This is a genomic window from Hymenobacter setariae (assembly GCF_007713685.1).
In the GTDB taxonomy this organism is placed as follows: domain Bacteria; phylum Bacteroidota; class Bacteroidia; order Cytophagales; family Hymenobacteraceae; genus Hymenobacter; species Hymenobacter setariae.
Genome location: NZ_VMRJ01000008.1, coordinates 170,312 through 224,101, shown reverse-complemented (window position 1 = coordinate 224,101; position 53,790 = coordinate 170,312). Strand labels below are relative to the sequence as shown.

At 63.0% G+C, this 53,790-nt stretch carries 56 protein-coding genes and 2 pseudogenes (1 of these 58 running past the window's edge); 39 read left to right on the top strand and 19 right to left on the bottom strand.

Annotated elements, in window-relative coordinates; all coding sequences use genetic code 11:
• Positions 1–337 precede the first annotated feature (337 nt).
• Positions 338–898: an AraC family transcriptional regulator gene (locus tag FNT36_RS24765; RefSeq protein WP_233636214.1), complete on the top strand. Its 561-nt coding sequence runs from the start codon at positions 338–340 to the stop codon at positions 896–898.
• A gap of 184 nt (positions 899–1,082) precedes the next feature.
• Here FNT36_RS24765 and FNT36_RS24760 read toward each other — a convergent pair.
• Positions 1,083–1,721: pseudogene (locus FNT36_RS24760) on the bottom strand (recombinase family protein).
• Between the two features lie 138 nt (positions 1,722–1,859).
• Here FNT36_RS24760 and FNT36_RS24755 point away from each other — a divergent pair.
• The 6 genes from FNT36_RS24755 to FNT36_RS24730 all read left to right on the top strand — a co-directional run bounded on the left by FNT36_RS24755 (position 1,860) and on the right by FNT36_RS24730 (position 8,545).
• The gene (locus FNT36_RS24755) at positions 1,860–4,958 is read left to right on the top strand and encodes a Tn3 family transposase (RefSeq protein ID WP_144853331.1); all 3,099 of its coding nucleotides are present in this window, start codon (positions 1,860–1,862) and stop codon (positions 4,956–4,958) included.
• Between the two features lie 77 nt (positions 4,959–5,035).
• A complete protein-coding gene (locus FNT36_RS24750) occupies positions 5,036–5,293 on the top strand; it encodes a hypothetical protein (protein WP_144853329.1) in 258 nt (85 codons plus the stop codon).
• Positions 5,294–5,522: 229 nt separating this feature from the next.
• Positions 5,523–5,897 (top strand): hypothetical protein, encoded by a 375-nt coding sequence (locus FNT36_RS24745; protein WP_144853327.1) that lies wholly within the window; start codon positions 5,523–5,525, stop codon positions 5,895–5,897.
• Positions 5,898–6,216: 319 nt separating this feature from the next.
• On the top strand, positions 6,217–6,972 hold the full coding sequence (locus FNT36_RS24740) for a COG4705 family protein (protein WP_144853325.1): 756 nt from the start codon (positions 6,217–6,219) through the stop codon (positions 6,970–6,972).
• A 30-nt stretch (positions 6,973–7,002) separates the two neighbouring features.
• Entirely contained in the window at positions 7,003–8,040 is a 1,038-nt protein-coding gene (locus tag FNT36_RS24735) for a YncE family protein (protein ID WP_233636213.1), read from the top strand.
• A gap of 88 nt (positions 8,041–8,128) precedes the next feature.
• On the top strand, positions 8,129–8,545 hold the full coding sequence (locus FNT36_RS24730; protein ID WP_144853323.1) for an EamA family transporter: 417 nt from the start codon (positions 8,129–8,131) through the stop codon (positions 8,543–8,545).
• 340 nt (positions 8,546–8,885) lie between these two features.
• On the opposite strand, the gene FNT36_RS24725 is transcribed toward FNT36_RS24730, so the two are convergent.
• On the bottom strand, positions 8,886–9,110 hold the full coding sequence (locus FNT36_RS24725; RefSeq protein ID WP_144853322.1) for a hypothetical protein: 225 nt from the start codon (positions 9,108–9,110) through the stop codon (positions 8,886–8,888).
• Between the two features lie 393 nt (positions 9,111–9,503).
• Here FNT36_RS24725 and FNT36_RS24720 point away from each other — a divergent pair, with 393 nt between their 5' ends.
• The 4 genes from FNT36_RS24720 to FNT36_RS24705 all read left to right on the top strand — a co-directional run bounded on the left by FNT36_RS24720 (position 9,504) and on the right by FNT36_RS24705 (position 13,656).
• Positions 9,504–9,683 (top strand): hypothetical protein, encoded by a 180-nt coding sequence (locus tag FNT36_RS24720; RefSeq protein WP_144853320.1) that lies wholly within the window; start codon positions 9,504–9,506, stop codon positions 9,681–9,683.
• 44 nt (positions 9,684–9,727) lie between these two features.
• The gene (locus tag FNT36_RS24715; protein ID WP_144853318.1) at positions 9,728–11,635 is read left to right on the top strand and encodes a T9SS type B sorting domain-containing protein; all 1,908 of its coding nucleotides are present in this window, start codon (positions 9,728–9,730) and stop codon (positions 11,633–11,635) included.
• Between the two features lie 43 nt (positions 11,636–11,678).
• Positions 11,679–12,059, top strand: a complete 381-nt coding sequence (locus tag FNT36_RS24710; RefSeq protein WP_144853316.1) for a hypothetical protein — start codon at positions 11,679–11,681, stop codon at positions 12,057–12,059.
• Between the two features lie 310 nt (positions 12,060–12,369).
• A complete protein-coding gene (locus tag FNT36_RS24705) occupies positions 12,370–13,656 on the top strand; it encodes a hypothetical protein (protein ID WP_144853314.1) in 1,287 nt (428 codons plus the stop codon).
• A 52-nt stretch (positions 13,657–13,708) separates the two neighbouring features.
• On the opposite strand, the gene FNT36_RS24700 is transcribed toward FNT36_RS24705, so the two are convergent.
• The 3 genes from FNT36_RS24700 to FNT36_RS24690 are packed head-to-tail and all read right to left on the bottom strand — an operon-like array spanning position 13,709 to position 16,988.
• A complete protein-coding gene (locus FNT36_RS24700) occupies positions 13,709–15,124 on the bottom strand; it encodes a hypothetical protein (RefSeq protein WP_144853312.1) in 1,416 nt (471 codons plus the stop codon).
• A complete protein-coding gene (locus tag FNT36_RS24695; RefSeq protein WP_144853310.1) occupies positions 15,121–16,242 on the bottom strand; it encodes a FecR family protein in 1,122 nt (373 codons plus the stop codon). Before FNT36_RS24695 ends, FNT36_RS24700 begins: the two co-directional genes overlap by 4 nt.
• A complete protein-coding gene (locus FNT36_RS24690; RefSeq protein ID WP_144853308.1) occupies positions 16,239–16,988 on the bottom strand; it encodes an RNA polymerase sigma-70 factor in 750 nt (249 codons plus the stop codon). Before FNT36_RS24690 ends, FNT36_RS24695 begins: the two co-directional genes overlap by 4 nt.
• 231 nt (positions 16,989–17,219) lie before the next feature.
• Here FNT36_RS24690 and FNT36_RS24685 point away from each other — a divergent pair, with 231 nt between their 5' ends.
• The 3 genes from FNT36_RS24685 (at position 17,220) to FNT36_RS24675 (ending at position 20,084) form a co-directional block, all read left to right on the top strand.
• Positions 17,220–18,374, top strand: coding sequence for a cytochrome-c peroxidase (locus FNT36_RS24685; RefSeq protein ID WP_233636212.1), 1,155 nt, complete (start codon positions 17,220–17,222; stop codon positions 18,372–18,374).
• Between the two features lie 200 nt (positions 18,375–18,574).
• The gene (locus tag FNT36_RS24680) at positions 18,575–19,393 is read left to right on the top strand and encodes a phosphatase PAP2 family protein (RefSeq protein ID WP_144853304.1); all 819 of its coding nucleotides are present in this window, start codon (positions 18,575–18,577) and stop codon (positions 19,391–19,393) included.
• 253 nt (positions 19,394–19,646) lie between these two features.
• Positions 19,647–20,084 carry a PepSY-like domain-containing protein gene (locus FNT36_RS24675; RefSeq protein ID WP_233636211.1) on the top strand — a complete coding sequence of 146 codons (438 nt, stop codon included), beginning with the start codon at positions 19,647–19,649 and terminating at the stop codon, positions 20,082–20,084.
• A 180-nt stretch (positions 20,085–20,264) separates the two neighbouring features.
• Here FNT36_RS24675 and FNT36_RS24670 read toward each other — a convergent pair whose 3' ends face one another.
• A complete protein-coding gene (locus tag FNT36_RS24670; RefSeq protein WP_233636210.1) occupies positions 20,265–20,828 on the bottom strand; it encodes a response regulator transcription factor in 564 nt (187 codons plus the stop codon).
• Between the two features lie 92 nt (positions 20,829–20,920).
• Between FNT36_RS24670 and FNT36_RS24665 the strand changes: the two genes are divergently transcribed.
• From FNT36_RS24665 to FNT36_RS24630, 8 genes are all read left to right on the top strand, one after another.
• Positions 20,921–21,196, top strand: coding sequence for a YidH family protein (locus FNT36_RS24665; RefSeq protein WP_144853300.1), 276 nt, complete (start codon positions 20,921–20,923; stop codon positions 21,194–21,196).
• A 117-nt stretch (positions 21,197–21,313) separates the two neighbouring features.
• Complete coding sequence (locus FNT36_RS24660) at positions 21,314–21,664, top strand: ArsR/SmtB family transcription factor (RefSeq protein ID WP_144853299.1); 351 nt, start codon at positions 21,314–21,316, stop codon at positions 21,662–21,664.
• 26 nt (positions 21,665–21,690) lie between these two features.
• Positions 21,691–22,152, top strand: a complete 462-nt coding sequence (locus tag FNT36_RS24655; RefSeq protein ID WP_144853297.1) for a DUF6428 family protein — start codon at positions 21,691–21,693, stop codon at positions 22,150–22,152.
• Between the two features lie 72 nt (positions 22,153–22,224).
• Positions 22,225–22,998, top strand: a complete 774-nt coding sequence (locus FNT36_RS24650; RefSeq protein WP_144853295.1) for a metallophosphoesterase family protein — start codon at positions 22,225–22,227, stop codon at positions 22,996–22,998.
• Between the two features lie 37 nt (positions 22,999–23,035).
• Positions 23,036–23,479: a DMT family transporter gene (locus FNT36_RS24645; RefSeq protein ID WP_144853293.1), complete on the top strand. Its 444-nt coding sequence runs from the start codon at positions 23,036–23,038 to the stop codon at positions 23,477–23,479.
• 28 nt (positions 23,480–23,507) lie between these two features.
• Positions 23,508–24,002, top strand: coding sequence for a GNAT family N-acetyltransferase (locus FNT36_RS24640; protein WP_144853291.1), 495 nt, complete (start codon positions 23,508–23,510; stop codon positions 24,000–24,002).
• Between the two features lie 13 nt (positions 24,003–24,015).
• Entirely contained in the window at positions 24,016–25,122 is a 1,107-nt protein-coding gene (gene arsB, locus FNT36_RS24635; protein WP_144853289.1) for an ACR3 family arsenite efflux transporter, read from the top strand.
• Positions 25,123–25,146: 24 nt separating this feature from the next.
• Positions 25,147–25,578: an arsenate reductase ArsC gene (locus tag FNT36_RS24630; RefSeq protein ID WP_144853287.1), complete on the top strand. Its 432-nt coding sequence runs from the start codon at positions 25,147–25,149 to the stop codon at positions 25,576–25,578.
• Between the two features lie 29 nt (positions 25,579–25,607).
• Here FNT36_RS24630 and FNT36_RS24625 read toward each other — a convergent pair whose 3' ends face one another.
• The 9 genes from FNT36_RS24625 to FNT36_RS24585 all read right to left on the bottom strand — a co-directional run bounded on the left by FNT36_RS24625 (position 25,608) and on the right by FNT36_RS24585 (position 35,582).
• Positions 25,608–26,300, bottom strand: coding sequence for a hypothetical protein (locus FNT36_RS24625; RefSeq protein WP_233636209.1), 693 nt, complete (start codon positions 26,298–26,300; stop codon positions 25,608–25,610).
• A 158-nt stretch (positions 26,301–26,458) separates the two neighbouring features.
• Positions 26,459–27,709 carry a hypothetical protein gene (locus FNT36_RS24620; RefSeq protein ID WP_144853284.1) on the bottom strand — a complete coding sequence of 417 codons (1,251 nt, stop codon included), beginning with the start codon at positions 27,707–27,709 and terminating at the stop codon, positions 26,459–26,461.
• 98 nt (positions 27,710–27,807) lie between these two features.
• On the bottom strand, positions 27,808–28,779 hold the full coding sequence (locus tag FNT36_RS24615; RefSeq protein WP_233636208.1) for a DUF4396 domain-containing protein: 972 nt from the start codon (positions 28,777–28,779) through the stop codon (positions 27,808–27,810).
• Between the two features lie 82 nt (positions 28,780–28,861).
• A complete protein-coding gene (locus FNT36_RS24610) occupies positions 28,862–29,485 on the bottom strand; it encodes a DUF305 domain-containing protein (RefSeq protein ID WP_144853280.1) in 624 nt (207 codons plus the stop codon).
• A 190-nt stretch (positions 29,486–29,675) separates the two neighbouring features.
• The gene (locus FNT36_RS24605) at positions 29,676–30,284 is read right to left on the bottom strand and encodes a DUF305 domain-containing protein (RefSeq protein ID WP_144853278.1); all 609 of its coding nucleotides are present in this window, start codon (positions 30,282–30,284) and stop codon (positions 29,676–29,678) included.
• A 97-nt stretch (positions 30,285–30,381) separates the two neighbouring features.
• A complete protein-coding gene (locus FNT36_RS24600; protein WP_144853276.1) occupies positions 30,382–32,139 on the bottom strand; it encodes a hypothetical protein in 1,758 nt (585 codons plus the stop codon).
• A gap of 146 nt (positions 32,140–32,285) precedes the next feature.
• Positions 32,286–32,909 carry a helix-turn-helix domain-containing protein gene (locus FNT36_RS24595; RefSeq protein ID WP_144853274.1) on the bottom strand — a complete coding sequence of 208 codons (624 nt, stop codon included), beginning with the start codon at positions 32,907–32,909 and terminating at the stop codon, positions 32,286–32,288.
• Between the two features lie 11 nt (positions 32,910–32,920).
• On the bottom strand, positions 32,921–33,298 hold the full coding sequence (locus FNT36_RS24590; RefSeq protein ID WP_144853272.1) for a cupredoxin domain-containing protein: 378 nt from the start codon (positions 33,296–33,298) through the stop codon (positions 32,921–32,923).
• 16 nt (positions 33,299–33,314) lie between these two features.
• Positions 33,315–35,582, bottom strand: coding sequence for a heavy metal translocating P-type ATPase (locus FNT36_RS24585; RefSeq protein ID WP_144853271.1), 2,268 nt, complete (start codon positions 35,580–35,582; stop codon positions 33,315–33,317).
• A gap of 207 nt (positions 35,583–35,789) precedes the next feature.
• Between FNT36_RS24585 and FNT36_RS24580 the strand changes: the two genes are divergently transcribed.
• A complete protein-coding gene (locus tag FNT36_RS24580) occupies positions 35,790–37,502 on the top strand; it encodes a DUF262 domain-containing protein (protein WP_144853269.1) in 1,713 nt (570 codons plus the stop codon).
• 91 nt (positions 37,503–37,593) lie between these two features.
• Here FNT36_RS24580 and FNT36_RS24575 read toward each other — a convergent pair whose 3' ends face one another.
• Positions 37,594–38,436 carry a hypothetical protein gene (locus FNT36_RS24575; protein ID WP_144853267.1) on the bottom strand — a complete coding sequence of 281 codons (843 nt, stop codon included), beginning with the start codon at positions 38,434–38,436 and terminating at the stop codon, positions 37,594–37,596.
• A gap of 387 nt (positions 38,437–38,823) precedes the next feature.
• On the opposite strand from FNT36_RS24575, the gene FNT36_RS24570 reads away from it, so the two are divergent.
• The 16 genes and pseudogenes from FNT36_RS24570 (at position 38,824) to FNT36_RS26075 (ending at position 52,901) form a co-directional block, all read left to right on the top strand.
• Positions 38,824–39,297, top strand: coding sequence for a hypothetical protein (locus tag FNT36_RS24570; protein ID WP_144853265.1), 474 nt, complete (start codon positions 38,824–38,826; stop codon positions 39,295–39,297).
• A 128-nt stretch (positions 39,298–39,425) separates the two neighbouring features.
• Entirely contained in the window at positions 39,426–39,557 is a 132-nt protein-coding gene (locus FNT36_RS25880; protein WP_262386163.1) for a hypothetical protein, read from the top strand.
• A gap of 47 nt (positions 39,558–39,604) precedes the next feature.
• Positions 39,605–40,552 (top strand): heavy metal-binding domain-containing protein, encoded by a 948-nt coding sequence (locus FNT36_RS24565; protein WP_233636207.1) that lies wholly within the window; start codon positions 39,605–39,607, stop codon positions 40,550–40,552.
• A 50-nt stretch (positions 40,553–40,602) separates the two neighbouring features.
• Positions 40,603–41,424 carry a DUF305 domain-containing protein gene (locus FNT36_RS24560; protein ID WP_144853261.1) on the top strand — a complete coding sequence of 274 codons (822 nt, stop codon included), beginning with the start codon at positions 40,603–40,605 and terminating at the stop codon, positions 41,422–41,424.
• A 35-nt stretch (positions 41,425–41,459) separates the two neighbouring features.
• Positions 41,460–41,981 (top strand): heavy metal-binding domain-containing protein, encoded by a 522-nt coding sequence (locus FNT36_RS24555; RefSeq protein ID WP_144853259.1) that lies wholly within the window; start codon positions 41,460–41,462, stop codon positions 41,979–41,981.
• Positions 41,982–42,073: 92 nt separating this feature from the next.
• Entirely contained in the window at positions 42,074–43,315 is a 1,242-nt protein-coding gene (locus tag FNT36_RS24550; protein ID WP_233636206.1) for a TolC family protein, read from the top strand.
• Positions 43,315–43,926 (top strand): hypothetical protein, encoded by a 612-nt coding sequence (locus FNT36_RS24545; protein ID WP_144853255.1) that lies wholly within the window; start codon positions 43,315–43,317, stop codon positions 43,924–43,926. The genes FNT36_RS24550 and FNT36_RS24545 overlap by 1 nt, the downstream gene beginning before the upstream one ends.
• The gene (locus FNT36_RS24540) at positions 43,910–45,055 is read left to right on the top strand and encodes an efflux RND transporter periplasmic adaptor subunit (RefSeq protein WP_144853253.1); all 1,146 of its coding nucleotides are present in this window, start codon (positions 43,910–43,912) and stop codon (positions 45,053–45,055) included. Before FNT36_RS24545 ends, FNT36_RS24540 begins: the two co-directional genes overlap by 17 nt.
• Before the next feature lie 3 nt (positions 45,056–45,058).
• Positions 45,059–48,280 carry an efflux RND transporter permease subunit gene (locus FNT36_RS24535; RefSeq protein WP_144853251.1) on the top strand — a complete coding sequence of 1,074 codons (3,222 nt, stop codon included), beginning with the start codon at positions 45,059–45,061 and terminating at the stop codon, positions 48,278–48,280.
• Between the two features lie 30 nt (positions 48,281–48,310).
• Positions 48,311–48,949 (top strand): class I SAM-dependent methyltransferase, encoded by a 639-nt coding sequence (locus tag FNT36_RS24530; protein WP_144853249.1) that lies wholly within the window; start codon positions 48,311–48,313, stop codon positions 48,947–48,949.
• Positions 48,950–48,962: 13 nt separating this feature from the next.
• On the top strand, positions 48,963–49,631 hold the full coding sequence (locus FNT36_RS24525; protein ID WP_198172997.1) for a helix-turn-helix transcriptional regulator: 669 nt from the start codon (positions 48,963–48,965) through the stop codon (positions 49,629–49,631).
• 47 nt (positions 49,632–49,678) lie between these two features.
• A complete protein-coding gene (locus tag FNT36_RS24520; RefSeq protein ID WP_144853244.1) occupies positions 49,679–50,014 on the top strand; it encodes a four-helix bundle copper-binding protein in 336 nt (111 codons plus the stop codon).
• Positions 50,015–50,154: 140 nt separating this feature from the next.
• Positions 50,155–50,364 (top strand): heavy-metal-associated domain-containing protein, encoded by a 210-nt coding sequence (locus FNT36_RS24515; protein ID WP_144853242.1) that lies wholly within the window; start codon positions 50,155–50,157, stop codon positions 50,362–50,364.
• Between the two features lie 65 nt (positions 50,365–50,429).
• Positions 50,430–50,888 (top strand): DUF305 domain-containing protein, encoded by a 459-nt coding sequence (locus tag FNT36_RS24510; RefSeq protein WP_144853241.1) that lies wholly within the window; start codon positions 50,430–50,432, stop codon positions 50,886–50,888.
• A 292-nt stretch (positions 50,889–51,180) separates the two neighbouring features.
• Positions 51,181–51,930, top strand: coding sequence for a type IV toxin-antitoxin system AbiEi family antitoxin domain-containing protein (locus FNT36_RS24505; RefSeq protein WP_233636205.1), 750 nt, complete (start codon positions 51,181–51,183; stop codon positions 51,928–51,930).
• Positions 51,915–52,901 (top strand): annotated as a pseudogene (locus tag FNT36_RS26075) (nucleotidyl transferase AbiEii/AbiGii toxin family protein). Before FNT36_RS24505 ends, FNT36_RS26075 begins: the two are co-directional and overlap by 16 nt.
• 121 nt (positions 52,902–53,022) lie before the next feature.
• Here the strand turns inward: FNT36_RS26075 and FNT36_RS24490 are convergent.
• The 3 genes in view from FNT36_RS24490 to crcB are tightly spaced (at most 26 nt apart) and all read right to left on the bottom strand, a layout consistent with a single transcriptional unit that may run on beyond the window.
• Complete coding sequence (locus FNT36_RS24490) at positions 53,023–53,415, bottom strand: DUF190 domain-containing protein (protein ID WP_144853233.1); 393 nt, start codon at positions 53,413–53,415, stop codon at positions 53,023–53,025.
• Between the two features lie 10 nt (positions 53,416–53,425).
• Entirely contained in the window at positions 53,426–53,761 is a 336-nt protein-coding gene (locus FNT36_RS24485) for a DUF190 domain-containing protein (protein WP_144853230.1), read from the bottom strand.
• 26 nt (positions 53,762–53,787) lie between these two features.
• A protein-coding gene (crcB, locus tag FNT36_RS24480) for a fluoride efflux transporter CrcB (protein ID WP_144853228.1) crosses the window boundary here: on the bottom strand, positions 53,788–53,790 show its 3' portion. 375 nt of this gene lie beyond the right edge of the window; 3 of the gene's 378 nt are visible here — the last part of the coding sequence; its start codon lies beyond the right edge, outside the window — the gene reads right to left on this strand; its stop codon occupies positions 53,788–53,790.

Genomic DNA, 53,790 nt, shown 5'->3' with positions numbered 1-53,790 from the left:
TAGCCGCAGCGCCTCCGCTCGAAAGGCGGCGTCATAACGCCGGCGTTTAGTAAGTTGAGGGCTGTCTTTCATGACAATCGAAAGATAAGACCCTATTCTGTCCAGAATTACCCGACCACCTCATTATTACTCCCTCGTTCTGCTTACGCAGGGTAGCGGCGAGCTACGCGCCAACTTTGCCACCTACCTGTTTGCTGGCAGTACGCTGTGTTGTTTTGGCCCGTACCAACCCTACACTATCCAAGCCAGCACCGCTGTAGCGGGCCTGGTCCTAGATTTTCATGCCGACTTTTTCTGCATCTACCGGCATCAGCAGGAGGTAGCTAGCAATGGCATCTTGTTCAACACCATTTTTGAGCCGCCCTTCTTCCCGGTTACAGCAGAGGCGGTGCGTGAATTTGCCGCCCTGGCAGCGCTGATGCAAGCGGAAGTACGGCGCCCGGAGGTGGCACAACAAGAGTCCATCGTATTATATCTGAAGCTCTTTTTGCTGAAAGCTATCCGTATCCGCACCGCACAGCCCGCCTTAGGCACCGAGGAGAACCCGTCTGGCCGGGAGCCCTGGCTGCTGCAGCAACTGCAAGAGGCCATTAATACGCACTACCGCCACCTGCACACGGCCGGGGAGTATGCCGACCTGTTACGAGTTCCCGCCCGAAGCCTAACGCGCCTAGTCAAGTCCCATTATCAGAAGACGCTCAGCCAACTCATCACGGAGCGAATCATTATGGAGGCCAAACGCGAACTGTACCTAACCAGTCAATCCGTCAAGGCTATCGCCTTCGCGCTGGGCTTCGGGGATGAACACTATTTCAGCCGCTTCTTCAAGAAGAATACGGCCGTATCGCCGCAGTTTTTTCGTGAATCAGTTGGGTTCGCAAAAGCAGAAGAAAGCTAGCGCTGTTGAGCTGCCAGCGGTTGGCTGGAGAAATCGTTTTTCCCAACCAGACCGCGGGCTTCCTTCTGTAGGCTGCTGGCTCCCAAAGAGTGCCCATACGGCGCATAGTAGATAAAAAAATTATAATTATATAGGTAATTTAGGTGATGTTAAACAAATAGGGTAAAACCTCCGAGTCGTCCGGTTAGGGGGCGGCATTTCGGCTCGGTTGCCGCTGCAGTTTGGCCAGGTAGTTTTTCAGGGAGAGGTACTTGCCGTACTTCAGGTGCACGTCCACGATGGTGGTGAGCGGTACGCCCAGCGCATGCAGGTGCAGAATCCGCTCGCGGTCGGCGTCGTACATGGAGGGCTGCACCACACCCTTGGGCTTGCCCAGCACGATGCCCTGCTCGCGCCGCGCCCGCAAGCCTTCCTTCGTGCGCTCGGACACGAAGTCCCGCTCCAGCTCGGCCAGCATGGCGAAAATGGTGAGCAGGATTTTGTGGGTCATGTCGCGGTGATTCTGCGGGTCCAGGTCCAGGCCCTGCTTGACCAGAATCAGCCGTCACCGCTTCTGGTGAATCAGCTCCTCAATCAGGCCCAGCACTTCGCGCAGCGAGCGGCCCAGCCGGGAGAGCTCGGAGACGATGACCGTGTCGCCGGCAGCAACCTTGGCCAGCAACTCGGGCAGGCGGCGCTGCCCGGCGGTCCGGCGGGAGGACATCTCGACTTCGATCCACTCGTCCAGGGTCCAGCGGTGCTCGACCAGGTAGCGGGCGATGAGGCTCTTCTGGCTCTCGGCCGATTGGGCGCTCGTGGAGACGCGGACGTAGCCAAATAGCATGGGCAAAACGGGCAGGGTAGCGATAAGGTAAATGCGCTTCGTAAAGGTACCGGTTTTCGATACCTTTACATGGACGTTAACGCTATCATTGGTGGGTAGAAATAACGGTCGTTAAGTCCATCGGTTTTTGCCTCCTCTATGGCTACGCACCTGCGGATTCACCTGGGCAAGGAGCGGGACCTCTACGAGCAGCCGCCTGTGGTACCGGCGGCCGAGCAGGCACGGGTCTTTGCCGTCCCCGCGTGGGCCGACCCGCACCTGGCCCGGATGCTGGCCCCGGTCAACCGGGTCGGGTTCGTGCTGCAGCTGGGCTACTTCCAGATCAGCCAGCGCTTCTACGTGGCCACGCGCTACCACGCGGCCGATGTGGCCTTCGTGGCGCGGCAGTTGGGCGTGGCCCCGGCCGAGTTCGCGCCCGCCCGCTACGCCGACGCCCGCTACTACGCCCACCAGCAGCTCATCTGCGACCAACTGGGTATCGGGCGCTTCGACGCGGCCGCCGCGGAACGGCTCTACCAGGAAGCGCTCCGCCTGAGCAGCCAGCACCTGAAGCCGGCGGCGGTCTTTGATTACCTGGTGCTGTTCCTGCACGAGCACCGCCTGGAGCTGCCCACCTACTTCGCCCTGGCCAACCTGATCACGCGGGCGCTGCTGGCCTTCGAGAAACGGCTGCTGCGCCGCGTGCAGCAGCACCTGCGGCCCGGTGAGCAGCGCTTGCTGGACCGGCTGCTGGCCGCCGACGACGCCGACGCGGAGGACCCGCGTGAGACGGCGGCCGACCGGCGCTACCCGCTTACCTTCCTCAAACGCATCCGCCAGGGGCTGCGCGCAGGCGAAATCCGCGAACGGGTCACGCATTTTGCCGCCCTGCGCCAGCTCTTCGCGCAGCTGCAGCCGCTCTGGCAGCGCCTGCGCCTGTCGGACCAGGCCATCACCTACTACGCCGAGTACGTGCTGCGGGCCCAGGCCGCGCAGCTCTACCGCCGTGACGAGCGGCGCTACCTCTACCTGCTCAGCTTCATGGTGCACCAGTACTACGAACTGGGCGATGCGCTGGTCGACACGCTGCTGCAGACCGTAACCAGTGTGGTGAACCAATGCCGCGAGCAGGTGAAGGAAACGCTCTACCAGCAGCGCACGGCCACCCAGCAGCTGACCAGCCAGGTCACCGGCCGCGGCTACCGGCACCTGCAAGCCCTGACCCAGATTCGTGCCCTGGTCGACGCCCCCGACGTGCCGGCCGAGCAGAAGCTGGCGCGCATCGACGCGCTGCTGCAGCGCCACCAGGTTACGGCCACGCAGCTCCGCGAAGACCACCAGCAGCTGGAGCAGTTGCGCGCGGCCACCGAGCAGCAGGCCGGCGAGGCCCTGTTCTACGAAGCGCTGGCCGCCGCCTCGCTGCGCCTGCAGACCAAGCTCGGGACGCTGGTGCGGGAGCTGGTCGTGGACGAAGCCACCACCCACGCTGAGCTGGGGCGGGCCGTGCGCCACTACCAGCAGCACGACGGGGCACTAGGCGCCCACGTGCCGATGGCCTTTCTTTCCCTGGCCCAGCGCGCCCACGTGCTCGACGACCAGGGCCGGTTGCGTACGTCCCTCTACAAAGCCCTATTGCTGGTGGAGATGGCCGCCGCGGTCAAGTCCGGCCAGCTCAACTTCACCTGCTGCTACCAGTACCGCGCCTTCGAGCACTACCTGCTGCCGGCCGCGCAGTGGGCCAGGCAGCGCGAGGCGCTGCTGGAACAGGCCGGCCTGGGGGCCTGGCGCGACTTTGCCACGGTCCAGGCGACGCTGCAGGAGCAGCTGCGGGCGCAGTTCGCCGCCACGAATGCCCACTTGGCCGAGGCAGCCAATCCGCACGCGCACCGTACTCCGACCGGGCGCTACCGCCTGACCACGCCCCGGCTGCCGGCCGAGCAGCCGCGCCTGCCGGCGCACTTGTTTCCCCGCCACCGGGTGGTGCCCCTGCGCGAAGTGCTCACCAGCGTGGCACGGCTCACGGGCTTCGACACAGCCTTCGGCGCGCTGCCCAGCAAGCACGCCCGCACCCCGCCGCCGCTGTCGCAACTGCTGGCCGCGCTGGTAGGGCTCGGCTGTAACCTGGGATTACGCCGCCTGGCCCAGGTTGCCCCGCAGGTGGACGAAGCCGCCTTGCAACGGCTGGCCAGCACCCACTTCACGCTCGACAACCTGCGCCAGGCCAACGAACTGATTCTGGACTTCACCCGACAGCTGCGCCTGCGCGAGGCGTTCCGCTTCTCGCCCGACGTGCTCCGCAGCAGCAGCGACGGGCAGAAGTACGACCTGGCCGTGGATTCGCTGGCCGGCAGCGCCTCGTTCAAGTACTTCGGCAACCGGCGCGGCCTGACGGCCTACTCCTACGTGGACGAGACGTTGCTGGTCTTCGACTCGACCGTGTTCAGCGCCGCCGACCGCGAGGCCACGCATTTGCTGGAGGGACTGCTGCGCCACGCCCAGCGCCCCACCGACGTGCACAGCACCGACACGCACGGCTACACCGAAGTCATCTTCGCCGTGACCCGCCTGCTGGGCATTGCCTACGAGCCGCGCATTCGCCAGCTCACCAACCAGCAGCTCTACAGCTGGGAACCCGTGTCCACCCACCGCCAGCTCGGCCAGACGCTGCTGCCCGACGCGCGCCTGGACCCCGAGCGCATCGCCCGGCACTGGGATGAGGTCCTGCGCCTGGTCGTCACCCTGAAGCTGCGCCACAGCGAGGCCTCGCGCCTCTTCGGCCGGCTCAACTCCTACGCCCGCCAGCACCCGCTCTACCGGGCCCTGAAAGAGCTGGGCCGGCTGGTCAAAACCGAGTTCCTGCTGCGCTACGTCGACCAGGTGGAGCTTCGCCAGCGCATCCAGAAACAGCTCAACAAGGGCGAAAGCGCTCATCGACTCGCCCACGCCGTCTGGCACGGGCGCAACCAAGAGTTTCACGCCGCCACCCGCTCCGAGCAGTTGGTGGCCGACACCTGCAAGCGCCTGCTGATGAACGCCATCATCTGCTGGAACTACCTGCACCTCTCCCAGCACCTGGCCGGGCTACCGCCCGACCAGCAGGCCGCCGCACTGGCCACGCTCTCGCCCTCGGCGGTGCTCTCCTACCGCCACCTGAACCTGCACGGCGAGTACGACTTCTCCGACCAGCCCCTGCCGGCCGACGCCCCGTTCGACATGGACTTGTTCAGCACCTGGCAGCCACCGAGCAAACCGGCGTAGCGCCGAGTCGGAGGTTTTCCCCTATTTGTTTAACAACACCCTACGAAGCGCGCTTTCGTCAGCCCCAAGGCTGGGGCGTGCTGCTGCTTACGCCGGCGGGCGAACTAGTGGAAACGCAAACCGATATTCCTTCCACTGCCTTGCCGCCGCTGGGCCGCATGGCCATGAGTCAGCAGTTTCCCAAGCGCCAGCTGGACCAGATAACCAAGGTGGTGAAAGCTTCGGGAGAAACCACTTACGTGGTGCAAGTGTGCAAAGGCAAAAACAAAAACGGCAAGAACAGGCATTGCCAAACCAGTGTATTCGATGCCAATGGGCGGCCAGTAGCCAAGTAGCCGCCACGGGCGAACAAGTAAAGTCAGCGGCCAAGTTACCACAATATCTCACCTGCTGAGCTACCGGGAGTTGCTAGGGCGTGAATTACAGCTAGCCGCGGCGCCGTCATAATCCTGCCGTGGCAAAGTGCTTTCCCATCGCTTCTGGTAAGAAGCTACGCCGTGAGTTGCCCTGAAGCGGGGTGTTTGCTCCGCCTCCCTGAAATGCCCAAACACGATGCTGTTTACTATGCTGGCTAACTCCTATTTGCTTGTCGTATTCCTGCTGAGGCTGCTTGCTGGGTTTTCTGATGGGCCCGTTGAATTGCATACCGTACTAGAATCCGGTAAGCAGGTAGTATTCAGCGGACAACAGCATGGCAAGTTTCAGCTAAAGATTCGCAATAGCGGCCCGGTCCCGGTGCTGGTGACCGAACGGCAAGCCAACGGCAGTTTACGGGAACGGGGGCTTATCGAACCGCACCGGGGCGGCAGGCTCCGTTTCGCGGTGGGCTCGGTGGCGATGGTGCGCAGCCTGGATGCCCGCCCGGCGGAGTTTAAGGTTAAATTCTTCAGTCAAGAATTCGATGGGATAGTTATTAAGTATGAGTCCCTCAACAGGTAGCAAAGAAGAGAGCAGTAGTTTGCGGTAGCGGAAATGAGTAAGCGGGGCTCCCTCAAAACAGACAAGAGCAATCCTGCGGCTGGCTTTAAGACTCCGCTACCTGTCCAGACCAATGCACCAGTTTTAAGGCAAGGCTGAAAAAGTTTTTGGCGCTGCCTTTCAGCCAGATTTGCGCCAGAATCACCCGGTAGGTTTGAGCGCTTAGCGGTCGGGGAGCACCGTACGAGAAGCCGCTCATTAGCCTACTCGCAACTCCCTACGGGCACCTTCTTACGCCTGCGCCGGCCCGCGCTTTTTCACCTGTTTCTTCACTTGATTCATGAAAAAAATCCCCGAGGTTACGCTCCTATTCTGGGTCATGAAAATTTGTGCTACCACGCTGGGCGAAACGGGCGGCGACCTGCTGGCCCAAACCCTGAACGTGGGCTACGGCGCAAGCTCGCTGCTGTTCATCGGGTTTTTTCTGGTGACGCTGGCGGGCCAGCTGGCCGCCAAGCGCTACATCCCGGCCTTGTACTGGGCCGTGATTCTGGCCACGAGCACGGCCGGCACTACTATGTCGGACTACATGGACCGCACCCTGGGGCTGGGCTACGCCACTGGCTCGGCCATCCTCATCACCATCCTGATTGTAGTGCTGGGCTTGTGGCGGCTCACTGAAAAGTCGCTCTCGGTGAGCGAGATTACCACGCGCCGGGGCGAGCTGTTTTACTGGACGGCCATTCTGTTTTCCAACACCCTGGGCACGGCGCTCGGCGACTTTCTGGCTGATGATTCGGGCCTGGGCTTTGGGGGCGGGGCCTTGCTCATCGGCAGCCTGCTGGCCGTCGTGGTGCTGGCGCACTACTTCACGCGCATCTCGGCGGTGCTGCTCTTCTGGGTGGCGTTCGTGCTGACCCGGCCATTTGGGGCCACGTTCGGCGACCTGCTCACCAAGCCCGTCGCGAAAAACGGGTTGGGCTTCGGCACGCAGGGCTCGTCGCTCATTCTGCTCGGCCTGCTGGTCGGGCTAGTCATTTACACCACCCTGCGGCCGCAGCCCGCCGAGCCGGTTGCGGCCAAAGAGCCGGCCTAATCCGCGTTACTCCGTTTCCCGTTTTTCCTCATGAAGAATTTGCTTCTAGTGGCGCCGCTGGCTTTCGCCCTGCTGGGCTTAATCCCGGCCGCCCAGGCCCAAACGGCCACCGCGCCCTACCGCCTGCTCGCTACCATGCCCATCGGGGGGGAGGGCGGCTGGGACTTCCTCTACGTGGACCCCGCCGGCGAGCGCCTCTACGTGTCGCACGCCACGCAGGTCGAGGTGCTCGACCTGAAGAGCCACAGGGTCATCGGCACCGTAGCCAACACGCCGGGCGTGCACGGCATCGTGGTAGTGCCCAGTGCGGGGCACGGCTACATCACCTGCGGGCGCACTAACAGCTGCGTGGTGTTCGACCTGAAAACCCTGAAAACGCTCACTACCATCCCGACCGGCCCCAAGCCCGACGCGGTGTTCTACGATGAGTTCTCGAAGCGCGTATTTGCCTTCAGCAACGACGGCGGCCAAAGCACGGTTATCGACCCCGCGACCGACAAGGTGGTGGGCACGGCCGAGCTGGGCGGCGATGTGGAGGTGCCCGCCACCGATGGCAAAGGCCACATCTTCGTCAACCTCGAAGACAAAAGCAAGGTGGTGGAGTTTGATGCCCGCACGCTGGCCGTGCTGCACCGCTTCCCGCTGGCCCCCGGCGCCGAGCCCACCGGCCTCGCCTTCGACCCCCAAGCCGGCCGCCTCTTCAGCGGCTGTGCCAACGAGAAGCTGGTCGTGACCGATAGCAAAACCGGCAAGCAAATCGCCGTGCTGCCCATCGGCAAGGGGGTCGACGGTGCCGCCTTTGACCCCACAACCGGCAACATCGTAACCACCAACGGCGGCGACGGCACCCTGACCGTCATCCACCAGGATTCGCCCGGCAAGTACACGGTCGTGGCCACCGTGCCCACCGCCCGGGGCGCTCGCACCGTGGCCGAAAACCCCCGGACGCACCACCTCTACACCTGCACCGCCGACCTCGGCCCCGCCCCAGTCGCCACGGCCGCGAACCCTAAACCCCGCCCGAGCATCCTGCCCGGCACGTTCCGGGTGCTGGAATTCGGAAAATAATCACTCTTTTTTCTGACGAATAAGCCCTGGCAGGCCCGACGAGCGCGGGGGTGCCAGGGCCTTCTGTTTCACCTGCAACTGATTTACTATGTGGTGGCTATATGCGCTGCTTTCCGCCGTCTTTGCGGCGCTCACCGCCATCCTGGCCAAGATTGGCATCAAGGGGGTGGACTCTAATTTGGCCACGGCCATCCGCACGGTCGTGATTCTGCTGCTGGCCTGGGGCATCGTGTATTTCCAGGGCGGGCTGGAGAAAATTCACTTGCTCACGCGCACCAACCTTATTTTTCTGGGCCTGTCGGGCGTGGCCACGGGCTTATCGTGGATATTCTACTTCCGGGCCTTGCAGCTGGGAAAGGTTTCGCAAGTGGCCCCCGTCGATAAGCTTAGCGTGGCCATCGCCATTGTGCTGTCGGTCGTGTTCCTGGGCGAAAAGCTAACCTGGCACGCGGGCATTGGGGCGGCCCTGATTATCAGCGGCACGCTGGTGCTGATTTGGGGTTAGCCCCGGTTGCCTACGTAAAAGACCCCGGCTGCGCCTACTTCGTCGGTAGCGCAGCCGGGGTCTTTTACGCGGGTGGACGCGCAGCACTGCTAGATTCTCCTCATTCTTAACTAATGCTGATTAGCAGTGCCATTGATAGGGTAGGCCCTCAAAGTGAGTACTGGATAGCATGATGACCGTGACCTTGCACGCCGATAGCAGGCCAACAAGGTCAAGGCGTCTGGTGCGGGTTATCAAGCTTGCGCCTGTCGAGTCCTCACTAGCAGACCCCACAGCTGAAATATAGTACCGAAGCCCGTGGCGATATCTTGCTGGGTAACCGGTACCATTTAACTGCGCCCTAGGGCGGCGGGGCCGTCGTGGCCAGCTCGGCGCAGCGGGCGCACTGGTCGCGCTCCTCGCCGGGGCGGCCCAGGTAATATTGCCAGTCACCGCTCTTTTTGACGCGGCGGCCGATAGGGCATTCGCTGTGGTCGTGGTACGGGTAGCGCGTGGGCTCAGGGGCGCGGGCCATGATGCCGGTCACGTGCTGCGTATGCCGGAAGAAAGGTTTGGTACGAGTCATTGGGCAGGCTACCCCGGGGCGGCGTGCCGCCGCGGGGAGGATAGGGAAGCCCTAACCTAGCCCATGATTTTGGCGGGATTCTGTGGGAAGCGCCCCTACTTTCAGCTTAGCTGGTTTGTAGTTAGTCACTCGCTCATCGCTGGGTGTTCACGCAGTTCAAACGGCCGCTGAATTTCTTGCACGACCCGCGCCCACCCGTTACCTGCCGGGTTGGCCACCTAGCCGCGGCTAGTCGACCCGTATAGTAGACGGAGCTGCCACTAGGGGCGAGCGGGCTACTCACAAAAAAATTGTCACGGGCGTGGGGGTAGGGCGGGAGTGGTGCATCTACCTACTACCCAACCGGCGCGGCGTAGCTGCCGACCGGCGTTTCCCTACCCATTTCCCCATTTTATGAACAGCGCATTTTCTGCCGAGCGCGGGGCACCGCGGCCCGCGGGCAAACCGCTGCGGGTGCCCGCCGGGCGCCGGCGCTTGTCGCTAGCCGAAATCGTCCGCGACCTGGCGGGCTGGACGCTGCCGGCCCGCCGGCCCGAACCCACCCGCACGCCGGCAAGCTGGCCACTGGCCTAGGCGGCTTCTACCCTTCCTCCCTTTTACCAGCCACCTCCTTATTCATGCGCACTTCCCGCAGCCACCGGCTACTTGGTACGCTGCTGCTGTGGCTGCTGGCCATGCCGGCGGCCTGGGCTACGCACATCGTGGGCGGCGAGTTGGATTTGCAGCACCAGACCGGCAGCAGCTACCGCCTTACGCTCACGCTCTATTTCGACGCCGTGAACGGCAACCCGGCCGCCCTCGACTCGGTGCTGGTGGCGGGCATCTACGACAAGGCTACCAACCGGCAGCTGCAAAGCGTGCGCCTGCCGCTCACCAGCAACACCTTCGTGAGCTACACCAACCCGGCTTGCGCCGTGGGCTCGCTCAGCACCCGCAAGCTCCTCTACGCCCGCAACATCACCCTCGACGCGGCTACCTACGCCAGCGCCCAGGGCTACTACGTGGCCGTGGAGCGCTGCTGCCGCAACGTGGTTATCAGCAACATCGTGAGCCCCGGCGCGGCGGCCCAGACCTTTTACCTGGAGTTTCCGGCCGTGGTGCGGGGCGGGCAGCCGTTCCTCGACTCCACGCCGCGCATCTTTCCGGCGTTGGGCGACTACGCTTGCATCAACAATCTGTTTACCTACGACTTCGGGGGCCAGGATGCCGACGGTGACTCGCTGGCCTACGACCTGGTGACGCCCCTCAACGGGCACGCCACGGCCCCCAATCCTAGTCCGGCCCCGGCCGCCGCGCCCTACACCACCGTGACCTGGACCACCGGCCTGGGCACCGCCAAACAGATACCCGGCACGCCGGCGCTGGGCATTGACGCGCGCAGCGGGCGGCTCACGGTGCGGCCCAGCCGGCTGGGACTGTTCGTGTTCGGGGTGCGCTGCACCGAATACCGCCAGGGCGTAAAAATCGGCGAAACGCGGCGCGACTTCCAGCTCTACGTGCTGGCCTGCCCCGTCAACCACCCGCCCGTGGTGACGGTGCAGGCCAATGGCCGCCGCTACCAGGCCGGCCGCGACACGGTGCGCCTGCTGCCCGGCGGCCTGCGCTGCCTCACCGTGCGCTATACCGACCCCGACCCCAACTCGGTGCTCACCCTCACTACCCGGCCCGTCAACTTCGCCGACGCGGCCACCGCCCCTAGCTTCACGACCAGCGCCAGCGGCACGGTGCACGCCGCCGGTCAGCCTGATACGCTCACGGCCACGCTCTGCTTTCCGGCCTGCGCCGATACTAAGGGAAGAGTGTATCTGCTCGACGTGCTGGTGGCTGATAACGGTTGCTCGCTGCCCAAGCGCGACACCGTGCGCGTGGCCTTTACGGCGGTGCCCCCACCCAGCACGGTGCCGGTGCTCACCACCAGCTTTCCGCTTCCCGCCTCACCCACCGATACGGCCGCCGTGCTGGTGCGCGTAGCGCTTAATCAGCCCTACACTGCTACGCTACTTGGAACTGACCCGGCCCCTAACCCGCTCACGCTCAGCGCGACCGGGCTGGGCTTTAGTCTACCCAGCGTGGGCATGCGCTTCGCGGCCCAAAACGGCACCGGGCGCGCGACGGCCGACTTTGAGTGGACACCCACCTGCGGGCTGGCTACCAGCCCCAACGGCCTGCGCGTGCGCTTCTCGCTCACGCAGGGCGGCAACCTCTGCACCCCGCACGTGCTGACGCGCACCGTGCGCTTCGTGGTGGTGCGGCCACCCGATACGCTGGCCTTCCAGCCGCCCAACATTATTACCCCCAACGGCGACGGGCTCAACGAGCAGTTCGCGCTGCCCAACCTGCCACCCGACTTCTGCGAGGCGCAGTTCGCGGGCGTGCAGATTTTCTCGCGCTGGGGGCGGCTGATGTACCAGTCGGGCAGCCGCGAGTTCAGCTGGCGCGGGGCCGGCGTGGGCGGTCTTTACTACTACCTCATCACCTACACCGACGGCCGCCGCTACAAGGGCTGGCTCGAAGTGGTGCCGTAGGGCGCGGTTCGCCCGGCTACTTCACTTTTTTACTCCTTTTAGTATGAAAAACCTGTTTGCCCGCGGGCTTCACGCCCTCCCCTTCACCGTGCTCTCCCTGAGCGCCAGCCTGCTGCTGAGTGGCTGCTGGGAAAAAGACAAGGAAGGCAGCTGCTCCCCCAAGGGCGGCACCTGCAACACCGCCGCCGTGGTCGTCGACCTCAGCAAAACCACCGGCTGCGGCCTGGCCCTGCACCTGGCCGATAGCACCTACGTCATCCCCACCGGCGCTAATTGGGTGAATTTCCTGCCCAAGGCCGGCCAGAAAGTGACCATCGGCTACACCGTCAAGAGCAACCAGACCAGCAACACCTGCGCCGCCGGCAAGCTTGTGGAACTGGGCTGCATCACGCTGACCACAACGACGACGACGGGCGCTAACTAAGCTTAGTCCTGCTGCGGAAAGCCCTTGCTGCCTGGTAGCCTTGCTCTGACTTACCTCTCCAAAAAAAGCGCCGGCCGATGGGTCGGCGCTTTTTTTGGGCCTGGCCGACCTTTTCAGCGATTTCAATAGCCATTCCATTTTGCAAGCTGCTGACGGGTAGGCGACGCCATTTCGGAATCGTAGCCCTGGGCAACGTGCGCCGCAACTGCCATCTGACAACTTATCGCGGAGAATACCTACTAGTGGGTATTGGTAAATTTTATTTTATCTATAAATATTTGCACTCCATGTATTCCTGACTCTTTTCTGCATGAAGACCTTAGTCTTTTTTAGTTTACTGCTACTCGCCGCTCAAGTGAGGGCTCAGACTCCAGCACACGCGCCCACAGGGCTTAATAAGATAGCAACCCTGGTAGACCTTTCCAGCGGGAGCATCGTAGCCTCTACGCCAGCACACCCAAAATTTGTCACCAACAAGACATTTAACCATTTTGCGGCCAAGCGTCAGGCTTACTACTTATCCGGCCTGAATAACCTATCGCTTTTCAAGGATTTTGCCATTGCGGATGTGACTGAGGGCATACTCCAGGTAGGTCATAATTTCACTCCTCAAAAAGAGGACGACTTAACGAATAGCGTATTTACGGTTGCCGTTCAGAGCAATATTGCGCATAACGTAGCCAACTTGTTAGCAAAAGATAAGCTTGCCAATGATTTAGGTTTGCCGTTGAGCTACACGTTCTTTTTTGCTACCCACGCCGGCTTAGATAGTACTGATGTTGATACGCTGGAAATGCAGCGGGCCTTTCAATTCCGATTGTTAAGAAATAAAACAATTGCTGAGCTTCAATTGCTCCAAGCAGCTGCTACCAGCAACAGCGCCGTTGATACCGTAGGCAGGCCACTGGCACGAAAGGAAGCGCTAGCAAAAGCAGAAAAGGAATTTTATGACAGCGAGCTGGCCATGTTTGAGAAGCAATACCCTTCCTTTTACACCTCCTGGGTGCGTCTGCAAGGATTTGTGCCCCTCAGTAGCAGCGCGTACCAGGTTGCGCCAGCCAATTCCATGAGCTTTCAGGAGGCAAATACCAGGAAATGGTCAGCAGGCGTAAGCATTGGGCACGTTAGCGAAAACACCTGGCGCTGGGGAGCTATTTTTATAAATGGCTCAGCGCGCGTTGCCTATACCAATGCCATCGAGCAGCAGGCCGACAGAATAAAAGGCTACACGCAGTATGCCCTGCTAAATTCCCCAACCCCCACGCAGCTGTACTATAATGGCGATGGCACCAAAGTGTATGTGGGGGACTTGGACAAGCAATGGACCGTTCCCTTACAACTGCAGTTTATTTACTTACTGCCTTCCCGGGCGGACACCAAAGTGGGGCTAGATATACAAGTGGAGCGGTACGCTCTTAACTACACCAAAACCAATTTCCTGCTCGGTATCCCGGTATTCCTAAAAGGCAAGGAAGACAAAGGCGTCAACGTGGAGGCCCAGTTCAGATGGCGCGATACCGATAAAAAGGTGCTGGGCTCTGACCGGTTTACGGTAGGCCTTTCGGTGGCCTTGCCGTTTGGCAGTATCGTTAAGTAAGCAGCTCCCCGGCCGGTACCAAAAGCCTTTGTTACCAGCTACTCCACTGCTGTTAGAACCGTAGCCCCACCTGAATACCCGGCCAGAGGCGCGTACCGTCGCGGCCGTCTTCGCCACCCACCCACAGCCACTGGTGCTGGCCAAAGCTGCTGCGCTGCGGGCCGCGGCCGTCAGTAACCGCCAGATTCAGCGTGGGGCCAGCCAACAGCGCCAGGCGACCCTCACGCTTGAGCTGCCAGGCCAGCTGCGGGCGCAGCTGCGTAAAGCTCACGGCCTCGCTGTCGTTGCCGCGCCCGAACCACTGCAGCAGGTCGAGGCTGGGCGTGAAGCGGCCCCTGGCCCGGCCCGCCGTGCCCAGGCCGACGCCCCAGGCCGGGCGGTCAAACGGCCCGGCGGCCACGCCCAGCACCAGGTAGGCCCGCGCCAGACCCACCTTGCCCGTGACGCCAACGGGCAGGCTTTCGCTCCCCCAGGCCTCGCCGTGCAGATACAGTCCCGTCCACAGCCGGGCCGCGGCCGGGCTTACTTTGGGCAGCGCACTCATCGGGCTGCGCTCAGCAAGGGGTACTACTACCGGCGGGGGCAGGGATGGCACCGTCGCCCTTACCAACCGCCCGGGCAGCAGCGCTAGGTTCTGGCTCGCCTCTCCCGGCGCGGCCGGCGTGGACGACCGGAGCACAGCCCCGCCCGATAACGCAGCCGGCGGCTCGTGGCCTGCTCTTGTCGCGGTGGCTACCCTGCCAGCTACCGGGCGACCCGGCTGGCGCCTCACGGCTAAACCTGCGGCCTTACGTTGACCAGAGGGCCAGTGACCCGCCGCAGCTCGCCGACCAAACCGGCCGGTGCCCGCTAGCCGCTCGGGGACTGACTTCTCACGGCTGCCCGCTTCCTTCGTTGCACGACGGCTGGCCTGGGCTGCCGGCTTAGTTACTGCCGGCTGTCCCGCACGCGGTTTGCTGCGCCGGACGGCCGAGCCAGCTGGTGATTTCAAGGGCCAGTCAGCGGCAATTTCAGTTGCGGTACCCGGCACTGAGACGCCCGGCTTGGCGGGTAAGCCGGCCAGCTGGCGGGCCGAAGCTGGCGCGGCGCCATTTGGCGGTGCCACTGGGCGCACGCCGGTTGGCGCCGCTACGTGCTCGGGCCACACCACGAGCTGGCCGGCCAGTAACCCATAGCGCAGGTGCTCGGCACCCAGCACCTCGCGCAGCACCTCGCTAAGCGGGCGAGGCGGACCGGGGCGGACCTGGAAGCGATGCGCCAGCGGCACCAGCGAGCTGCTGTAGCTGAACGGTACCCGGCTCTGACGCGAGAGCTCCCGCAGCACTGCCCCGAGCGGCCGGCGACCCGGCGTAGGCTGCACGAGCTGCGGCAGCGGTGGTTGAGTTTGCGCGTAAGCAGCCTCCCCACTTAGCAGGCCAGCAATTACCCCGGCTAGCCAGCCCAGCCAGGCCCTAGCCCAACTCCTCACGGCCGGGGGGCCGGCGCGGCCGGGGCAAGGTCGGAAGCGGACGGCGCGGCACAGCCTAGCCCTTGCAGCTGGTAGCCGCCGCGTCCGTCGGGCAGCAGGCGGCTGGCCGTGGCGGCGGCTACGACGGCCAGCACCTGCGCGGGCCGGGGGTGGATAAACGTGCCCGTGAAGCGACACTGCCCCAGCCCGACCGACGACCAGGTGACGGCCGTGCCAAACGTGGCTTGCAGCGTCCGGGCCACCTGCGTCACTGGGGCATCCTCGAAGCGCAACGTATCGGTTTGCCAGGCCCGGAAGTTCTGGTTGGCGGCCGGCGTGCGGCGGGGCGCCGCCGCCACGCGGCCCGGGGCATCGGCGGCGTGCAGGGCCGCGCGGGTGCCGGCCAGCAGCAGCAGGCTATCGCCCGCCGTCGGGGGCAGCAGCCAGGCCTGGCCACGGGCCACGCTTACTTCCACCGAGTCCTCGGCCGCGTAGGCCCGCACGTTAAGGGCTGCACCGGCGAAGCCTACCCGCACCCGGCCGCTGCCGGTGTGCACCACGAAGGGCTTCCCGGCGGCCGGGGCCACGTCGAAGTACGCCTCGCCGGTTAGCTGCGCCGCCCGCTCGCTAGGGCCGGCGGCGGTGGCGCGGTAGTGCAGCCGCGAGTGCGCGTGCAGCCACGCCCGGCTGCTATCAGGCAGGCGCACCAGCTGGCGGTGAGCGGCCGCGGCGTAGGTAGACACGCTCTCGGGCAGGGTCGGGGAGGGGTGGCTTAGCCAGAGATAGCCGCCCCCGGCGGCCGCGACCAGGGCGGCCGCCCACGGCCACCAGCCCGCCAGCCAGGGGGTAGCAACGGGCAGTGGGGCTACCGACGCGGGCGGAACCGGGGGGGCCATCAGGGGCTGAAAGCGGCGCCAGGCGGCTTCCACGTCGGCCGGAGAGAAGAGGGGCGGTGTGGCCACCACTTCGCCGGCCCGCTCCCAGGCGCGGGTGACGGTCGTCAGAATCTGGAGGTGGCGCGGGTCGGCCTGGGTCCACGCCCGCAGCGCCGCCCGCTCGCTGGCCGAGGCTTCGGCCGCCAGGTGGCGGGCCAGCAGCTCCCAGGGAGCATCGGCAGGGTCAGCGTAGAGAGGGCTCATGAGCGAAAGGGGCGGCGCGTAGGCATAGCGAAACCAGTTAGGAGATACTCGCCGTCCGTTTTACCCCTACGCGCCGCCCAAAAATAAGCGCTTGGCGAGCTCGTCACGGCCGGCCGCGCGGGCAGGGCGGGGCCCACGAGCAGCCCTAGCACCCGGCCCGCCGCCAGGCCCAGCAGCAGCCCGTAGAGGTTGCGGAGCACTCCGGCCAGCTCGCGGCGCAGGATGCGCAGGGCCTTACCCATCTGGTTTTCCACGGTTTTGGGCGCAATGTCCAGCGCTTCGGCAATCTGCTGGTAGCTCAGCTCTTCGTAGCGGCTCAGCTCAAATACCAGGCGGCACTGGGGCGGCAGGTGGTCAAGGGCCGCCTGCACCGCCTGACTGGTTTCGGCCGCGTGCAGGTCGGCCAGCGCATCGGGAGCCACCGGAGCTGTGGCGGGCGGGGCCTCGTCCCAGGCCACCTGGCGCTGGGCGCGCTGCTGGTAGCGCAGGGCCGCATTAAGGGCCATGCGAGTGAGGTAGGCGCGGTGCGAGTCGAGGGGCGGCAGCGTGGCCAGCCCCTGCCACACCCGCAGAAACACGTCCTGCAAAATATCCTCTACTACCGCCCTATCGGGCACCACCCGGTACACCAGCGCGCCGAGCGGGGCATAGAAGGCGCGAAACAGCTGCTCGACAAACGCCGCCGGGTCGCTACGGCGCAGCTGAGTCAGCCGGGCATCGAGGATGGTGTCGTCGAATTTAGCCATAAACCGAAAAGTGCCTGTCGCTCAACGCGCCACTGCCGCAAAACGTGCGTGCGGCAACAGTGCCTGGCAATAGCCAGCACGGGCCGTCAAGCAGCAAGGGTCTAAAGGACGGAGCGGCAATACTACCAACTAATGCGCGCTAAATGCAAAAACAGAAAAAAATCAGCGCGCCGTAGGGGTTGCGAGCCCGCCGGGCATCTTCCTGTCAGCCCTGACTTTTATCCTCTTCTAATGGCGGCTTCTACCCGAACGCACCTTCTTTCACTGGCAGCCTCGGCGGGGCTGCTGCTGGCGGCCATGGCCTGCCAGCAGCAGAATGCCACGCCCGCCAACAACCTGGCCGCTCTGCCCCTCGCGGCATCTGCGCCGACCGATAACCTGCCCAGCGCGGCTAAGGTGGACCTGGGCCGCGCCCTGTTCTGGGACCCGGTGCTTTCGGGCGGGCGCGACGTGAGCTGCGCCAGCTGCCACCACCCCGCCACTGCCTACGCCGACGCCCTGGACCTGGCCATCGGCGCCAACGGGCAGGGCCTGGGCGCCGCCCGTCATTTCCGCAGCCCCAACACCATTCCCTTCGGCCAGCGCAACACGTCCACCGTGCTCAATGCGGCCTTTAACGGCCTCACGGCCAGCGGCAGCGCCGACCCGAGCCAGGCGCCCATGTTCTGGGACAGCCGGGCGCAGTCGCTCGAAGCCCAGGCCGCGCAACCCCTGGCCAAGCTGGAGAAGATGCGCGGCCACCAGTATGCCGAGCTGGCGGCGCCCGATTCGGTGGTGGCGCGGCTGCGGGCCATTCCGGCCTACGTGGCGCGGTTCCAGGTGGCCTTTGGCGGGACGGTGCCCGTCACGGCGACCACGGGGAGCCAGGCGCTGGCGTGCTTTCGGCGCACGCTGGTGGACACCGACTCGCCCTTCGACCAGTACGAGCGCGGCAATACGGCCGCCCTGACGCAGCAGCAGGTGCAGGGCTTGCAGGCCTTTCTGCAAAGCGGTTGCGGCAACTGCCACGGCGGCCCCATGCTCAGCGACTACCAGCTGCACGTAATGGGCGTGGCCAATAACGCTAAAAACGCGGCCTCCGGCGCGGGGGCCAATGGCACTTACGCCTTTCGCACCCCCAGCCTGCGCAACGTAGCCCTGACCGCACCCTACATGCACAGCGGCACGCTGGCCACGCTCGGCGACGTGCTCGATTTTTACGACAACGACCGCAATACGGCTAACCCACACGTGAGCACCCGCCAGCGCGACGCGCAGTTTCCGGGACGGGTGGTAAACAAGCAGGCCATCATCACCTTTCTCAGCTCCTTAACTGCTAACAGCTTCGACAAGACCGTGCCGGCCACCGTGCCTAGCGGCCTAGCCGTGGGCGGCAACATCCGCTGAGGCAGCCGGCCGGGCTCGGCCGGAACGGATGGCAGGGTTGGCCCTGGGGCACATTCCGGCGGCTGCACCCGGCCGGGGTCTACCACGAGAGGGCTACTACAGAATTCCACCAAAGTCGGGCCGTAGCCTCGCAGACTGGCTGGCTAGCCGGAAAGTCGGCCACCGGCGAACTACTTATTTTTCAACAGCCTAGCGTTTCTATGCGTCTTTCCATTGTTACCGTTTTCCTCAGTTTCACGCTGGGGTTCGCGCCAATTGCGCCCGTCGTGGCCCAGGGGATACCCGCAGCGGCCCCGGCCGACACTACCCACAAGTTCGAAAACCCCGCCGGCGTACCGGCCGCGACGAAGAAGCCGTTTCTGCAAAGCAAGGGCTTCCGGGCTACCATCGTGCCGGCGCTGCTCATCGCCTACGGGGCCTCGACCATCAATGGGAACGGGCTCTACAGCTCGTACTCGGTCAAAAGCGACATCAACCACCTGTTCGGGCCGGGCCGCCACACCCGCGTCGATGACTTTCTGCAGTTTGCGCCCTACTTCGAGCTGGGCGGCGTGCTGCTGGCGGGGGTGGAAAGCCGCAACGACCGCGTGAACTTGGGCCTGGTGATACTGAAAAGCGAAGCCATCATGCTCAGCAGCGTCTTTGCCGTCAAGCACCTGACCAACATCACCCGCCCTGACGGCTCCGACAACTTCTCGTTTCCGTCGGGACACACGGCGCAGGCGTTTCTGGCGGCTAGCATCGTGCATACCGAGCTACGTGATAAAAGCCAGTGGTACGGCGTCGGGGCCTACGCCATCGCCACGAGCGTGGGCGTGCTGCGCATGGTCAACGACAAGCACTGGGAATCGGACGTAATTGCGGGGGCGGGCTTTGGCATCCTCTCGGCCCACCTGGCTTACCTCACCCACCGCAACCGCTGGGGCCGCAAGCCCATCGGCCGCGATATGAGCCTAGTGCCCAGCTGGTCGCCGACGGGGGGCACTGGCCTGGCGCTGACCTGGCGCCCCACACGCTAGCTGCGTTAGACGGCGGCGACCTGGCTCTTGCCAAGTCGGAAACAGGAGCGTACACACAGAGAATTTTAAGGCAGATTTGCTACCCCTACGGTCTCGCACAACGACGACTTCATATCGGTCATCTCGGTGTCTACGCTGGGGGTGAGTTTTGGAAAATAATAGCATGACTTGCTACCAGCTGATTTCAACTACAGAAACGCGCCAGGTTCGGCGGCTAGGTTCGGGTACAAATTCACCCTACCCCCTTTCAACCATGCAGCAAGCTCTAAAATTGGCGGCCTTCGTCCTGGCCCTGGCCGCGCCCGCCCTCACCCACGCCCAAAAGCTGAAGCCCACGCAGGTGCCGGCCGCCGTGAAGGCTACTTTCAAAGCCAAATTCCCCACCGTGAAGTCCAACACCTGGGAGAAAGAAGGCGACAAGTTCGAAGCCGGCTTTAAGCAAAACGGTAATACCATGTCGGCCGTGCTTACGCCCAGCGGCGAGCTACTGGAAACTGAGACGGCCATGCCGCCCGCCAAGCTGCCCGCTGCCGTGCGCACCAAGCTGGCCAGCGATTACAAGTCTTACAAGGTAAATGAGGCCGCCACCATCTTGCGGGCCGACGGCTCGACCGTCTACGAGGCTGAAGTGGCCAAGGGCGGCAAGCACCAAGACGTGCTTTTTAACGCTAATGGTACGCTGGCCAAGTAGCCGCCTGTGGGGCCGGCGCACCTGCCAACACTTTTCTCTCTAGAATAGGTTGCCCTGCTTCCAGCGTGAGCGTGGGGGAGGGCAGCTTTTAGCAGCTCCCACTTAGGGCGTCATGTAAGTCAGTCTTCCCCCACTCTTTATCCCATTTAATGCTGGGTGTCAGTCACAAGAAAAGTAGCCTTACCACTCCTTGCCACGCGTTGGGCCGGCAGCACGACCGACCCGGACGCTGAGTTCCAGTTGACGGCGCGGCCCTTGTTGGTCATCAGGTACTCCAGCAACGAATACTCGCGGGTTGTCAACATCAATGTGCTGGCCGGCGCGGGTAACGGTGCGGGCGTCGGTATCGAACTCTAGGTCGGCCACCCGCAGCCCGCTGTAGGCCTCCCCGCGCCGGGCCAGCGCCCGGATGCGCAGCAGCAGCTCCCGAAACTCAAAGGGCTTGGTCAGGTAGTCGTCGGCCCCGGCCCCGAAGCCGGCTTCCTTGTCGGCCAGCCCGTCGAGGGCGGTGAGCAGCAGCACCGGCTGGCGCGGCGAGTGCTGCTTGATGTAGCGGCATAGCTCGAAGCCGTTCAGGCCGGGCAGGTTCACGTCGAGCACCACCACGTCGAAGGGCTGCTGGTCGTACAGCCGCTGCCCAATCAGCCCGTCGAAGGCCACCTTCATATCATAGCCCTCGGCGGCAATACCTTTTTGGATAAAGGAAGCCAGGCTGGCCTCGTCTTCGACTAGCAGAATCGTCATGCGGGCAAAGGTCGGTGACGCTGCTCGTCCAAGCGAAATTATTCATCTCAGCCTAAGCAGGCTACGTATAGCCTCCACTTTTCGAGCTTTCTATGCCGCCAACCGTGCCAGCCATCCCCCTTTCCCTTTCTGACCAACTGGCCTTGCAGCGCACCCGTTTGGCCAACGAGCGTACGCTGCTGACTTACGTGCGCACTAGCTTGGCGCTGGTAGGCTTCGGCTTGGCCTTGCTGCAGTTTCACCCCGAGCGGGGTGGTCGGCTCGGCTATTCGGCGCTGGCCACGGCGGGCGTGGTACTACTGGTGGGCTTATGGCGCTTTCGGGTGCATCGTCGCCAATTGGCTACAAACCAGGGACAGCTAGGCTGAAGTCGTTGTTTCAGTAGCCAACCGCCACAAATAATTTAATCATGTCGCAAACTTACGACGTAGTATGTCGTAAGTTTGCGACATACTTCAAACTGTACTTTATAACTGGTTTTTCCGATGACCTACGCTAAGACCGCCGCCTTTACAGAAGAGCAGCAGCAACTGGCCCGCGTGGCCAAAGCCCTGGCCCATCCGGCGCGGGTGGCCATCATTCAGTTTCTGGCGAGCCAGAAAACCTGCATCTCGGGCGACATCGCCGCCGAGCTGCCGCTTTCGCGCACTACCGTGTCGCAGCACTTGCAGGAACTGAAGGCGCTGGACTTGATACGCGGCGAAATCGAGGGCCTTACCGTCTGCTACTGCCTCAATACGGAGCTGCTGAACAAGGTGCACCAGCAGTTCACCGCCTTTTTCATCGAGGCCACAAGCGGCGCGGCCTGCGGCCCCGACGATGCGTGCGCCTGCTAACCCTCACTCCCACAATTTCTAGTACCATGAAAATCTCCGAAATAAAGCAGGCCCTGGCCGAGTTGGAAGCCGTCAGCTTCCGCCTGCCCACGGGCGAGTACCTGCCCGCGCATTTCCACGTCACGGAAGTCGGCCTAGTGAGCAAGCACTTCATCGACTGCGGCGGCGTGGAGCGCCAGGAAAAGGTGGCCAACTTCCAGCTGTGGGAAGCCGGCGACTACGACCACCGGCTGGCTCCGCAGAAATTCCTGCACATCCTGGATTTGTCGCAGCGCATCCTGGGTGCCGAAGACCTGGATATCGAGGTGGAATACCAGCAGGCTACCATCGGCAAATTCGGCCTGACCCGCGAGGGCAACGACTTCGTGCTGACCGCCAAGCAAACGGCCTGCCTGGCTCAGGATGCCTGCGGCATTCCAGCGGCCCAGCAGTTTGCGCTGCCCCAGCTGCAAGTGGCCGGCTGCACGCCGGGCGGCGGGTGCTGCTAACGCTCTGAACGGCGGTGCTTTGCCGGGCAGCGGCCTAAGAACAAAGCTTCCCTACCTCATTCTTCCTGTGCGATGACAATTGCCTTTTTCTCCGATGTGCACGGCAACCTGCCGGCCCTCGAAGCGGTGCTGGTCGATATGGAGCAGCGCCGGCCCGACATGATATTCTGCCTCGGCGACCTGGTGGGCTACGCGCCCTGGCCCAACGAGGTAGTGAACGAGGTACGCCGGCGGGGCATCCCCACGCTGGCCGGCAACTACGACCAGGGCATTGGCCTGGCCAGCTCTGACTGCGGCTGCGCCTACCAAACAGATACCGATAAGAGCCTGGGCGCGCAAAGCATCGCCTATACTAACTCCGTAGTGGGCGACGACGAGCGGCGCTACCTGCGTCTGCTGCCCAAGCACATGCGCCTGGATTTTCAGGACGAGCCCTGCACGCTCAGCTTGCTCATGGTGCACGGCTCGCCGCGCCGCATCAACCAGTACCTGTTCGAGGACTTCCCGGAAGGCAGCTTTTCGCGCCTGCTGGAAGGGGCGGGGGCGGATATTCTGCTCTTCGGGCACACCCACAAGCCCTACCACCGCACGATTGCCTACCAGCATGAGGGCGAAACTCGCTACCGGCACGCGCTCAACATCGGCTCGGTCGGCAAGCCCAAGGACGGTGACCCCCGCGCTGCCTATCAACTCCTGCACCTGGATGCCGCTACCTCGCTCACCGACCCGGCCAGCGTGCGCTCGGAGTTGATTCGGGTCGAATACGACGTGGAGAAAGCTGCCCGTGCCGTGGAAGCCACGCCGCTGCCCAACGAATACGCCGACATGCTGCGCAAAGCCTACTAAGGGCAGCGTACCCAACCACTGGCCCGTCGCTGCTGCCATGAAATACCTTTCCTTCCTCGTGCTGGTGCTGGCCGGGGCAGCGCTCACCACGCAGTCGGCCGTCAACAGCCAGCTGCGCGGGGGCCTGCACAGCGTGCTGTGGGCCGTGCTGGCTTCCTACCTGGTCGGCACCCTGGCGGCGGCCCTGGTGCTGGCTGGCACCCAAACGCCGCTGCCGACGCTGGCCGACATGAGTGCCATCCGGTGGTACCAGTGGACGGGCGGAGCCCTAGGCATGGTCTACATCGCGGCCATCGTCTTTTCGCTGCAACGGGTGGGCGCGGCCTCCCTCTTCGCGCTGGTCGTGACCGGCCAGCTGCTCACGGCGCTGCTCTTCGACCAGTTGGGGCTGCTGGGCCTTGTGCGCAGCCCCCTGACCCTGAGCCGGCTGGCCGGGGCCCTGCTACTCATTGCCGGGGCCTACCTGCTCAACCGCAACTAATTCCTTCTCCCTTTTTGCTAACCCTTCTATGCAGCTGCAAGCCATGACTGCCGCGCACTGGCCTGCCGTGCGCGCCATCTACGAGCAGGGCATTGCCACTGGCAACGCCACGTTTGAGACGCAGGCCCCCGAGTGGGAGGCCTGGGACCGGGCGCACCTAGCCCACAGCCGCCTCGTGGCGGTTGATGACGCCGGCACGGTGCTAGGCTGGGCCGCGCTCTCGCCCGTGTCGAGCCGCTGCGTGTACGGCGGCGTGGCCGAAGGCAGCATCTACATCGCCGCCGAAGCCCGTGGCCAGGGCGTGGGCCGGCAGCTGCTTCAAGCCCTGATTGCGGATTCCGAAACCCACGGTATCTGGACGCTGCAAGCCGGCACTTTCGAGGAAAACACCGCCAGCATCGCCCTGCACACGCAGGCCGGCTTTCGCGTCATTGGCCACCGCGAGCGAATTGGCCAGCACCACGGCGTGTGGCGCAACACGGTGCAAATGGAGCGGCGCAGCTCCGCCGTCGGCGTCGCTTAACTCCTTACTTTCTATGACAACCTTACACCAACCGCTTGCCGCCGCGCCGGCCCCCGCCGCGCTGGCCGAAAAGAAACTCTCGGGCCTCGACCGGGGCCTCACGCTCTGGATATTCCTGGCCATGGCGCTGGGCGTGGGGCTGGGTTACTTCGTGCCCGGCATCAACGGGGCCATCAACTACTTCTCGGTGGGCACCGTGAACGTGCCGCTGGCCATTGGCCTGATTCTGATGATGTACCCGCCCCTGGCCAAGGTCAAGTACGAAGAGTTGCCGAAGGTCTTCAAAAACACGCGCATCATCGGCCTCTCGCTGTTTCTTAACTGGATACTCGGTCCGCTGCTCATGTTCTTTCTTGCCATTTGGCTGCTACCCGATAAGCCGGAGTACATGATGGGGCTGATTCTCATTGGCATTGCCCGCTGCATTGCCATGGTGCTGGTCTGGAACGATTTGGCCGACGGCAGCCGCGAGTACGCGGCCGGGCTGGTGGCGCTCAACTCCATCTTTCAGGTACTGTTTTACTCGGTGCTGGCCTGGCTGTTCATTACGGTGCTGCCCCCGTATTTCGGCCTGAAGGGCTACGCTGTACACATCGGCATCGGGGAGATTGCCCGGAGCGTGCTCGTGTACCTGGGTATTCCGTTCGCGGCGGGCTTCCTCTCGCGCACCGTCCTGCGCCGCCTGAAAGGCAGCGCGTGGTACGATACCGTATTCATCCCGGCCATCAGCCCCATTACGCTGGTGGCACTGCTGCTCACCATCGTGGTGATGTTCAGCCTCAAGGGCGCAACCATCGTGCAGGTGCCGCTGGATGTGCTGCGCATCGCCCTACCGCTGGCCTTGTACTTCGGCATCATGTTCGTGCTCAGCTTTGCCGCTGGTAAGTACCTGGGGGCCGACTACGCCGAGAATGCCAGCATCGCCTTCACGGCTACCGGCAACAACTTCGAGCTAGCCATTGCCGTGGCCATCGGGGTATTTGGCCTCAATTCGGGCCAGGCCTTCGCCGGCGTCATCGGCCCACTGATTGAAGTACCGGCCCTGATTGCCCTGGTCAACCTGGCCTTCTGGTTCCGCCGCCGCTGGTACGGCGGTAAAGCGGTGGCCCCAACCGCGTAACTCCTCTTGCTTTTTCACCTTCCCATGTCTGACAAGAAAAACGTATTGGTGCTCTGCACCGGCAATTCCTGCCGCAGCCAGCTGCTGCACGGCTACCTTCAGCAAGAACTCGGCAAGCGGGCCGCCGTGTACTCGGCCGGCGTCGAGGTCCACGGCCTCAACCCGCGTGCGGTGCGCGTGATGGCCGAAGACGGCGTGGACATCAGCCACCACACCAGCAACCATGTAGATGAGTACGCGGCCGTGCCATTCGACTACGTGCTGACGGTGTGCGACCATGCCAACGAGGTCTGCCCGGTGTTTCCCTCATCCGCCAAGAAGCTGCACCATAACTTCCCCGACCCGGCCAAGGCCACGGGCAGCGAGGAAGAAGTCATGCACCAGTTTCGGAGCGTGCGCGACCAGGTGAAAGCCTACGCCCACGATTTCGTGCAGACGCAACTCCAAACTACGTAGCCCGTTCTTGGGAAGGGCAACTGGTGTGCCTAGCTGCCACTACTTCCATCCACTACGTCTGGGTTGCGGTCGATTAGAATGCGGATAGGAGCAAAGCCATCAGGTAAAAAGCGGTCCGAAATGTCGTTTCCCCGGTAGGGGTCCTCGCCTTTTCTGCGCGCATATACCTGCTGGTAAGCCGACGTTTGGATATCGTTCTCGCTAAACTTTTTTGCCGTCGGCGGCAAGGAGGGGGGGCAGCAAAAAATGCTTCGCAGCGGCTCAGCGAGGTCAGGAAATACCTCGCTGAACAACATAGGAGTAGTGCGCCGGACTGTTTTGTGAATATCATGCGCCTTCACCAGGCTCATGCCATAGTCGCCGATGTGAGCTAATCCCTTACAATCTTCCTTTGTCGGAGCAATAAAGCTGCCCTTCGACCGTCCAGTGTACAACAGGTAAAAGGCCTGGCTGCCAAACAATCGCTCGTGTAGCAGCAGCTTATGCCACTGGTGCAGCTCCCCTTTTACTTTAATCTTCAAGTCATTGAACTCGCCCTCGTGCGACATGACCTTAGCTTGCAGCGCGTACCAATCATACTGGCCGGTTCCGTCACCCACAAACAAATCAATGTCGTTACCGAATGCGGTTTCCACGGGCCACGAGGTCTTATACACTCTAATGGTGGTTGGACTGACCCGGTCGGAGAACCTTACCAAGTCCAAGATAAAATGGTCGGTCAACCCTAACTCTGAGAAACTCAACCCATAGCGAAACACCTCCGAGAGGTGGCGATAGACTCGTTGAGAAAGGTAGCTGGCATAGTCACAAAGGCTCATGGGTCGGTCGTAGCCAAAAAAAGCTGCCTCTATTATCGGGTTATTCAACATGAGCTATTGGCCTAAGAAACCGAGCGCGCAATCTTAAGCATGGCGGCCGGCGAGTCGCCAAACTTGCACAGCGCTTCGCAGTGCTGGCGCAGCTCCGAAAACAGGATGTAGCGAATGGTCGCGCCGGCGGCCCGGATGGCGGGGCGCGAAAGCTGCGCCTGCACTTCCTTCTCGCGGGCATCGGGCACCACCAGGTAAAGCGCCGTTTCGTGCTCGGGCATGGAGAAGGCTAAGTCTGTTAGGCGCAGGATGCCGCTGTAGATGCTGGTGCTTTTCTCGACCTCGAAAGCGGCCACCACGCGGTTGGTGCCGGGCGCGAACCACACGATGTCAATCAGGCGGATGGTGCTGGCCACCTCGGCGGGCACGGGCAGCTCGGGGTGCTGGTCGAGGCAGAGAAACGAGAGCTTCTGCCCGCCGCAGAGGCGGTTGCGGTCGTTGATGGCCGTCGTCACGTCGCAGCCCAGGGCCTTGCCCACGCGCAGCAGGTGGTGCTGCATCTCGGTGTGCTGGTTTTCCTCCTGGGCCTCGGTTTGCACCTCTTTGTGGCGCTTCTGGGCCTGCTGCTGGTACTTGTCGCGGTCCTCGTCGGTGGCAAACTGCTGGTCGCCGGCAATCATCTTTTTCACGCCTACGTCGAAGAGCAGCCCGCTCAGCGCGCCGTAGTCGAGGCTCAGGTGCTGGCGGTGCTCCTGGTTGAGGTCGCGCAGCCGCTCGCGCATGCGCAGGTACTCCGACCAGGAGCCCAGCTTGATTTTCTCCCCGAACAAGGCATTAAAACCGTTAACGATGGCCGTGTTGCAGGGCGGCATCAGGGTGGGGTGCAGGAAATACAAGATGCTGGCCACGGCCGGCCCCAGGCCCTTGATTTTGCGGCGGTCCAGAATGTCAATCTCGCGCAGCAGTTGCTGCTCGGTGGTAGCCGCCAGGCAGCTTTCCAGAAACTGCCCGAACGCCCGCTTGTTGTCCTCGTGCTCGTAGATGTCGGGGATGCGCAGCTTGGGCTTCCAGTAGAAAGGGTGCGCCGCACCCTGAAACACCTGCTTCTGCTCGCTGATAACGCTGAGCACAAATTCGAGCGAAGTGCCCTTGAAATCGTTGCCGAAGCTGCCCGCTTTAATGTCCTTCACTACCTGCTGCACCCCGCGCCGGATGGAGCGGAAGGCCTTCAGGCGCTCTTCGTTGTTGATGAACCAAGTGTTGTAAACAGACTCGGAATCAGCTTTGTATTGCTGGATAAGTGGCGGTAGCGCGGCGGACATAAATCGGGGTGGACCAATGGGACCACTAAGATGCGCAGAACGCTGGGGTCGGCAAGCCAGCGCAGCTCAAAATCCGGCGTCCTAGCTGCTGTTGCCTGCTAATGCGTCCTGCCGGGCATGGCCATTTCTGGCATGTTCATCGGCTGACCGGGCCGCATGGAAAGGTCGCCGTACCGGGCGGCTACGTAGTAGCCCGCGGCCAGCAGCACCAGGGTGAGCACCGTGACCAGGGCTTTGCGCCCGGCCGATACCTGGCCGTCGCCGGCCATGCTCATGCCCGGCATCGCGTGCCCGGCGTGCCCGCTGGCGCTCGCCGGGGGCATGGCGTGCGACATGCCGGCCATGGCCATCCCCGCGTGCTGCGGCGCTGCGGCAGCCATTGCGCCACCTTTCCCTAATGCCCGCTCGGTGCCCATGCCGTGCTTAAGCTTATGCTTGACCAGCCACCAGTTGACGGGGTAGGCCACCGCCACGCCCACGAGCGTGGCGGCCGACATCGACGCCCAGAACCAGGGCGAGGTGGCTTCCATCGCCCGCATGTCCCGAGACATAAGCACGACCATCGTGGGCAGCATCCCGGCCATCATGGCGTTCATCGACATCCACTCCGGCAGAAAGGAGCTGCGCAGGGCCTGCCCGTAGCTCATGCCCAGCATGTCCTTCATGAACAGAGCCTGGAAGATAAACAGCCCGAAAACGAAGCCAGCCGCGTACTCCACCCAGATATCTACCCCCATGCGCAGACCGAAATAGCCCGTAATACCGGCCGCCACGATGATGCCCGTGGCATCGCCGGCCGCGCAGTGGATGGTCGAGCCCACGGCCTGTTTCCAGAGCGGGGCCACGAACTGCTCGTGGGTGCCGGGCGACGGCTCCCGGCACGAAAACCAGTAGATGAGCAGCCCCATCGGCCCGGTGTAAAGCGTGACCAGCACCCAGCCCCACTTCATCACCTTCATTTCCGGGGTGCGGGTAAACAGGTCCCAGGCCACGTAGGCGGCCGAGAGAAGCGTAAGGCCAAACCAAACCCAGAGCAGCCAGCTAGGTGCCTCGAAAGGAGTAGGGTGCATTTTCATCAAGCAAACAACCTCGTAAAAAGCCAAAAAGCAGCGGAACCGGGGTTCCGCTGCTTTGATAGAGTCAGTAAGGCCGCTAGTAGGGCTTGTGGTTTAGCAGCCAGGTTTGCAACATGGTGATTTCCGACTTCTGCTCGTCGATAATCTGCTGAGCCAACGCCTTGGTAGTAGCCTGGCGACCGTACTTTAACACGGCATCCGAGTTTTCAATGGCACTGCGGTGGTGGTCTACCATCAGCTGCGCGAAGTCGAAATCAGGGTTGCCAGTCAGGGGACGCAGGTCGTTGGCCTGGCTCATGCGCATCATATTGGCCATTTGCAGCGCGCTAAAGTCCGGCACGGCCGGGGCCTGGGCTGGGTGGCTTGTCAGAAACGCCTGAAACTGCGCAATCTCCTTCTGCTGCGCGGTGATAATGCTTTGGGCCATGGCCTTCATGTCGGCATCGGCACCACTTTTTAATTCCTCTTGGCTCATGTTGATGGCCCCCTGGTGGTGCATAATCATCATCATGGCGTAGTCGTTGTCGGGGTCGCCGGTGGGCTTCATGGCATCCATCATCTTCATCATGTCGTGCATGATGGTCATCTGGGTGCTCTGGTCGTGGGGCTGCACTTGCAGGCCCTCCTCCTTTTTGCAGGCAGTAGTGGCGAGGCTCAGGCCCAGCAGCGCCAGGGCGGGTAAGCGGAGAAAACGATTCATCGGGAAAAAGGTGGTAATTGATTAACTAAGGCTAAAACGGCCCCCAGCTACCTCCCGATTTGTACAGGCTGGCCCCGCCGCTTGCATAATTTCTACTTCTCATCCCAGCAGGCGCGGCTGGGTGGCCGCGCCCCACAACCAAAAAAGGCAGCCCGCGGGGGCTGCCTTCTTCAAGCGCTCATGCACCGGCCTACTTGTTACGCGTAAGCCAGTCCTGCAACGCCGTAATTTCCTGCCGCTGGTCAGCAATAATGGCCTGGGCCAGCGTCCGGGTGGTGTTCTCGCGGCCATGCAGCAGCAGGGCCTCGGAGTTGTCGATGGCGGCCTGGTGGTGGTCTACCATCAGCTGGGCAAAGTCGTAATCGGGTCGGCCCGTGATAGTGCGCTTGTCGCTGCTGGCCATCATCTTGTCCATGTTGGCTTTCTGAAGCTGGGCGAACTGCGGCACCAGGGGCGTTCGGGGCTGGTGGCCGCTGAGAAAGGCGTTGAACTGCGTGATTTCGGCCTGCTGCTTGGTGATAATGGCCTGGGCCGTCGTTTTCATGTCCTGGTTGGTGCCGCTCTTCAACTCCTCCTGGGCCATTTTGATGGCCGCCTGGTGGTGCAGCACCATCTGGGCGGCATAGTCGTGGTCGGGGTCCTGGGTTTTGGCCTGCGCATCCATCTGGGTCATCATGTCCATCATAATGGTCATGTACACACTTTCGTGGGCGGGGTCCATATCGTGGCTCTTCGAGCAGGAAGCCAGAAACAGCCCGAAGAGAGCCAGCACAAGCAGGGGTAAGCGTAAACGGGTCATAGGTATTATGAAGGCTTGATGAGCTTTCTTAACACTCAGGCCCGCCCCTTAGATTTTACACATCCGCGCAATTTCCTTGCATAATTTCCGGCTTCAGCTATTGCCCTGGCTGGTCGTCCGCATCGCGGTTGATGATGGGCAGAATCTGGTAGAGCATCTGCCTGGGGATGCCCAGCATATCGCGCTTTTCCGCGTAGTTCTCTAGGAACAAGGCAAAGGGGTGGATGCTCTGCATCTGCCGCTGCTCGTCCTCAGCCGCGCTCATGCCGTCCCAGGCTGGGGCCCGCAGGTAGGCCACGTATTCTTCCAGCATGTCTTCGAACACCAGCCGCCCATCCCGAAAATCCTCGTGGTAGGCCAGGAGCGTATCTGCGTCGATGATAATCAGCGGGCGCACGTTGTGCACCGGCAGCCCCTGCTGCGCTAGCTCGGCCAGCTCCTCCTGGAACCAGTCGTTGACGACCACGTTCAGGCCGGGCTGGTTGTAGAGTCGGTCGTGCACCACCAGCACCGGGTAGAGTAGCAGCTCGGCCGGGTCAAAGTCGGTATCGAAAGGCAGCTGGTGGCGCAGCAGGCGCGCCACGTTGCCCGCCAGCTGCTTCGCCGCCTTGGGGTGGTGGTGTTCATCTTCGTAAAACTTCTTCCTTACCTCGTCCAGGTAGGTGGCAAAGTCGTGGCCGGCCTTGGCATCCTTGTGCACCAGCACGTCCTTCGACTCGAACAGCACGGCCCGGTTATCGTGGCGGAAATAGTAGTCCGGCTCGGCCTGCCCTTTCAGCTGCCAGCCTTCGAAGATGGCCCGGCCGCTCAGCGCCAACCCTCGGCCCTTCAAGGTGGCATCGAGCAGCAGGTACATGAGGTACTGCTCCGAAAACAGGTCGCAGTACACCGAGCGCCAATCGGGCTCCCGCTGCCCCTTTGGTAGGGACCGGTTGGCCAGATTAAATTGAAAGTACAGTCCCTTGTGCAGGGCCTCCAGCACCAGCACCGGGTACACCAGCACGAACGTGCCAGGCGATTCCTCGCACAGCGGCGTTGCCCGTAAGCTGGTGAAGTCGGCCATGTCCAGCGGCTGCCCCTCGGGGAGCGTGAAGTGCCGCAGAAAGGCGCACGCCGACACGTAATCAGGCCTCACGGGCACCTCCACCGCGATTCGGCCAGCGGTTTGCGCCTGCGTGACGGGCTTGATTACGCCGCTTAGCTGGCGGAAGTATTCCTGCCAATTCTGGCAGTTGAACCGCTGCACAAAGGCTTGCAGCAGGGGCGCAAAGCGAGCCTCTGCCTCCAAAAACTCGAACAGCCGCACCGACTTTATCAGTTGCAGCATCGCAATGTGGTGCAGGCGGTGGTTGACCAGCTCGAAATCGGAGAACGTGCCGGCCAGCGCGGCAGCGGCCAGCGGCTGCGTCGGCAGCAGCTGGCGGGCCACGGTCATGGCCTGGTATTGCTCCCTGATGTAGGACTCATTCAGCACCAAGCAGGCCACAAACAGGCTGCATTCCAACTCGGGCTCGGTCTGCCTGGTCGGCTCATCGGGCAGCTCGAAGCACAGGCTGTAAAGCTGAAGTACCGTTTTCGGATGCAGGAAATTGAGCTTGGACTCGACGCGGCGCGCCAAAGCCTGCGTCTGCTGGTAGACCTGGCTGGCAAAAAGCGCATTATGCTGCGGCCCGAAAAACTGCTGCATGTCCGTCACGTAGTCCCGCTTGGTAGCCGGCGTATGGCTCAGATAGCCAAGCAGGTGCGAGACGCACTGCAAGCGGTCAAGCCGGTTAATGCCGCTCAGGTAGTCGGCAATAGGCTGCGCAGGCCCCTTAAATAAGTCATCAAATTCAACGAGAAGCTGTCGGTTCATAGGCTAAGGAAGAGCCGCCGGAGTTGGGGCCGTTGTTCTACCGACTAGAACACAAAAAAGCAGCAGCCCGTTAAACAAGGCGCTGCCTAGCTCCTGCCTATCATCTGACCATAAGCCACTTATATTGCCGTAGCACAACCGAGCCTTTAAATCAGCGAATCCAGGCTGCGCCGCGCCAGGCTGGCCGGTCCCAGCCGCTGAAACTCGGTCGGGGTGAGGCCCGTCACCTGCCGGAACTGCCGCGAGAGGTGCGCCGGGCTGCTGTAGCCCAGCTGCTGGGCGACTTCAGCAATAGGCAGCTCCCCGTAGCCAATCAGCTCCTTGGCCCGCTCTACCTTTTGGCGGATGATGAACTTCTCAATCGTGAGGCCTTCGGAAGCGGAGAACAAGTGGGAAAGAGAATGGTAGTCCTTGCCCAGGTGCTCGACCAGGTAATCCGAGTAGTTGAGCAGGCGCGGACCGGGCGGCGGGTAGTGAATCAGGGCCACCAGCAGCGTTTTGATGCGGTCCACCAACTGGTCGCGGGGGTCTTCCAGCAACTCGAAACCGGCTTCCTGCAAGCTGGCCCGGATGGCCGGCCAGTCGGGGGCCGTACCATCGGGCGTGGACACGTCGGCCTCGCCCAGCGCCACGCGGTGTACGCGCAGGCCCAGGGCCGCCATATCCTCGCCTACCACCCGGATGCACTGCGGGCACACCATGTTCTTAATCAGCAGCCGGTGCGAGTCGGGCGGCGGCAAAACGTGGGCAATGCTAACGTCGGCTTTCATGGGATGCGTCATTATTTCACGACCAAGCTACCCCGCAGCATGCCCATGCCGCAGGTGAACGGAAACGTACCGGCTTCTTGGGGCAGCAGCTCGACCAGCGTGGTTTTGAAGGCCGGCAGGTCGCGGCGGACGCTGAAATCGGGCATCAGCAGCTCCTCCGAGCAGCTATTTTCCTCGTCGCGGTAGAAGCTCAGCTGCACGGGCTGGCCGCGCTGCACCTCAATCACGTCGGGCGAATAGCCGCCCTTCACGGTAATAGCCACCTCCTGCACGCCACTGGAAGAGGAAACGGCGCTGGCCGTCTGGCGGGCCGAAAAGAAGAAGTACCAGAGCACGAACCCGGCGAGGGCCAGGCCGGCGACGGTCACGATGATAGCGGGCGTATCCATAACTAACAGGTAAAGACTAGTGGTTGTCGAACGCGCGCAGGCGCAACGAGTTGGTGAGCACCGATACCGAGCTGAGGGCCATGGCCCCGGCCGCGAGCATGGGCGAGAGCAGAATACCGAAGAAGGGGTAGAGCAGCCCGGCCGCCACGGGAATGCCCAGCGTGTTGTAGATGAAGGCGAAAAACAGGTTCTGCTTGATGGTGCGAATGGTTTGGCGGCTCAGCTCGATGGCTGTCACCACCCCATGCAGGTCCGAGCGCATGAGCGTAATGCCGGCCGCTTCCATCGCCACGTCGGTGCCCGAGCCGATGGCCAGCCCGATGTCGGCCTGGGCTAGCGCGGGCGCGTCGTTGATGCCGTCGCCCACCATGGCCACGGTGCGACCCTCGGCTTGCAGTGCCTTCACCTTGCCGGCTTTATCGGCGGGTAGCACTTCAGCAAAATAGCGCGTGATGCCCACCTGCCCGGCCACCTGGGCGGCCGTTTCGGTGTTATCACCCGTCATCATCACCACCTCAATGCCCAGCGCCTGGAGCTTTTTGATGGCGGCGGCCGACGTGTCGCGCACGGTATCGGCCACGCCCAGCAGCCCCACGGCCTGGCCGGCTACGGCGACGTACAGCACGGTTTTGGCCTGGGCCAGCAGCTGCTCGGCCTGGGTAATCACGGCAGGGGAGAGGCTTACGCTTTCATCGGCCAGCAGCCGGCGGTTGCCAATCAGCACGGCCTGGCCGTTCACGGTGGCGGCGGCCCCCTTGCCTTCCACGGCGCGGAAGCCGGTGGCGCTCAGACTGGCCCCGCCCTGGGCGTCGGCGTGGCGCACCACGGCCTCAGCCAGCGGGTGCTCGCTTTGGCGCTCCACGGCGGCCACCACTTGCAGCAGCTGGCTCGCCTCCTGGCCGGGCAGCGTCCAGAAGTCCGTCACGGCGGGCTCGCCGCGGGTGATGGTGCCGGTTTTATCCAGTAGAACGGTGTTGACTTTATAAGCCTTTTCCAAGGCTTCGGCATTGCGGATGAGCACGCCATGCTCCGCGCCCTTGCCCGTGCTCACCATGATGGCGGTGGGTGTGGCCAGCCCCAGCGCGCAGGGGCAGGCAATGATGAGCACGGCCACGAAGTTGACCACTGCCAGCGGCAGGCGGGCACCGGCCGGGGCCAAATCAAACCACAGCACGAAGGTGAGAATGGCAATGACCACGACCGTGGGCACGAAGATGGCGCTCACCTTATCAGCCAGCCGTTGAATGGGGGCGCGGCTGCCCTGGGCATCCTCCACCAGCTTCACAATCTGGGAGAGCATCGTATCAGCCCCTACTTTGGTGACGCGGAAGCGGAAGGAGCCAGTCTTGTTAAGCGTGGCTCCGAATACCGGGTCGCCCGCCTGCTTCTGCACCGGCAGGCTTTCGCCGGTAAGCATGGCCTCATCGAGCGAAGAGGAACCTTCGGTGATAAGGCCATCGGTAGCCACCTTCTCGCCGGGGCGCACCACTACTAGGTCGCCCAGCTGCACCTGCTCGATGGGCACATCGACTTCCGCCCCATCGGGCCGCACCACGCGGGCGGTTTTGGCTTGCAGGCCGATGAGGCTGCGCATGGCCGCCGAGGTCTGGGTTTTGGCCCGCAGCTCCAGCACCTTGCCCAGCAGAATCAGGGCAATGATGGTGGCCGTCGTGTCGTAGTACACCTCGGGCATCAGGCCCCGGCTGATGAAGAAGCCGGGCACGACGGTCGCGGCCAGGCTGTAGAGAAACGCCGCGCCGGTACCCACGGCAATGAGCGTATCCATGTTGGCGGCCCGGTGCTTGAAGCCGTTCCAGGCCGACACGTAAAACTCGCGCCCGCTGTAGAGCAGTACCGGTAGCGTGAGCAGCAGTAGCGCATAGTTGAGCCACTGCGTATTCACGCGCTGCATCATCGCCGGCCAGAGCATGAGCATACTCAGCGGCATGATGAGGACGGCCAAACCCACAGCAACGCCGAAGCGGCGCTTGAGTTTCTGGTAGGCTAGGGCCTTCTGGCGGTCAATTTCGGCGCTGCGCTCGGCGGCGCTGGTATCGGGGGCGCGCTCCGCCACGCCGTAGCCGGCGTTAATAACGGCTTCCTTGAGGGTAGCCGGGGAGGCCTGGGTAGGCAGATAGTCTACGGTGGCCTTTTCGGTGGCATAGTTGACCATCGCCCGCTGCACGCCCGGCGTGCGGCTGAGCGACTTCTCGACGAAGGACGCGCACGAGGCGCAGGTCATGCCTTCAATGTCGAGGGTTTCGGTTTTGGTGGCAGGTTCCATAAAAAGCGCTTTTTGAGCATATTAGCCAACTGGCGAAGACCCATAATCACGCTACAAAGGAACGGCTACCGAAACGCGAAGTTGGTACTAAATACCGCCGCAGAATTGCATAATTTGACGGTTATACCGTCCCCGCGCACCAGCCGGAGAACAGCCGGCTCTTTACCTTCACGCTTCACCCAAAACACCCTGCGCCCTGCCTAGCTAATGCTGAACCTTACCAAATTCGAGGACCTTTTTGCCAGCGATGATGCGACCTATGAAATCCCACAGTACCAGCGAGCCTACGCATGGGCTGACAAGCAGTTAGACCAACTGCTGACCGACCTGCGCGAGCAGCCGGCGGGCAAGGATTATTACCTGGGCCACTTTCTGCTGGAACGGCCAGACGTTACGAAGCGCCACTACTACGTCATCGATGGGCAGCAGCGGCTGACGACGGTGGCCATGTTTTTTAGCTGCCTGATTGGGGAGTTGGAAGGGCGGAAAGCCAACGGTGAAACGCTGGTCGATTTAGATGGCGGCTCGGTAGATATGTGGCGCTGGGAAGAGCGCTACTTGCTACGGCGAGGGCTGCGCCGATTCCGAACAGTGGCCGTAGACGACGATTTTTTCCGGCGGGCTTTTATCGAGCGGCAGCCTGATGCCGAGCCCGACCCGGGCCGGCAGTCGCAGAAGCGGCTTCTCAACGCCCGACAAGTATTTCAAAAAGCGTTGGCAGCGGAGCCCGAAACGGCCACCCTGTTGCGCTGGGCGCAGCTGCTGGCAACGGCCAGCGTCTCAGCTTTCGAGGAATCCGACAAGGTGCGGGCGACGCAGATTTTTGCTTTTCAGAACGACCGGGGGGCCAAGCTCACCACGCTCGAAAAGCTGAAGGCCTACCTGATGCACCGAGCCTATCTGGATGATGCCACGGCCCAGGCCTCCCATACGATTGACCACGTGGAGCGCATTTTCGCTGACATCTACACCCTCACCGAAGAAATTGACCTGGGCGAAGACACTGTACTGCGCTACCACAATATTGCCTTCGGAGCGAGTTGGGAAGATGCCTTTGAAAACTTTAAGGCAGGGCTGCGGGCTGCCGTGCCCGCCGCCAAATCTGCCTGGATTACCGATTACTGCAATAGCCTGCGGCAGTCATTCCTGACGGTGCGGGAAGTGACCCGGCAGGCGGCCGGGCATAGCCACGTCACCGGCCTGCTCTTTCTGCGCGGCGAAGACAACTGGCCCCTCATTCTGAAAATTCAGCGGCAGCACGGGCGCGACCAGGGGCTGTGTGAGCGCCTGTACCGGCTCATGGAAATCGTGAGTTTCAAGCTCGAATTCTCGACCGGCGACTACCGCACCCACGAGTTTCACAGCCTGGCCAAGCACTACCAGGGCAAACCCGACGAGCTAAGCCAGACACTGCGCGAGCAGGCGCAGAATGGCTTCCGGTGGTGGTGGACCTTCACGCAGAATTTTCACGACCGGCTCGACGGCGACCATCACTACGACCGGGTGACCCGCTACCTCCTGTGGCAGTATGAGAACTGGCTGCGACGCAGCTCACCCAACAGCATGCCGGTTTCAGGGGCCGACTTTCTCAACGTGTGGCAGGTAGCGCGCTGGGAGGGCACCCTGGACCACATCACGCCGCAGCATCCCCACGACACTATGTACCCAGAAGAGTTCAGCAAGACGCGCCTGCACAACTTAGGTAATCTGGCACTGCTCATGCTCGGCCCCAATGCCAGCAAGCAGAACAAGCTGCCGCAGCACTGCATTCCCATTTTCGCCAACTCAACCTACCTGGCCGACCGAGAAATCGCGAACGTCTTGCAAGCGGCAGGCCAGTGGGAGGAGCCGCAGATTCTGGCCCGCAAACAGCGCATCGTAGACTTCGCCAAAGCCTACTGGGCAGTACCGACCAATTAGTCGCTACCCCTTTCACAAAGCGGCCGGGGCTGGGCAGCGGGGCGATTGCCCTGCTGCCCAGCCCCGGCCTGCGGTGCTTCGGGCGCGCCGGTTACGGAGCGACCACTCGGCTCTGCCGGGTCTTAATCGTCGCGGATGCCGGGATGCCTAAACTGAAGGCTTGGCGCATGAACTCCAATAGCACCGCCGTGCGCGTAACCAGCAGGTGACGCCGGCGGCCACGGCCACTCTTCACTTCCTCGGTGATGATGCCCGCCAGCTTTTTCTCCTGGGCCGGGTCGCGCAGCAGGTAGTTGCCGGTATCCCACACGCCGCCGCCGCTGACGCCTTCCAACTCCGGGGTTTTGTGAGGGTCGGGGTTGGTAGCAGACACTACCAGGCCCGTAGCGTTGAGCACGAGATGAGCGGCGCGTTGTAGGCTTTTGCTAGCAAGGTTGAAGTCGGTTGCCTCCGGCGCTTGCAGAAAATAGGGCTTCGGATGCACCCCGCCGCCATAGACCCTGGTCTTGGTGGCCGGATAGCCCACCAGCAGGTAGTTGCCGGTAAGGCTTTCCAGCTTCAGGGTCAGGTCATCCAACGTCAGGAATCGGTAGGCCTGCTGCAACTCCGCTATTTGCGGCGCGTCGCTCAGCTCCAGCACGGCCAGGTCATTGACGACGGTGCCCGTGGAGCACCACCGGCCGGCCAGCTTCACTTCGTAGCTCCCCAGCACCACGTAGGTGTTGGCGGTAGCACCCTTCATGACGTGGGCGGCCGTGGCCACGAAGTAGCGGCTCTCAACGGTCAGCAGCACGCCGCTGCCGAGCGCCTCAAACTGGTCGTCGGCGTTGTACCAGTAGAACTGGATGGTTGATTGCAGTATCGCATCGGTAGCGATACCAAGTCTTTGGGCTTTCTCTTGTAAAAGCCCCAGCATTTTTGGCGTAGTTGCCATAGGTAAAAGGGGTAAAAATAAAGTTATTGATTGGGGCACCAAGAATCAGGTCCTAATAACCCCGCTCACCAATGAATACGAAATCCACCCCACCGCTTGGAAAAAGGCCAAAATTTATTTTCGAAGCCATGCGGTATTATCAGGCAGTTACCAGCGACGCGCTTATAAAATCACGCTACATACTTGCATAATTTTGCACTGAGCCCTTACCCGACGCTTGGCGGCTGCTTCAGCAAAACGCCCTAGGGCACTCACGGAGGCCTTTTTACCTCTGCATCTCCACAAGCTGGACCTAGCTGCCGGAACCCTTTCGCGGCTTCGCGGGTAAGAAAGCAGCCCATTTCCTCTCGGGAGAAAACCTAATTTTGCGGCTGCTTAGCGCCCGTTATGTTCCGTAGCCTGTACCCCTTCCGCCGTTTGCTGGCGACGAGCTTCCTGCTCGTCTTCGTCAACGTGTTCGTGGGGCAGTGCTGGTGCGCGACGGTAAATCCTACCTTGCTGGCACCGCCGATGGCGGCCATGGGCCACCATGAAGCCCAGAAGCCGGCGCACCCCGGCTGCCACGGGCACGGCGCGGTAGCCGAGCACCAGGCCAAGCACGATGGCCACCCGGCCAAGTCGCCTCGCAGCCACGACTGCTGCAAGGACAAGTCGGCTTCGCTGCTCTCGTCGCTGACGACGCCCGCTCAAAAGCACCTGCTTATCCCTGCCCCGGCCGTGCTGCCGGCGGCAATCGAGTTTCATTTTCGGCCCCTGGCTGGCAAGTGGGACCGCACGGCCACGGTTGCCCTAGTTCCCCCCCGGCACCTCAAGCCCAAAATACCCGATATCCGCATTTTCATTCAGTCGCTGACTGTCTGATTCTTCCGACGCGCTAAGGCTCGCGCCGGCATAGCTACGCTATGTCCGGGGCGGGCTTTTTCGTTTGCTCGTCCGCGTGGCTAGGCCGCGCCCCCTCCCCCCATTTTCCTGGTTTTTCCTCCCCCGCAATGAAGAGTTGCTGTCAGGAGGCCGGCGCGCCGCCCCCCCGTGGGCCGGGCCGTCGCTGGCTGTCCTACCTGCTCTACGCCGGGCTGGCTGCCGCGCTGGGCTTCGTGCTCTGGCAGCAGTGGCAGGCGTAGGCTCCTGGTCCATTCAGGCCAGTATCTCCCATCCCATCCCCGTTTTCATGACCCGCTTTTTTGTTCCGCTGCTGGCCGCTGCCAGCGCTTTCACCGTTGCCGGCTGCTCCTCCGAATCGTCCAGCAGCAGCGCCACCAACACCGTTACCACGCCCACCGGCACCGCGCCCGACAGCACCGCCGCCCACGCCGGGGGCCACACCTATGCCTGCCCCATGCACCCGGAGGTGACCAGTACCAAGCCCGGCGAGAAGTGCCCCAAGTGCGGCATGGAGCTGGTGCACAACGACCAGGTAAGCAACGGCAAAAGCTACCAGATGAAGTTCGAGCCCCAGCCCATGCAGCTGGTGGCCGGCCAGCCGGCGACGCTCACCTACACCCCGCAGGAACTCGGCAATGAAAAGGCCCCGGTACCGCTGGCCGTGGTGCACGAGAAGAAAATCCACCTCATCATCGTGCGCAAGGACCTCTCGGTGTTCGACCACGAGCACCCCGAGTTCACGGCCGCTGGCAACTACAAGGCCGCGTTCACCTTCCCCAAGGGCGGCGACTACGTGCTGTTTCAGGACTACACGCCCGCTGGCAGCGGCCACCAGCTCGGCCGCCAAGTGGTGAGCGTGCAGGGCCCCAAGTACACGCCCGTCAAGTTCAGCAAAGACCAGATGCAGTGGAGCCAGGACGGCTACCAGGCCACCCTCTCCTTTGACAAGGCGCTGAAGGTGGGCCAGCTGCTGGGCATGAAAATCACGCTCAGCCAGAACGGCCAGCCCGTGACCGACCTCGACAAGTACCTCGGGGCGCTGGGCCACGTCGTGGTCATCAGCGAAGACACCGAGCGCTATCTGCACGTGCACCCCAACGACCAGGCCGACAAGGGCCCCGTCATCGGCTTCAATACCAACTTCGAAAAGCCTGGCCTCTACCGCGTGTTCCTGCAATTCAACCACGGCGGGCAGATTCACACCGGCAATTTCACCATCAACGTGCAGGCCTAACCGGCATCGTCACCCCCCCTTTTTTCACCTCCAACTCTTACCCAAACCCCATGAACAAGTCCGCTTTTTTCCTCGCCGCCCTGTGCTCGGGCACCCTGCTGCTGGGCAGCTGCAACGCTGACAAATCAGCTGATACCACGGCCACCGAAACAAGTTCGGCCAAGGCCGATACCGCTGCTGCCGCTGGCGATATGGCCGGCATGGACCACTCCAAAATGGCGGATGGCGCGGCCGGCACCTCGCCCCTGATGGCGTCCATGAACGACATGATGGCCAAGATGAATGCCATGAAGATGAAGGGCAACACCGACCACGACTTTGCCCACATGATGCTGGAGCACCACAAGGGGGCGGTGGCCATGGCCGACATCGAGCTGCGCGACGGCAAGGACGCCACCATGCGCCAGATGGCCGAAAAAATCAAGGCCGACCAGCAGAAGGAAATCGGCGAGATGGAGCCCATCGCCGAGCGCCTGGACTCGGCCCCGACCAACTACAAGCCCCAGGACCCGGCCGACCCCTTCACTGCCCAGATGAAGGCCTCGATGGATGGCATGATGAAAAACATGCCCCAGCTGGTGGCCGACCCGGACATGAACTTCAACATGATGATGACGGTGCACCACCAGAGCGCCGTGGACATGGCCAAAGCCGAGCTGGCCCACGGTAAGGATACCAAGCTCAAGGAGATGGCCAAAATGATGATTGATGCCCAGCAGAAGGAAATCCAGCAGTTCAAGGACTGGCACACCAAGAACGAGGGCAAAATGAAGACGAACGCAGCCGCCTACGTGTGCCCGATGAACGACGGCGGCCAGGGCGACGCGCCCGGCAAGTGCCCGAAGTGCGGCATGGACCTGAAAAAGGCTTAATCCTGCTCCTACCCCCTCTAGCTCAGCCCTTCCCAATGCTTCGCACCTTCCTCGCCGCGCTGGCCCTGCTGGCCGCCGCGCCCCTTGCCCACGCCCAGCACGCTGAGATGGCGGCGGGTGAAACCCACGCCCACGTCGCCCCCCACGGCGGCGTGGTGCGCTCGGCCAGCCCCTACCACCTCGAACTGGTCGCCCAGCCCACCGAGCTGGCTTTCTACCTGCTTGGAGCCAAGATGAGCGCCGTGCCCAACAAGGGCATGAGTGGCTCGGTGCTGGTGCAGCTGACTACCAACGCGACCGTAACCGTGCCGCTCGCCCCGGCCGGTGAGGACCACCTCACGGCTAAGCTGCCCGCCGGGGCCAAGGTGCGCACGGCCATCGTGACGCTGAACACGGCGGACGGCAAAGCCCTGACCGTGCGCTTCGACAAACTGGACGAGGCCCATTCCCACAAGACGGTGGGCGCGGCCTTCGCCTGCCCCATGCACCCGGCAGTAGCCGCCACCGAGCCCGGCAAATGCCCGCAGTGCGGCATGGCGCTGGTCAAGAAATCCTAGCTGCTGGTGGTCCGCGTTCGGGCCGCCCCTGTGTACCGCTCCCCTCCGCTGGCCGCTGCCGGCGGAGGGGACAAGCGGCCTAACCAATGCTTATGAATCACCTTCCCATTTTCCATCGCCTGCCCGGGCTCTTGCTGCTGCTGTTGTTGCTGGCGGCCGGGCCGGCGGGCGCGCAGCAGGTCGTGGTGCGCCTGGATAGCGCCGAGCAGCAGGCCCTGCGCCGGCACCCGCGCCTGCGCCAGTCGGCGCAGGAAATCGCGGAGCAGCGCGCCCTGAAGCGCGGCAGCTTTTCGCCCACCAACCCAGACTTTCTGTTTTCCGCGCCCACGGGCGAGCGGTGGGCGCCGGGCGTGGTGCAAACCATCGACTTCCCCACCGTGTACCGCCGGCAGGCGCAGGCCGCGCAGGCCGGCATCACCCTGGCCGAGCGGGGCCTCGACGTGAACCGGGCCACCGTGCGCCGCGATGTGCGCCAGGCCTTTTTGAGCCTGCAATTTGCGGAAGCCCAGGTGCGCCAGCTTACCTACCAGGACAGCCTGTTTCAGACGCTGCAAGTGGCCACCGACCGCCTGTTTAAGGCCGGCGAGGTAACGGCCTTGCAGCGGGTGAGCACCGAGGCCGAAGCCCGGCAGGTGCGCAACCAGCTCGACCAGGCCGTGGTAGACCAGCGCTCGGCCCAGCGGCGGCTGGGGCTCTTAGTAGGAGCGCCCGAGGCCAACCTGACGGCCGACACCGACCTGCGCCAGACCGGCCCCGAGCTGGCCCGCGCTGGTGCGGAGCTGCTGGGCACGCTGCCCACCCAGGACAGCGCCGCCGTGGCCCTGAGCCCCACCCTGGCCTACTACGGCCAGAGCGTGGCCCTGAGCCAGTCGGGCATCAGCCTGGTGCGCGCCCGGCGCACCCCGGCCCTGACGGTAGGCTACCAGAACCAGGCTTACGGCGACTCGCCCACCCGGTACCGCTTCCAGTTTGGCGCGTCGATACCCATCTGGTTCTGGACCTACCGCGCCCAGCTGCAAGCGGCCACGGCGCGCAGCAAGGCCGCCCAGGCCCAGCTGCAAGTGCAGCGCCTCGACCTGGGCACCCAGTACCAGCAAGCCCTGGCCGACACGCGCAAGTTTGCCGCATCGCTCACCTACTACGAGCAGACGGGCCTGCCCCAGTCGCGGGCCATCATCAGCCAGTCGCAGCGCCTGTTCAAGGCCGGCGAAATCAGCTACCTGGTGCTGATTCAGAGCCTCAACCAGGCCTTTACCATTCAGAATACCTACCTGACGACCATCCGCGACTACCGTCAGGCCATCGTGGCACTTAACTACCTGCGGGGACAATAATGAAGAACCTTCTCCTGCTTTTGCTGGCCCTGCTGCTGGCCACCGGAGCCCGCGCCCACGGCGGCGAAGACCACGGCGACGCGGCCAAGCCCTCGGCCGGGGCGGTGGCTACCACGTTTTCGGTGGCCGCGCTCTCCGAGAGCTTTGAGCTGCTGCTGCGCTTCGAGCCCCTGACCAAGGGCAAAGACGCGGACATGCGCCTTTTCATTTCGGACTACGCCACCAACGCGCCCATCAAGGGGGCTAAGCTGACCGTGACCTGCCCGGAAGCGGCCGACCTGAAGTTTGCCGTCAGCGAAAAGTCGCCGGGGGCCTACCTGGTCGAGGGCGTGTTTCCGGCCAATAAGAAATACAGCCTGGCCGTGAACATCGTGGCCGGCGACAAGGCCGATTTGATGCTGCTCTCGGGCATCGAGGTCGGCAAGCTGCTGCCCGTGGCGGCGGCCCCGGCCGCCTCGGCTCCCGCCCTCATCAGCTCCTGGAAAACCGTGCTGCTCCTCTTCGGAGCCTTCGCGCTGGGCATCGCCGCCACCGCTTTGGTTATGCGCCGCCGTCGCCCAGTAGCGGCCGTCCCCACTTCAACGCCCGCTGTTTATGAAAACCACGCATAAGTTTCTCGCCGCCACGGCCGCCCTCAGCCTATCCTTTTCCGTGCTGCTGCCCCCGCCCGCCGCGCTGTGGGCCCACGGCGGCGAAGACCACGGCGGAGCCGCACCGGCTTCGACCGGTGTGGCCCTGACCGATGCCGTAGCTCTGCCCAAGGAAAGCCAGTTCCTGTTTGGGGTGCGCACGGCCCTGGCCGGCTACTCCGACACCTACAACCGCCTCACGCTCTACGGTACCGTATCGGCGGCGGCGGGCGGTGAGGGCCGGGTAGTAGTGCCCCAGACCGGGCGCATCGTGAGTCTGGCGGCCAAAGTGGGCCAAGTGGTGCGCGCCGGGCAGGCCCTGGCCGTCATCGACCAGACGCTCGACGCCACCCAGCAGATTGGCCTCAGCACCGAGCGGGCCAACGCCCAGGCCGAGCTGCGCGCCGCCCAGCAGGACTACGCCCGCCTGCAAACCATCGCCGACATCGCCGCCCGCAAGGACGTAGTGGCCGCCGAGCTGCGCCTACGCCAGGCCCGTCAGAACGCCGGCATTCTCAACGGGCAGGCCCGCACCCGCCGCGTCACGATTACCTCGCCCATCAGCGGCACGGTGGACGTGTTTACCCTCGCCGTGGGCCAGCAGGTGAGCCAGGGCGACGAGCTATTCCGGGTGCTCAACCCCGGCAAGCTGCGGGTCGAAGCCCAGGTGTTCGCCCAGGATTTGGACAAGATTCCGGCCGGGGCCCAGTTTCAGGTCGAAGGCCTGCAGGGGCAGACCGGCAGCGCCCCGGCCCGGCTGGTGGTATTCAGCAACGTGGTGAACCCGGTGAACCAGGCCCGCCAATTAGTACTTGAACTCGACAACACGGGCACCAACCTGTTCCGCGCCGGTCAGGCCGTGAACGTGCAGGTGCTGGGCCGCAGCGGCGGCAAGAAGCAGCTGGTCATTCCTACCTCGGCCCTGACCGATTTGAATGGCAAGCCGGTGGTCTTCGTGCACACCGACCCCGAAACCTTTAAAATCCACTACGTGCAGCCGGGTTCGGCCAACGGCGAGCAGACGGTGCTGCTGGGTGGCGACGTGAACGAGAACGACCGGGTGGTGAGCGTGGGCACCTACCAGCTCAAATCCATCTACCTCAACCAATAGCGGATGCTCGATAAAATCATTCGTTTTGCCCTGCAAAACCGCCTGCTCATGCTGGCCTTTGCCGTGGGCCTGCTCATCGCCGGCACCTACACGGCGCGCCAGCTGCCCGTGGACGTGCTGCCCGACCTGGACCGACCCCGCGTGACCGTGTTCCTGGAGGCCGCCGGCATGGCCCCCGAAGAAGTAGAGGCCCTGGTGACGCTGCCCGTGGAAACGGCCCTGAACGGGGCCACCGGCGTGGCGGCCGTGCGCTCCAACTCGGCCATCGGCCTGGGCATGGTATTCGTGGAGTTCGACTACGGTACCGACATCTTCACCGCCCGCCAGATTGTGGCCGAAAAGCTGCAAACCGTCAGCGGGCAGCTGCCCACCGGCATCACGCCCGTGCTGGGGCCAATTTCCTCGGTCATGGGCCAGATAATGCTGGTGGGCCTCTCGGGGGGCAGCCAGACCAACGCGGCCGACCTGCGCACGCTGGCCAATTACACCGTGCGCCAGCGCCTGCTCAGCATTCCCGGCGTGGCGCAGGTCATTCCCATCGGCGGTGATAACCTACAGTACCAGGTGCTGCTGGACATGCCCCGGCTGAACGCCACGGGCCTGACGGTGACGCAGGTAGAGGAGGCGCTGCGCCGCTCCAACCTCAACACCACCGGCAACTTCTTCGACCGCAACGGCTCGGAGGTACTCATTCGCAACCTGGGCCGCCTGCGCTCGGTGGCTGACATCGAGAACATCATCGTCGGCTACCGCGAGGGCTCGCCCATCAGCGTCAAGCAGGTAGCCAACGTGGCCTTCGGGGCCCGCTTCAAGCGCGGCGACGGTAGCGTAAACGGCAAGCCCGCCGTCATTCTGAGCATCGAAAAGCAGCCCGGCACCGCCACCGTGGGCCTGACCCAGGCCGTGGAAAAAGCACTGGTCGAGTTGAAGCCCTCGCTGCCCAAGGATGTGCAGGTGAACACCCGCCTGTTCAAGCAGGCCGACTTCATCGAGTCGTCGATTACCAACGTCGAAGAGGCCCTGCGCGACGGGGCCATCCTGGTGGTCATCGTGCTGTTTGCCTTTCTGCTGAACGTGCGTACCACCTTTATTTCGCTGGTGGCCATCCCACTATCGCTACTGGTCACGGCGCTGGTGTTCCGCTTCGCGGGCATTTCCATCAATACTATGACCCTAGGGGGGCTAGCCATCGCCATCGGCGAGCTGGTCGATGACGCCATTGTGGACGTGGAAAACGTGTTCCGGCGACTGCGTGAAAATCAGCATTTGCCCAACCCTAGGCCAGCCTTACAGGTGATTTACGCGGCCTCCTCGGAAGTGCGTAATTCTATCGTGTACGCCACCATCATCGTGGTGCTGGTGTTCCTACCGCTGTTCGCGCTCGAAGGCATGGAGGGGCGCATTTTCGCGCCGCTGGGCATCGCCTACATCACCAGCATCGTGGCCTCGCTGTTCGTGTCGCTCACCGTGACGCCGGTACTGTGCTACTACCTGCTGCCCCAGATGAAGCAGATTCGGGCCGCCGAGCAGGAGGGTGGCCTCGTGCGCTGGCTCAAGCGCAAGGACACGGGCCTGCTCAACTGGGGCCTGACCCACCCGAAAGTAGTGCTCACGGTCACCGGGCTGCTGTTTGCGCTGGCGGCCTCGCTGGTGCCCTTCTTCGGCACTGAGTTTCTGCCGCCCTTCAACGAGGGCTCGCTCACGGTCAATTTCTCAGCCCCGGCCGGCACCTCGCTCACCGAGTCCAATAAGCTGAGCACCCTGGGAGAGGAGCAGATTTTGCAGCTGCCGGAAGTGGCCTACACGGCCCGCCGCACCGGCCGCGCCGAGCTGGACGAGCACGCTGAGTCGGTGAACAACTCCGAAATCGAGGTGGCCTTCAAAACGGAGGCTGAGTTGAAACAAGTGGGAAAAAAGATGCGCAGCCGGGAGGAAATCCTCTCCGACCTGCGCCAGCGCCTGGCCCTGATTACGGGCGTTAACGTCAATATCGGCCAGCCCATCAGCCACCGCCTCGACCACCTGCTGAGCGGCGTGCGGGCGCAGGTAGCGATTAAAGTATTTGGTAACGATTTGCTGGAATTGCGCCGCTACGCCAACGAAATCCGCACGGCCGCCGGCGCGGTGCCTGGTGTAGTAGACCTGCAGGTCGAAAAGCAGGTCCAGATTCCGCAGCTGCTGGTGCGTCCCCGCGACGCCGCCCTGCGGGCCTACGGTCTGGAGCGCGGCCAGGTGGTGGCCACGCTGGAAACGCTGTTTCAGGGCGACGTGGTGTCGCAGATGCTCGACGGCCAGAAGCGCTTCGACCTCATCGTAAAGCTGCCCGAAGCCCAGCGCAACGACATCGCCACCATCGCCCAGACCCGCATCGAAACGCCCTCGGGGGCCCTGATTCCGGTAAGTCAGGTCGCTGACGTGAGCTACGAGCCCGGCCCAAACACCGTCAACCACGAAAACACCCAGCGCCGCATTACCATCTCGATGAACGTGGCCGGGCGCGACCTGGGCAGTACGGTGAAGGAAGTACAGGCCCGCATCAACCAGCAGGTGAAGCTGCCGGCGGGCTACTACTTGACCTACGGCGGGCAGTTCGAAAGCCAGCAGTCGGCCTCGCAGAAGATACTTTGGCTGAGCCTATTCTCGCTGGCCGGCATCTTCCTGGTGCTGTACGCGCACTTCAAGTCGGGGCTGCTGGTGGGCCAGATTATGCTCAACATTCCGCTGGCCCTCATCGGCTCGGTGGTGGCGGTCCTGCTCACGGGCGGCACGTTCAGCATTGCCTCGCTGGTGGGCTTCATCACGCTCACCGGCATTGCCTCGCGCAACGGCATCATGATGATTTCGCACTACATCCACCTCGTGGAGCACGAAGGGGAGCAGTTCAGCAAGGAGATGATTATCCGGGGCTCGCTCGAACGGCTGGTGCCGGTGCTGATGACGGCCCTGGTGGCGGCCCTAGCCCTGGTGCCGCTCACGCTGGCCAAAGACGCGCCGGGCAAGGAAATCCTCTACCCGGTGGCCACCGTCATCCTCGGCGGCCTGCTCAGCTCCACTTTCCTCGACATCGTGGTGACGCCGGTCGTGTTCTGGCTTTTCGGCGCTAGGGCCCTGGCCCAGTACCAGCGCGGCCACCACGAGGTCAGCCTCGAGGCCCACCCGCCGGAGCTGGATGCCCAGCCCCTGACGCCGCCCGCCGACCTGAGCCCAGTAGGCCGGACTTATTAAGCTATTAGCCAACCCTTCACGCTCACTACTATGTCCACGTCGAATGCGCAGCAGCACTGGGAAACGGTGTATGCCACTAAACAGCCCGACCAGGTTAGCTGGACCCAACCCGTGCCGGCTATCTCGTTGGAATTCATTCACTCGTTCCCACTTGACAAGCAGGCCCGGATTATTGACGTGGGCGGTGGCGACAGTTGCTTGGTGGACTTTTTAGTAGCGGAGGGCTACCAGAATATTACCGTGCTGGACATCTCAGCCACGGCCCTGGCCAAAGCGCGCCGACGCCTAGGGGCCCGCGCCCAGCAGGTAACGTGGGTGGTATCGGATGTGCTGGCCTTTACCCCCAGCGTGCCGTTCGATGTGTGGCACGACCGGGCGACGTTCCATTTTCTGACGACGGCCGACCAAATCGCCCGTTACCTCTCCCTGGCTCAGGCGGCTATCCGGCCGAATGGCTACCTGACCATTGGCACTTTCTCGACGGCGGGCCCCACGAAGTGCAGCGGCCTGGAGGTGCACCAATACGACGAGCAGGAGCTGGCAGCGACGCTAGCACGCGGATTTACGAAAATCCGATGCCGGACCGAGGACCATGTTACGCCTTTTGAAACGACCCAAAACTTCCTTTTCTGCTCCTTCCGGCGGCTTGTATCGCGCCTGGCAGCTTAGCCCATCCGATACTATGCGGCTTCCCTTATCCACCCTTCCTGAAGATGCCGGCTGTGTGCTCTACATCAAGCACATGGTCTGCGCGCGGGGTATTCGGGTAGTACGGCGGGAGCTGGAAAGCCTGGGGCTGCAGGTAGTGGAGGTGCGGCTGGGCGCCGCAATGGTTATGGGCCCAGCCGAGCAGCTCGACTGGGCCCGCATTCGCCAGGCGCTGGCCACGGCTGGCTTTGCCCTGCTGGAAAGCCCCACGCAGGCGCTGGTTGACCGGGTGAAGCTGGCCGTGGCCCAGCTGCTGCGGCAATCCGGCAACACGCTGCGGCACCGCGAGTTCATTCCCGCCCTGGCCCTGGAAATAGGCCTCAGCCGCCGCCGCCTGCATACGGCCTTTGCCCAGCTGCCCGGCCACGAAAGCCTCCTCAGCTACATCACCTGCCAACGGCTGGCCTATGCCCAGGAATTGCTGGCGACTTCCCGGCTCGACATCGGGCGCATAGCCCGGCAGCTGGGCTACGGCAGCCTGGCGCACTTTTCCGGGCAGTTCCGGCGGTTTGCGCAGTGTGCTCCGTCAGCCTACCGCCAGCAGGTGGCAGTCGGCCTCCAGCCCGAAACCGAAGCCCCAGCGCTAAATGATGCAAGCCTTGAGGCAATTGATATAAAACCAGGCCAAGCACGGCGGGTATAAGCAAGAATAGCTGCGGCTTACCCTGCTCCACTTTAACGTTTTTACTCATGCACGCTCAAAACCAATCTCTCCTCGACGCCCTCAACGCTTGCATTGCCGCCTGCGAGCACTGCGCTACCGCTTGCCTGCAGGAAGACGATGTAAAGATGATGGCCCGCTGTATCAGCCTCGACCGTGACTGCGCCGACGTGTGCGCCCTGACGGCCCGGCTAGTGGCCCGCGGTTCGGAGCACGCTGCTCATTTGCTGCGCGAGTGCGCCGAAGTGTGCAAGGCCTGCGGCGACGAGTGCGCCCAGCACACCCACATGCCGCACTGCCAGGCGTGCGCCGAAGCCTGCCGCCGCTGCGAAGAAGCCTGCCGCCAGGGGCTGCAAGCGGCCTAGGCTGGTGATAGTGGCGAACGGCCGCCGGAAATCATGCAAGCCAGGAGCGCAATTCTACACCCTTTGAGGGCCACTTTGGCCACCGCTTTGCGTGTTGTATTGCCATGGGCCCGGTTCGGGTACCCTCACCCCACTTCGTCATGAAAACCCTGCGCTTCACCACCAATATCAATTGCGGCGGCTGCCTCAAGGCCGTTACGCCGGCTCTTAACCAGCAGGTCGGAACCGGCAACTGGCAGGTCGATACGGCTAACCCCAGTAAGATTCTAACCATTACCTCGGCTACGCTCACGCCAGAGGAAGTAGTGCACGCCGTCGAGCAGGCCGGTTTCCGGATTCAAGCTGCGTAAGCTTGGCACCTAGTTCATTACCGCGCCCGGCAGCATTTTGCCGGGCGCTTTTATTTCCAGCACCGATGAAGAAAAGCAGCTATACCACCTTTTTCCTGATGCTGGCCGCCTCCTTCGTGGTCATGCACGTCATCACGTACCTGAACACCTACGAGTGGGACCATATCTACCCCAGTATCAACCGCTTCTACATGACCACACTCATGGTGTCGGCAATGGGGCTGCTAATGCTGGGCTTTATGCGGCACATGTACCTGGAACCGGGCAAAAATCGGCTCATTGCCGCTGGCTGCGTGGCCGTATTCCTGGGTACGCTGGCCCTGCTGCGCAGTCAAGCGCTGGTCAATGACACGCGCTTTATGGAATCCATGATTCCGCACCATTCCATTGCCATCCTGGTCAGTAAGCGCGCTACCATCCAAGACCCCGAAGTACGTACGCTGGCCGACAGCATCATCAGCGCCCAGCAACGCGAAATTGGCCAAATGAAGCGTATGTTGGCCCGGTTAAAGCACAAGCAGTAGCATCGTGCAGGTAAGCCCCCAATAACATCGAAGCAGTCGGGCCGGAACCCGTCGAGCTACCAGGCCCAGGCCATGGAGAAGAGATGAACAGCTCCCCGTACACGGCGTAGGTTTTGCCAAACGAGGTGGGCTGCCAGGTAGCCACGCCGCCTATCACCGAGCGCCAGCCCGCCGTTTGAGGGGGCTAGCTACTGATTACAGACGATGAGTCGCCGAGAAGTAGAGCGAGCGATTTGTAATGTTTTGCAGTAAAAAAACTTTACACCTTTGCTATCTTTACCGGCCGCGACCAATGCCAGAGCCAACCAGACCGACAACTGCCCGCCAGAAGATGCTCAACCGCTTGCAACAGCTTGCGCCGGGCTCGCTCGTGCGCTATAGTGACTTTGCCGGCCTGGGTATTGCGCCGGGCACCGTCGCCGTGAATCTGAGCCGGCTGCGCCAGCAAGGGGTGGTGCAACAGGTTACTAAGGGTACCTATCGCCTACCCCTGCAAAGCCGGTTCGGACCGGTGCCGGTTTCCGAGCAGCAGGTGCTGCAAGTACTCCTGCAAGCGTCCAACAAGAAACTACGGGGCTACCCGACCGGGGTAGCCGCCTTTAATCGATTGGGCTTGACTACGCAGGTGACCCAGGAAATCGAAATCGCTACTTCCCGGCCGGGCCGACCCAAAAAAGTCGGGAACGTGCGCGTGCGCTTTGTGCAGAGTCGGGGCGAGGTGAAGCTGGAGGAAGTGACGCTGCGCCAGCTGCTCGACGCCCTGCGGCAGCTCAAACGCCTACCCGACACCTCGCCGGCGACGGCCCTGCTACGCCTGCGCGAGCAGGTAAACCAGCTGCCCCCAGCTGACAAAACCAAGGTGGTTCGCCTGGCGCAGGGCTATAACCCCGCCACTCGAGCCATACTGGGCGCGCTGCTGGAAGGGCTGGGCGAAAACAAGCTGGCCACCAAGCTAAAAGCTGGTTTAAATCCCCTAACCTCCTACAAGCTTGGCCTGTCTGAGCAGGTATTACCTAACCGTGCGCCATGGCGAATCCAATGACCCTGCATACCCAAGAGCAGGACTTTCGCAACCTGATTACCATTACCGCGACGGCGCGGGGCATGCGGCAAAGCTTTATTGAGAAAGACTACTGGGTGACGTGGGTGCTGCGCAACCTCACCGATTCGACCGTTGCCGAGCAGGTCGTGTTCAAGGGCGGCACATCGCTTTCCAAAGGCTACGGGCTCATCGAGCGCTTTTCAGAGGATGTGGACCTGGCGGTTATCCTACAGGAGCAGCAAAGTGACGGCGCGCTGAAGAAACTCATCCGAGAAATTCATAAAACCGCAGCCGGCGACCTACCGGAAGTAGAACTAGCCGGCTTGACCAGCAAACGCGGCCACAACCGGCTGGTGTACCACCAGTACCCGCACCTGTTCACCGACCCGGTGCCGACCACTACGGAGCACATCTTGCTGGAAATAACGGCCTTCGGCGAGCCCGAGCCGCATAGCAAGCGCCCGCTGCTATCTTACCTGGGGCAATACCTGCTCGACTAGGGGCAACCGGAAGCCGTGCGGGAATACGGCCTGGAAGCATTCGATTTCAACGTGCTGAGCCTCGCACGCACGTTTGCCGAGAAAATAATGGCCCTGGTGCGAGTTTCCTACGAAACAGACCCGGTCGCGGCGGCCGGCCGCAAGGTGCGCCACCTCTACGACCTGCAGCAGCTGGTCAGTCACCCCGAAATAGTAGCCCTGCTAGCTGGCCCCGGCCTGGCCCAGCAGCTGGCGGCCGTACAGCGCGACGATGCGCGAGCCGGTGTCATTGGCCCCACCCGGGAATGGAAAACCCGACCCCTGACGGCCTGCTGGGCCTACACCGAGCAGGCGGCGAACCTACGCCAGCTTCAACAGCCTTACGAGCGGGATTTACCAAGGCTGCTGCACAGTCAACTCCCCGCCTTTGACCAGGTGCTGCTCACCATGCGGCGGATAGCTCAGCTGCTGCGCAGCTACGACGGGCTATAAGCTGTCGCAAAACAAACCCAGCGCCTTTTACAGCTCGGGCCACCTGCGCATCAGCCACCGGCACCGGCACGGCCAGCAGATTGGTCGCCTGCTAAGATTTTTTTTGGCGCGGATTGTCCCGCTATTGTTCCGGCAAGCTGCGGGCGACTTCCCACTGCTCCACCGGCCGAAACACCACGACTTTGCCCCGCAGCAGTTCTTGCTGCTGCTGGCAGAAAGCGAGTAGGCGCGTGCGCTCGTCGAGCAGTTCCACGCATAGGGCCAGCTGGCCCGCTTCTACTTCGAGGTGGCGGGCACGCACGGCCCCGCCCAGCGCGTAGCCGTAGCCGCTGGTGTGGGTAGTGGCTTGTAAAATGCCGAAGGCGTGCGCCTTGTCGACCAGCGCGTGGGCCAGCGGGTCAGGGAAGAGGCGGCCGCGCAGGCCCGGCGCGGCGTGCTTGTCGGCCTGGGTGAGGTAGATGCGCAGCTCGCCCAGCTCGCGCACGGCGGGCAACGGGGGTGGGGTAGGGGCCATTAGTCAATACTTAATAATGCGCGGCTTGTACTTCGGTCAGCGTGAGTAGCCCGCCGCTGCCGGCCTCGCTAAACAGGCGCTCGACTTCGGGCAGGAAGCGGGCGATGGCAGCCGGGCTATCCACGAAGTCCAGCACCAGGGGCAGGTTTTCGACCAGGGTCAGCAGCTTGGCCGATTCCACCTGGCCCTGCGCCCCGAAGCCCAGCACGCCCTTGGTGACGGTGGCCCCGGCCAGGCCCGCCTGCCGCGCCGCGTATACCAGCGCCTCGTAGAGCGGCTGGTGCTGGTGCTTGTCCTGCTCGCTCACGTAGAGGCGTAGCAGCTGCGCCGGTTGCAAAGTAGCCATGCGATAAAAGGGTTAAGAAGAGAAGTTTA

Coding starts and splice junctions, on each gene's coding strand:
- FNT36_RS24755 (WP_144853331.1), top strand. CDS start 1,860: ATGGCTACGCACCTGCGGATTCACCTGGGCAAGGAGCGGGACCTCTAC.
- FNT36_RS24745 (WP_144853327.1), top strand. CDS start 5,523: ATGCTGGCTAACTCCTATTTGCTTGTCGTATTCCTGCTGAGGCTGCTT.
- FNT36_RS24740 (WP_144853325.1), top strand. CDS start 6,217: ATGAAAAAAATCCCCGAGGTTACGCTCCTATTCTGGGTCATGAAAATT.
- FNT36_RS24735 (WP_233636213.1), top strand. CDS start 7,003: ATGAAGAATTTGCTTCTAGTGGCGCCGCTGGCTTTCGCCCTGCTGGGC.
- FNT36_RS24730 (WP_144853323.1), top strand. CDS start 8,129: ATGTGGTGGCTATATGCGCTGCTTTCCGCCGTCTTTGCGGCGCTCACC.
- FNT36_RS24725 (WP_144853322.1), bottom strand. CDS start 9,110: ATGACTCGTACCAAACCTTTCTTCCGGCATACGCAGCACGTGACCGGC.
- FNT36_RS24720 (WP_144853320.1), top strand. CDS start 9,504: ATGAACAGCGCATTTTCTGCCGAGCGCGGGGCACCGCGGCCCGCGGGC.
- FNT36_RS24715 (WP_144853318.1), top strand. CDS start 9,728: ATGCGCACTTCCCGCAGCCACCGGCTACTTGGTACGCTGCTGCTGTGG.
- FNT36_RS24710 (WP_144853316.1), top strand. CDS start 11,679: ATGAAAAACCTGTTTGCCCGCGGGCTTCACGCCCTCCCCTTCACCGTG.
- FNT36_RS24705 (WP_144853314.1), top strand. CDS start 12,370: ATGAAGACCTTAGTCTTTTTTAGTTTACTGCTACTCGCCGCTCAAGTG.
- FNT36_RS24695 (WP_144853310.1), bottom strand. CDS start 16,242: ATGAGCCCTCTCTACGCTGACCCTGCCGATGCTCCCTGGGAGCTGCTG.
- FNT36_RS24690 (WP_144853308.1), bottom strand. CDS start 16,988: ATGGCTAAATTCGACGACACCATCCTCGATGCCCGGCTGACTCAGCTG.
- FNT36_RS24685 (WP_233636212.1), top strand. CDS start 17,220: ATGGCGGCTTCTACCCGAACGCACCTTCTTTCACTGGCAGCCTCGGCG.
- FNT36_RS24680 (WP_144853304.1), top strand. CDS start 18,575: ATGCGTCTTTCCATTGTTACCGTTTTCCTCAGTTTCACGCTGGGGTTC.
- FNT36_RS24675 (WP_233636211.1), top strand. CDS start 19,647: ATGCAGCAAGCTCTAAAATTGGCGGCCTTCGTCCTGGCCCTGGCCGCG.
- FNT36_RS24670 (WP_233636210.1), bottom strand. CDS start 20,828: ATGACGATTCTGCTAGTCGAAGACGAGGCCAGCCTGGCTTCCTTTATC.
- FNT36_RS24665 (WP_144853300.1), top strand. CDS start 20,921: ATGCCGCCAACCGTGCCAGCCATCCCCCTTTCCCTTTCTGACCAACTG.
- FNT36_RS24660 (WP_144853299.1), top strand. CDS start 21,314: ATGACCTACGCTAAGACCGCCGCCTTTACAGAAGAGCAGCAGCAACTG.
- FNT36_RS24655 (WP_144853297.1), top strand. CDS start 21,691: ATGAAAATCTCCGAAATAAAGCAGGCCCTGGCCGAGTTGGAAGCCGTC.
- FNT36_RS24650 (WP_144853295.1), top strand. CDS start 22,225: ATGACAATTGCCTTTTTCTCCGATGTGCACGGCAACCTGCCGGCCCTC.
- FNT36_RS24645 (WP_144853293.1), top strand. CDS start 23,036: ATGAAATACCTTTCCTTCCTCGTGCTGGTGCTGGCCGGGGCAGCGCTC.
- FNT36_RS24640 (WP_144853291.1), top strand. CDS start 23,508: ATGCAGCTGCAAGCCATGACTGCCGCGCACTGGCCTGCCGTGCGCGCC.
- arsB (WP_144853289.1), top strand. CDS start 24,016: ATGACAACCTTACACCAACCGCTTGCCGCCGCGCCGGCCCCCGCCGCG.
- FNT36_RS24630 (WP_144853287.1), top strand. CDS start 25,147: ATGTCTGACAAGAAAAACGTATTGGTGCTCTGCACCGGCAATTCCTGC.
- FNT36_RS24620 (WP_144853284.1), bottom strand. CDS start 27,709: ATGTCCGCCGCGCTACCGCCACTTATCCAGCAATACAAAGCTGATTCC.
- FNT36_RS24615 (WP_233636208.1), bottom strand. CDS start 28,779: ATGCACCCTACTCCTTTCGAGGCACCTAGCTGGCTGCTCTGGGTTTGG.
- FNT36_RS24610 (WP_144853280.1), bottom strand. CDS start 29,485: ATGAATCGTTTTCTCCGCTTACCCGCCCTGGCGCTGCTGGGCCTGAGC.
- FNT36_RS24605 (WP_144853278.1), bottom strand. CDS start 30,284: ATGACCCGTTTACGCTTACCCCTGCTTGTGCTGGCTCTCTTCGGGCTG.
- FNT36_RS24600 (WP_144853276.1), bottom strand. CDS start 32,139: ATGAACCGACAGCTTCTCGTTGAATTTGATGACTTATTTAAGGGGCCT.
- FNT36_RS24595 (WP_144853274.1), bottom strand. CDS start 32,909: ATGAAAGCCGACGTTAGCATTGCCCACGTTTTGCCGCCGCCCGACTCG.
- FNT36_RS24590 (WP_144853272.1), bottom strand. CDS start 33,298: ATGGATACGCCCGCTATCATCGTGACCGTCGCCGGCCTGGCCCTCGCC.
- FNT36_RS24585 (WP_144853271.1), bottom strand. CDS start 35,582: ATGGAACCTGCCACCAAAACCGAAACCCTCGACATTGAAGGCATGACC.
- FNT36_RS24580 (WP_144853269.1), top strand. CDS start 35,790: ATGCTGAACCTTACCAAATTCGAGGACCTTTTTGCCAGCGATGATGCG.
- FNT36_RS24575 (WP_144853267.1), bottom strand. CDS start 38,436: ATGGCAACTACGCCAAAAATGCTGGGGCTTTTACAAGAGAAAGCCCAA.
- FNT36_RS24570 (WP_144853265.1), top strand. CDS start 38,824: ATGTTCCGTAGCCTGTACCCCTTCCGCCGTTTGCTGGCGACGAGCTTC.
- FNT36_RS25880 (WP_262386163.1), top strand. CDS start 39,426: ATGAAGAGTTGCTGTCAGGAGGCCGGCGCGCCGCCCCCCCGTGGGCCG.
- FNT36_RS24565 (WP_233636207.1), top strand. CDS start 39,605: ATGACCCGCTTTTTTGTTCCGCTGCTGGCCGCTGCCAGCGCTTTCACC.
- FNT36_RS24560 (WP_144853261.1), top strand. CDS start 40,603: ATGAACAAGTCCGCTTTTTTCCTCGCCGCCCTGTGCTCGGGCACCCTG.
- FNT36_RS24555 (WP_144853259.1), top strand. CDS start 41,460: ATGCTTCGCACCTTCCTCGCCGCGCTGGCCCTGCTGGCCGCCGCGCCC.
- FNT36_RS24550 (WP_233636206.1), top strand. CDS start 42,074: ATGAATCACCTTCCCATTTTCCATCGCCTGCCCGGGCTCTTGCTGCTG.
- FNT36_RS24545 (WP_144853255.1), top strand. CDS start 43,315: ATGAAGAACCTTCTCCTGCTTTTGCTGGCCCTGCTGCTGGCCACCGGA.
- FNT36_RS24540 (WP_144853253.1), top strand. CDS start 43,910: ATGAAAACCACGCATAAGTTTCTCGCCGCCACGGCCGCCCTCAGCCTA.
- FNT36_RS24535 (WP_144853251.1), top strand. CDS start 45,059: ATGCTCGATAAAATCATTCGTTTTGCCCTGCAAAACCGCCTGCTCATG.
- FNT36_RS24530 (WP_144853249.1), top strand. CDS start 48,311: ATGTCCACGTCGAATGCGCAGCAGCACTGGGAAACGGTGTATGCCACT.
- FNT36_RS24525 (WP_198172997.1), top strand. CDS start 48,963: ATGCGGCTTCCCTTATCCACCCTTCCTGAAGATGCCGGCTGTGTGCTC.
- FNT36_RS24520 (WP_144853244.1), top strand. CDS start 49,679: ATGCACGCTCAAAACCAATCTCTCCTCGACGCCCTCAACGCTTGCATT.
- FNT36_RS24515 (WP_144853242.1), top strand. CDS start 50,155: ATGAAAACCCTGCGCTTCACCACCAATATCAATTGCGGCGGCTGCCTC.
- FNT36_RS24510 (WP_144853241.1), top strand. CDS start 50,430: ATGAAGAAAAGCAGCTATACCACCTTTTTCCTGATGCTGGCCGCCTCC.
- FNT36_RS24505 (WP_233636205.1), top strand. CDS start 51,181: ATGCCAGAGCCAACCAGACCGACAACTGCCCGCCAGAAGATGCTCAAC.
- FNT36_RS24490 (WP_144853233.1), bottom strand. CDS start 53,415: ATGGCCCCTACCCCACCCCCGTTGCCCGCCGTGCGCGAGCTGGGCGAG.
- FNT36_RS24485 (WP_144853230.1), bottom strand. CDS start 53,761: ATGGCTACTTTGCAACCGGCGCAGCTGCTACGCCTCTACGTGAGCGAG.